Annotated in this window: 36 protein-coding genes, 2 rRNA genes and 2 pseudogenes (1 of these 40 cut by a window edge); 21 read left to right on the top strand and 19 right to left on the bottom strand. The window is 56.7% G+C overall.

All coding sequences use genetic code 11. The annotated features are described in order from the left end of the window. Both ACYQ12_RS00690 and rrf read left to right on the top strand, forming a co-directional pair. Positions 1-227 (top strand): 23S ribosomal RNA (locus ACYQ12_RS00690); the annotation flags it as partial. A gap of 126 nt (positions 228-353) precedes the next feature. Further along, positions 354-469 (top strand): 5S ribosomal RNA (gene rrf, locus ACYQ12_RS00685). 241 nt (positions 470-710) lie between these two features. Here the strand turns inward: rrf and ACYQ12_RS00680 are convergent. Continuing rightward, positions 711-863 (bottom strand): annotated as a pseudogene (locus tag ACYQ12_RS00680) (histidinol-phosphate transaminase); the annotation flags it as partial. A 139-nt stretch (positions 864-1,002) separates the two neighbouring features. On the opposite strand from ACYQ12_RS00680, the gene ACYQ12_RS00675 reads away from it, so the two are divergent. The 3 genes from ACYQ12_RS00675 (at position 1,003) to flhC (ending at position 3,105) form a co-directional block, all read left to right on the top strand. Further along, the gene (locus ACYQ12_RS00675; RefSeq protein ID WP_459866197.1) at positions 1,003-1,749 is read left to right on the top strand and encodes an SDR family oxidoreductase; all 747 of its coding nucleotides are present in this window, start codon (positions 1,003-1,005) and stop codon (positions 1,747-1,749) included. 429 nt (positions 1,750-2,178) lie between these two features. Continuing rightward, the gene (flhD, locus tag ACYQ12_RS00670) at positions 2,179-2,520 is read left to right on the top strand and encodes a flagellar transcriptional regulator FlhD (protein ID WP_459866194.1); all 342 of its coding nucleotides are present in this window, start codon (positions 2,179-2,181) and stop codon (positions 2,518-2,520) included. Positions 2,521-2,523: 3 nt separating this feature from the next. Then, positions 2,524-3,105: a flagellar transcriptional regulator FlhC gene (flhC, locus tag ACYQ12_RS00665; RefSeq protein WP_459866191.1), complete on the top strand. Its 582-nt coding sequence runs from the start codon at positions 2,524-2,526 to the stop codon at positions 3,103-3,105. Positions 3,106-3,173: 68 nt separating this feature from the next. Here the strand turns inward: flhC and ACYQ12_RS00660 are convergent, their stop codons facing one another. Together ACYQ12_RS00660 and ACYQ12_RS00655 are read right to left on the bottom strand one after the other, a co-directional pair. Next, positions 3,174-3,500 (bottom strand): hypothetical protein, encoded by a 327-nt coding sequence (locus ACYQ12_RS00660; RefSeq protein ID WP_459866188.1) that lies wholly within the window; start codon positions 3,498-3,500, stop codon positions 3,174-3,176. A 222-nt stretch (positions 3,501-3,722) separates the two neighbouring features. After that, the gene (locus ACYQ12_RS00655; RefSeq protein ID WP_459866185.1) at positions 3,723-5,663 is read right to left on the bottom strand and encodes a metallophosphoesterase family protein; all 1,941 of its coding nucleotides are present in this window, start codon (positions 5,661-5,663) and stop codon (positions 3,723-3,725) included. A gap of 1,020 nt (positions 5,664-6,683) precedes the next feature. On the opposite strand from ACYQ12_RS00655, the gene ACYQ12_RS00650 reads away from it, so the two are divergent. After that, on the top strand, positions 6,684-8,291 hold the full coding sequence (locus ACYQ12_RS00650) for an inorganic phosphate transporter (protein ID WP_459866182.1): 1,608 nt from the start codon (positions 6,684-6,686) through the stop codon (positions 8,289-8,291). A 40-nt stretch (positions 8,292-8,331) separates the two neighbouring features. On the opposite strand, the gene ACYQ12_RS00645 is transcribed toward ACYQ12_RS00650, so the two are convergent. Beyond that, positions 8,332-10,098 (bottom strand): bifunctional diguanylate cyclase/phosphodiesterase, encoded by a 1,767-nt coding sequence (locus ACYQ12_RS00645; RefSeq protein ID WP_459866179.1) that lies wholly within the window; start codon positions 10,096-10,098, stop codon positions 8,332-8,334. Between the two features lie 402 nt (positions 10,099-10,500). Between ACYQ12_RS00645 and hglS the strand changes: the two genes are divergently transcribed. Next, complete coding sequence (hglS, locus tag ACYQ12_RS00640; RefSeq protein ID WP_459866176.1) at positions 10,501-11,862, top strand: 2-oxoadipate dioxygenase/decarboxylase HglS; 1,362 nt, start codon at positions 10,501-10,503, stop codon at positions 11,860-11,862. A 539-nt stretch (positions 11,863-12,401) separates the two neighbouring features. Here hglS and ACYQ12_RS00635 read toward each other — a convergent pair. Beyond that, on the bottom strand, positions 12,402-13,853 hold the full coding sequence (locus ACYQ12_RS00635) for a sensor domain-containing diguanylate cyclase (RefSeq protein ID WP_459866173.1): 1,452 nt from the start codon (positions 13,851-13,853) through the stop codon (positions 12,402-12,404). Beyond that, positions 13,831-14,997: a tyrosine-type recombinase/integrase gene (locus ACYQ12_RS00630; protein WP_459866170.1), complete on the bottom strand. Its 1,167-nt coding sequence runs from the start codon at positions 14,995-14,997 to the stop codon at positions 13,831-13,833. The genes ACYQ12_RS00635 and ACYQ12_RS00630 overlap by 23 nt, the downstream gene beginning before the upstream one ends. 1,358 nt (positions 14,998-16,355) lie before the next feature. On the opposite strand from ACYQ12_RS00630, the gene ACYQ12_RS00625 reads away from it, so the two are divergent. Beyond that, complete coding sequence (locus ACYQ12_RS00625) at positions 16,356-16,862, top strand: DUF3015 family protein (protein WP_459866167.1); 507 nt, start codon at positions 16,356-16,358, stop codon at positions 16,860-16,862. Between the two features lie 74 nt (positions 16,863-16,936). Next, positions 16,937-18,802, top strand: coding sequence for an Lnb N-terminal periplasmic domain-containing protein (locus tag ACYQ12_RS00620; protein ID WP_459866164.1), 1,866 nt, complete (start codon positions 16,937-16,939; stop codon positions 18,800-18,802). A 159-nt stretch (positions 18,803-18,961) separates the two neighbouring features. On the opposite strand, the gene ACYQ12_RS00615 is transcribed toward ACYQ12_RS00620, so the two are convergent. Beyond that, the gene (locus tag ACYQ12_RS00615; protein WP_459866161.1) at positions 18,962-19,075 is read right to left on the bottom strand and encodes a hypothetical protein; all 114 of its coding nucleotides are present in this window, start codon (positions 19,073-19,075) and stop codon (positions 18,962-18,964) included. A 275-nt stretch (positions 19,076-19,350) separates the two neighbouring features. Here ACYQ12_RS00615 and ACYQ12_RS00610 point away from each other — a divergent pair, with 275 nt between their 5' ends. After that, entirely contained in the window at positions 19,351-19,566 is a 216-nt protein-coding gene (locus ACYQ12_RS00610) for a helix-turn-helix domain-containing protein (RefSeq protein ID WP_459866205.1), read from the top strand. Between the two features lie 228 nt (positions 19,567-19,794). Here the strand turns inward: ACYQ12_RS00610 and ACYQ12_RS00605 are convergent, their stop codons facing one another. Beyond that, positions 19,795-19,998, bottom strand: a complete 204-nt coding sequence (locus tag ACYQ12_RS00605; protein WP_163647714.1) for a cold-shock protein — start codon at positions 19,996-19,998, stop codon at positions 19,795-19,797. Positions 19,999-20,367: 369 nt separating this feature from the next. Here ACYQ12_RS00605 and ACYQ12_RS00600 point away from each other — a divergent pair, with 369 nt between their 5' ends. Then, on the top strand, positions 20,368-21,324 hold the full coding sequence (locus tag ACYQ12_RS00600; protein WP_459866158.1) for a calcium/sodium antiporter: 957 nt from the start codon (positions 20,368-20,370) through the stop codon (positions 21,322-21,324). Between the two features lie 221 nt (positions 21,325-21,545). On the opposite strand, the gene ACYQ12_RS00595 is transcribed toward ACYQ12_RS00600, so the two are convergent. The 4 genes from ACYQ12_RS00595 to ACYQ12_RS00580 all read right to left on the bottom strand — a co-directional run bounded on the left by ACYQ12_RS00595 (position 21,546) and on the right by ACYQ12_RS00580 (position 27,029). After that, a complete protein-coding gene (locus tag ACYQ12_RS00595; RefSeq protein WP_459866155.1) occupies positions 21,546-23,207 on the bottom strand; it encodes a methyl-accepting chemotaxis protein in 1,662 nt (553 codons plus the stop codon). A gap of 893 nt (positions 23,208-24,100) precedes the next feature. After that, positions 24,101-24,427 carry a hypothetical protein gene (locus tag ACYQ12_RS00590; protein WP_459866152.1) on the bottom strand — a complete coding sequence of 109 codons (327 nt, stop codon included), beginning with the start codon at positions 24,425-24,427 and terminating at the stop codon, positions 24,101-24,103. A gap of 725 nt (positions 24,428-25,152) precedes the next feature. Continuing rightward, positions 25,153-25,707, bottom strand: a complete 555-nt coding sequence (locus ACYQ12_RS00585) for a hypothetical protein (protein WP_459866149.1) — start codon at positions 25,705-25,707, stop codon at positions 25,153-25,155. Then, complete coding sequence (locus tag ACYQ12_RS00580; RefSeq protein ID WP_459866146.1) at positions 25,698-27,029, bottom strand: condensation domain-containing protein; 1,332 nt, start codon at positions 27,027-27,029, stop codon at positions 25,698-25,700. The genes ACYQ12_RS00585 and ACYQ12_RS00580 overlap by 10 nt, the downstream gene beginning before the upstream one ends. A gap of 775 nt (positions 27,030-27,804) precedes the next feature. Here ACYQ12_RS00580 and ACYQ12_RS00575 point away from each other — a divergent pair. Further along, positions 27,805-28,209, top strand: a complete 405-nt coding sequence (locus tag ACYQ12_RS00575; protein ID WP_459866144.1) for a hypothetical protein — start codon at positions 27,805-27,807, stop codon at positions 28,207-28,209. Further along, positions 28,209-28,400: pseudogene (locus ACYQ12_RS00570) on the top strand (lipid ABC transporter permease/ATP-binding protein); the annotation flags it as partial. The gene ACYQ12_RS00575 and the pseudogene ACYQ12_RS00570, both read left to right, overlap by 1 nt. Positions 28,401-28,425: 25 nt before the next feature. On the opposite strand, the gene ACYQ12_RS00565 reads toward ACYQ12_RS00570, so the two are convergent. Together ACYQ12_RS00565 and ACYQ12_RS00560 are read right to left on the bottom strand one after the other, a co-directional pair. Next, positions 28,426-28,563: a hypothetical protein gene (locus tag ACYQ12_RS00565; protein WP_459866208.1), complete on the bottom strand. Its 138-nt coding sequence runs from the start codon at positions 28,561-28,563 to the stop codon at positions 28,426-28,428. 206 nt (positions 28,564-28,769) lie between these two features. Further along, on the bottom strand, positions 28,770-28,973 hold the full coding sequence (locus ACYQ12_RS00560) for a putative motility protein (RefSeq protein ID WP_459866141.1): 204 nt from the start codon (positions 28,971-28,973) through the stop codon (positions 28,770-28,772). A 382-nt stretch (positions 28,974-29,355) separates the two neighbouring features. Here ACYQ12_RS00560 and ftsZ point away from each other — a divergent pair, with 382 nt between their 5' ends. The 7 genes from ftsZ (at position 29,356) to ACYQ12_RS00525 (ending at position 36,422) form a co-directional block, all read left to right on the top strand. Then, positions 29,356-30,495, top strand: a complete 1,140-nt coding sequence (ftsZ, locus tag ACYQ12_RS00555; protein WP_459866138.1) for a cell division protein FtsZ — start codon at positions 29,356-29,358, stop codon at positions 30,493-30,495. A 435-nt stretch (positions 30,496-30,930) separates the two neighbouring features. Further along, a complete protein-coding gene (locus tag ACYQ12_RS00550) occupies positions 30,931-31,287 on the top strand; it encodes an ArsR/SmtB family transcription factor (RefSeq protein WP_459866135.1) in 357 nt (118 codons plus the stop codon). Beyond that, a complete protein-coding gene (gene arsC / locus ACYQ12_RS00545) occupies positions 31,284-31,697 on the top strand; it encodes an arsenate reductase (glutaredoxin) (protein ID WP_459866132.1) in 414 nt (137 codons plus the stop codon). Before ACYQ12_RS00550 ends, arsC begins: the two co-directional genes overlap by 4 nt. Next, entirely contained in the window at positions 31,694-32,410 is a 717-nt protein-coding gene (arsH, locus tag ACYQ12_RS00540; protein WP_459866129.1) for an arsenical resistance protein ArsH, read from the top strand. Before arsC ends, arsH begins: the two co-directional genes overlap by 4 nt. A 14-nt stretch (positions 32,411-32,424) precedes the next feature. Further along, positions 32,425-33,735, top strand: a complete 1,311-nt coding sequence (locus ACYQ12_RS00535; protein WP_459866126.1) for an arsenic transporter — start codon at positions 32,425-32,427, stop codon at positions 33,733-33,735. Positions 33,736-34,477: 742 nt separating this feature from the next. Beyond that, positions 34,478-34,876 (top strand): DUF2946 domain-containing protein, encoded by a 399-nt coding sequence (locus ACYQ12_RS00530; RefSeq protein ID WP_459866123.1) that lies wholly within the window; start codon positions 34,478-34,480, stop codon positions 34,874-34,876. A 202-nt stretch (positions 34,877-35,078) separates the two neighbouring features. Beyond that, positions 35,079-36,422: a PepSY-associated TM helix domain-containing protein gene (locus ACYQ12_RS00525; RefSeq protein WP_459866120.1), complete on the top strand. Its 1,344-nt coding sequence runs from the start codon at positions 35,079-35,081 to the stop codon at positions 36,420-36,422. 145 nt (positions 36,423-36,567) lie between these two features. Here the strand turns inward: ACYQ12_RS00525 and ACYQ12_RS00520 are convergent, their stop codons facing one another. From ACYQ12_RS00520 to ACYQ12_RS00510, 3 genes are all read right to left on the bottom strand, one after another. Continuing rightward, positions 36,568-37,554, bottom strand: coding sequence for an Rpn family recombination-promoting nuclease/putative transposase (locus ACYQ12_RS00520; protein ID WP_459866117.1), 987 nt, complete (start codon positions 37,552-37,554; stop codon positions 36,568-36,570). An 82-nt stretch (positions 37,555-37,636) separates the two neighbouring features. Further along, positions 37,637-39,289, bottom strand: coding sequence for a GMC family oxidoreductase (locus ACYQ12_RS00515; protein ID WP_459866114.1), 1,653 nt, complete (start codon positions 39,287-39,289; stop codon positions 37,637-37,639). 26 nt (positions 39,290-39,315) lie between these two features. Beyond that, positions 39,316-40,827: a CoA-acylating methylmalonate-semialdehyde dehydrogenase gene (locus ACYQ12_RS00510; protein WP_459866111.1), complete on the bottom strand. Its 1,512-nt coding sequence runs from the start codon at positions 40,825-40,827 to the stop codon at positions 39,316-39,318. 156 nt (positions 40,828-40,983) lie between these two features. On the opposite strand from ACYQ12_RS00510, the gene ACYQ12_RS00505 reads away from it, so the two are divergent. Then, complete coding sequence (locus ACYQ12_RS00505) at positions 40,984-41,898, top strand: LysR family transcriptional regulator (RefSeq protein WP_459866108.1); 915 nt, start codon at positions 40,984-40,986, stop codon at positions 41,896-41,898. Positions 41,899-41,997: 99 nt separating this feature from the next. On the opposite strand, the gene ACYQ12_RS00500 is transcribed toward ACYQ12_RS00505, so the two are convergent. Next, positions 41,998-44,739 carry a cation-transporting P-type ATPase gene (locus ACYQ12_RS00500; RefSeq protein WP_459866105.1) on the bottom strand — a complete coding sequence of 914 codons (2,742 nt, stop codon included), beginning with the start codon at positions 44,737-44,739 and terminating at the stop codon, positions 41,998-42,000. 46 nt (positions 44,740-44,785) lie between these two features. Further along, positions 44,786-46,429, bottom strand: partial view of a bifunctional acetate--CoA ligase family protein/GNAT family N-acetyltransferase gene (locus tag ACYQ12_RS00495; protein ID WP_459866102.1) — the 3' portion only. 1,023 nt of this gene lie beyond the right edge of the window; 1,644 of the gene's 2,667 nt are visible here — the last part of the coding sequence; its start codon lies beyond the right edge, outside the window; its stop codon occupies positions 44,786-44,788.

The raw sequence follows: 46,429 nt of genomic DNA, 5'->3' as shown, positions 1-46,429 counted from the left end.
TACCTCTGGTGTTCCGGTTGTGATGCCAATCGCATTGCCGGGTAGCTATGTACGGACGGGATAACCGCTGAAAGCATCTAAGCGGGAAGCCCCCTTCAAGATGAGACTTCCCTGGGGCCTCGCGCCCCCTGAAGGGCCCAGCAAGACCAGCTGGTTGATAGGCACGGTGTGGAAGCGCAGCAATGCGTTGAGCTAACGTGTACTAATGGCCCGTGAGGCTTGACCATATAACCCCAAGGGGTCTGAGGTCACCTCGACAATTGCCGGATACCAGAGACGTATCGCGGTCAGCAGATCCATGTTGCGTCGTCGCGCGGCGGGCCGGAAGGCCTCGCGGGACGACACCAGTTACGCCTGACGACCATAGCGTGCGGGAACCACCTGACCCCATGCCGAACTCAGCAGTGAAACCGCTCAGCGCCGATGGTAGTGTGGGGTCTCCCCATGCGAGAGTAGGTCATCGTCAGGCACCTATACCGTACCCCAGCTTCGAAAGAAGCTGGGGTATTTTATTGGTGTGGATGAAAGCCAGGGATCTCCTCATGGAGAGTCCCGGAACGCCGGCCGAGTCATCGTCAGGCACCTCTTCGAACCCCCTGTCCCCACGGACAGGGGGTTTTTGCGTTGGCCGGCCGTCAGCCTTCCGACCGGTTCCCGGCGGCCGCAGAGGCGCCCGGCGGAAACCGGGCTCATGCCCGGAAGGGGCGAGCCTAACGGCACAGCGCCTCCAGCGCCTCGATCAGGCTGGCCATCTCGTCATCGGTGCCGATCGTGATGCGCAGGAAATCGCGCAGGCTCGCGGTGTTGAAGTGCCTGACCAGAATGCCGCGTTCGCGCAGGCCGGCAAATATCTCGCCGGCCTCGACGGGATCGGTGTTGTCGCAGATGATGTCGAGTATGTGACATCCATCTCCCTATATTTCTCCTAATATCCGCTACTGCTCTGATCTCGCTATCCCGCTATATTTATCTGTAGTAACAAAAAGTTTTGGGGGGCAGAAGATGCAAAAGGTACTGATCGTAACTGGGGGAAGCCGCGGTATAGGCGCTGCAATGGCAAGATTGGGGGCTACTGCAGGGTATCGTGTCTGTCTCAGTTATCGTGGCAATGAAGAGGCGGCCAAGGCTGTCGTCGAGGATATTGCTCGAGCCGGCGGAACCGCCATTGCCGTGCCCGCCGATGTGGGTAAGGAAGCCGACGTACTTCGCCTCTTCGAAGCAGTGGATGAACAGTTAGGGCCTGTCACTGCACTGGTCAATAATGCCGGCATTCTCGAGCCACAGATGCGTGTCGTGGACATGACCGCCGACCGGCTCGCTCGGATTCTTGCCGTCAATGTCGCCGGTAGTATTCTTTGCGCTCGCGAAGCGATTCGCCGCATGTCGACTGCCAAGGGTGGCCAAGGTGGAGCTATCGTCAACTTATCTTCGGTGGCGGCCCGCTTGGGTGCACCCAATGAATATGTCGATTACGCAGCGACTAAAGGAGCCATTGATACATTCACACTGGGATTGGCAAAGGAAGTTGCAGCTGAAGGAATTCGTGTCAACGCGGTCAGACCCGGAATCATCTATACGGATATCCATGCCAGCGGTGGCGAACCTGACCGTGTCGAACGGCTGAAAGAGACGGTTCCCATGCAGCGGGGCGGCCAAGTTGAAGAGGTCGCCAGAGCAATTCTCTGGCTGTTATCCGAGGAAGCCTCTTATAGCACTGGCGCCGTTATTGATGTCACTGGGGGGCGTTGATGTACTGATGAGCAACTGGTGTGGCTGGAGGTCCTTTCCGCATACCGAAGTGTTCATGCACTTCTTGTCTTCATGACAAGACTGGCCGGGCCATCCATCGCCTTCTGATACTGATTGCAGCCGTTTTGGTGGTGAGCCTAGCTGAGAAATCGATGAGAATAGTGCTCTGTTACAAAAAATGTCACGCTTTGTTCACTCCTCTTTTACCAGTAAACAATCCTTTCCAATCATTGGCTTAGGAGTGAAATCTGGGCTCATTTCCCTTTTTCAGCGTATCTGATTGTTATCAATCGGTTAAAAAAGACTAGATTTTTCACAATTATGCCTCAGAATGCAGCTCATAACAGGTGTCGCAGGCTGTCTCGACACCTAGGTCCAAGCCAGTCGAAACCTGTCTTGTCCCTCATAACGCTGTCTTAGGGTATAGAAATGATTGACAATCTTCTTGACGATATTCGTGACATCAACCTCTCATACTTGCTGCTCGTCCAGCGACTGCTGAGCGAGGACCGCGTCACTGCGATGTTCCGTTTGAAGATCAGTGAGTCGATGGCAGATCTGTTGGAGTCGCTCTCCGTCAAGCAACTGAGCCAACTGGCGCGTACCAATCAGATGCTTTGCCGTCTCTGCTTCGACGATGTAAGCCAGCTGCAGAGGTTGGTTAACAATCCCAAGGAGCAGGGCCTGGGACAGACACATGCGGCGCTGCTCATGGCTAGCGATCAGGTCGTTCCGATGGCCGCTGCAGTCAATTCCGGGAACAGGATATAAGTCATGGCAGAGAAGAGCCTTGTCAGTGAAATGATGCAGGTCCAGCTGGCCATCGAACTGATCGAGCTCGGTGCCCGCCTGCAGGTGCTGGAAACCGAGACAGACCTGAGCCGTGGACGGCTGATCAAGCTTTACAAGGAGATTCGGGGCATGTCACCGCCCAAGGGCATGCTGCCGTTCTCCACCGACTGGTACATGACCTGGTTGCCGAACATCCATTCGTCGCTGTTCTACAACATCTATCGCAGCCTGAATGAAGAGCTTGGTTGCGAGCGAATGGAAGCCTTCGTCAAGGCGTTCAGGCTCTATCTGGAGCAGGTGGCTCTGGACGATGCCGAGCCGGTACTGGGTCTGACACGTGCCTGGACACTGGTACGTTTCTTCGAAAGCAACCTGCTGCAGCTGTCCCAGTGCAAAAGCTGCAAAGGGCATCTTATCGCTCATGCACATAGCCCGACTGCACATTTTGTGTGCGGCATCTGCCAGCCTCCTTCTCGTGCCGGGAAAACCGCCAGGATGCGTGAGCGGAAACAGCAAGCTGAGGCCGTATCAGCACCATCGATAGCCATGGTCAGAACTGCTTGATGTGGTACGACGGGTGAGGCTGGTGTCCAAGGATATTGTCATCAGTCTCATCCCTGTCTGTCTTCAATCTACTCTCCGGCCTCATCGGCCTCTTGATCGGCACCTATCAAGTGAACGTAGCGAATATTACCCGGGTTACGCATGGCTTCCTGCAGCTGAGCCACTTGCTCCGAGTTGAATTGGCTGATATGAGCATATCTTCCGGCAATACTGTCGGGCACTGACAGGATGGGCCTACCTTCCGCATTGACTTTCTCTTCTCTCCCGCTGACTAGGCCAATGACCTCTGCATCACGCACTTCCCAGCAGGCGACCTTATGCACCAACGCGCCACCCTGCGGGCCTTTCTGAATCAGATACCATCCATCGGAGGAGGGGATGACTGAATTGCTCATGGTTGTCCTTCGCCTGTAGGTTGAAGAGCCAATACAAAAAGAAAGATTCCGTCAGCGCTGTCCTCGTCTCGTTCATACGAAATTCTCGAGCGGGTGCACCTTGTCACCTCAAAAAAAACATAGCTCAGAGTCCTGGCTAGAGCACGACGCGCGACAAGGGGCGCTGCTCTGCACGACAGCCCATGACAGAGCTTTCAGACAAGCCCTCCTGGTATGTCGCCTCTACGCATCTTCATCTTCTGATGGCGGGAATATCACGTCGAAGCCGCGAGCATCAAGCTGCCGGATAGCAATGGGGCAGCCTCGGGCGTCCAGGTCCACCAGGCCGACTCCCGGTCCGTTCCATAATCGCTCACCTGCACTACCCCGGTCGGGGTCCCGCGGATGGATGGCCATGGGACGGCGCTTGGTGAACCAGTTGAGGGGAGACTTCGGCGCGTACAACCATCGGTTGGCCCTATCAAGCCAATTCAGCAGCGTGTCCGGAAAGGCGTTCTTGAAACCGCTGGATGTGATCTGCCATAGGCGCGGCCCTTCGCGCCGAGTCCTGATGCGAATGTCATAAACGAAAGAGTAGTGTACGTCGCCGGAAAGAATCACATAGTGACCCGGCGTACGGGAATGGCGAAAAATATTGAGCATCACGTTAGCGGTACCACGGTGCGCCATCCAGTTCTCGGCATCCACCATCAGGGATCTCCCTGTTAGGGTGAACAGCCGCTGGATAACCTCGATCAGTTTAACTCCGAACATGGGAGCCGGTGAGACGATTACCACTGAGGTGGCTCCCAGGATCTGCTGCTGAAGTTCCGACAGGGCTTCCCAGTCCATCAGCCCGGACGGCTTGCTGGGGCTTCGCTCGCTACGCCAGCGCCGTGTACGGGTATCGAGTACGATCAGAAGAGGGGAACCCGGCACTTGATACTCCCACCCTTCGAAGCGAAGCAACCGGCGAATCACCGCTTCATGCTGGTTGGCCGGCAGCCAGCCTGCCTGCTGGGCGGCATTTTCCAGCAGGTGGGCCGTGTCCTCCATAGGCTCAGCGACACGATCCGGATCATTTCCCCACGCTTGGCATAGCAGATAAGCGAGTAGAGCATTGCCGATCACCCTGCGTGAGAAGGGATGGCCGTAGGCGGCCTGCTCCCACTCAGCGGTCAAGTTCCAGTCATCGGTGATGTCATGGTCATCGAAGATCATCAGAGTCGGGAGGTGCGCTAGCAGCCGGGAGGCGGCAGGCAGCCCTTCGACGAAATCTTCCAAGACCTTCTTCTCGGCATCAAAGCGGCGGGAGTCGTCTTCACCCAAGCGGGGCCTTGTCATCTCGACGAGCTGCCAGGGAGTCGGTGACCACACCAGAAGATACATGGCAATCACTTCGCCAAACGAAATGAGATGGTTGTCGGCATTGTCAGAGGTGAAAACCGGCTTGCGAACGCCGCCAAAAAAACGGTCGCGTAGCACTGCAGTGCCCCGGACATCGGGTAGAAGAGACTGGCGGGCATAGTAATGTGCGTCAGTCCCGTGCAGCGCTGAGCTCTCGGCAATTGTGGCGCCCTCGAAAGACTCGTCGAAAAGGCCCAGACACCGGATGAGCTCATGAATGGCTACCAGCATGGGGCCCGCGACATCGTCCGCATAGACTTGATCACCCGTCATCAGCATCCAGGCAGGCCACTGCTCCGGTTGGTCATGGCGTTCGGCAAGCCACGTATCTGCACGTACGAGACCGTCTGGCCCGTCGTAGTGGGGGCGACGACAGGAACCATGCATCAGGCGGTGATGGCTTTCGGCTATTGCAAAGGCCGGCAATGAGGCGCCTTCATACAGCAGATGCGGCGCCCACTCGCGAATGCCGCGCTCGCTTTGTGTATCGATGAGTCGCAGGTCATATTCGATGCGCACACCGGTCGGCAAGGGAGTGGCCAGTGTCACGTCGATCAAGTGAAGCCAGGCATGCTGTCCTGCCGGCAATCGGCGCAGCCGTTTATCATTCAGCACCAGCCGGCGAGGCGATTGTCCGGCTGGAAACAGCTGCAGTTTCATGTCGAGCGGATGCGAACCAACCAACCACAACAACAACCGATTGGCGGTAACGCGCCGAAGCATTGGGCCAGCCAGGACGTCAGGGAGTGAATCCGAGCTGCTGAGCGAAGACGGCATCGTGCTCCTTGTTTCGTGCCTCCGGGGCGTCAAAGCATGTTTCCTTGGTAGAGCAGGGGGCAGCACAGACAAGGAGGGTCTGCCCAGACGGCAAGGGTAGCAGCGACACCCAAGCGTGTCAGAACGGGCAAACCATACCCAACCGCTGGTTTCTCCTGGGGTACGATGTGGAATGCTCGATGGAACATTTCTGAACCCTGGCCGGGGATGAGCGTTGGTCGTCGATCCGGTCAGCGATATACGGTAAATCCTCGACCAGGAGGGAAGGCCAGGCAACGCAGCACCGCTGTGATATTACCGTCATATTGAAAAGATAGGATGGCGGCTGAGTTCCTACCGCCCTGTCTGGAGCGGATGCGTGGAAAAAATTATCGGAGGCCTGGAGCATGAGAACCTTAACGAAGCGTGAATTGATGAGCCTATTATCGGATCTGCCTGACAGTGCCGAAATCACCATCAGCGTGGATGAACGAGAGCTCAGAAAGTCGCTACAGGCAACCGGTGTGCATCACCTGGGATTGTCCTGTAAACATAAGATTGAAGAGGACGGTATAACTCTCATGGCACTGGGCGGTTGGGAGCCGGAGGGCCTGCGTGGCGCAATGTGCGAGGTTTGCCGTCTGGTTCAGCCTTCAACACAAGCCACTTGCAAGAATTGTGGCAGTATCCGACTCACAGTCTTTCCTCGGCGTATGAACTTCTCCAGCGAGGCGTATGGCGTCGCCAGGTACTAGAGCACTTCGGTACCTGGATGAATATCGAATGTTCCATCAGGCGATGCGTGCCGGAACAATAGGCAGCCGATACCGCACTGGTGTTGAGTTATCCTCCTCTGTATAAAATATTAAGTTAACGTAACTTTAAATTGCTTCCGTATTTTTAAAACTTTATGTAAGGCATGTACATAACTATTATTTATTTTACAAAAAATATCTCTATTGACGTTTCGCAAGTGTCATTAAAAAGAAACATAAAATTCTCCATGATGAAGCCGGCTAACGAGTTTCCATGGAGAAAATTATGAGCGATTCCAAAGACGCATCCTCTTCGACCGATGGAGCTTCTCAAGTTAGAAGTATCCGGCTGGATGTCTTCTTCGGTGTGTTGATGTTGGTAAGCATGATTGGGTTTATCATATGGGGGCTGGGTTATATAAACGACAGCGGTATCGTGATCTTCCTGTTGGCCACGTTTTTCGGCCTTTTCATGGCTTTCAATATCGGTGGGAATGATGTCGCTAACTCTTTTGGAACCAGTATCGGTGCCGGTACGCTAAGCATCAAGCAGGCATTACTGGTTGCCGCCATTTTCGAAGTGAGCGGTGCAATGATTGCCGGGGGTGAGGTAATCGATACTGTCCGCAAGGGAATTGTAGATCTGGGTTCGATCAGCGTCGATCCCATGCGCTTCGCTTACATTATGATGTCCGCCTTGCTGGCCGCGGCGCTATGGCTGCTGTTTGCCACCCGACGTGGCTATCCTGTCTCTACAACCCATTCGATCATAGGCGGGATCGTGGGAAGCTCGATCACCCTGGGTATGCTGATGGTAGGCATGGATCAGGCATTGACTCTGGTGCACTGGGATCAGGTGGGCACTATTGCACTGTCCTGGATTCTTTCGCCGGTATTAGGGGGTACAGGCTCCTATATATTATATTCTATTATTAAAAAGAATGTGCTCACTTATAACGATGAAGCAATCGATCATCTGAAGCAGATAAAAAATAGCAAGAAGCAATTGAAGAGAGAACATAAGGAAATGTTCCAGAACCTCAGTGAGCAGGAAAAAATCGATTACACCTCGGCATTGGTCAGGGATGCCGAAACGCGCTCGGAAGACGATTACGACTCCGACGATCTCGAAACGGATTTTTATAGGCGGCTGCGTAATATCGAGAAACAGCGTGAGTCGGTCAAGGCCAGCCAGGCGCTCGAAAGATTCGTGCCCGCCATTGCGGCATTAGGGTCCCTTGTTATATCGGCCATGTTGATATTCAAGGGTCTCACGAATTTGGACCTTGGGCTGTCTCTGGTTAATAACGTGCTCATTATGATGATGGTCGCGGCCTTGGTCTGGATGGGCGTATTCATACTTACCAAGATATTGAAAGGCACCTCTCTTGACCGCTCCACCTTCTTGTTGTTCAGTTGGATGCAGGTCTTCACGGCCGCCGGCTTCGCGTTTAGCCATGGAGCCAATGACATAGCCAATGCCATTGCGCCTTTTGCAGCGATCCTGGATGTCCTCCGTACCGGAGTCGCCGCTGAGCAGGCCCCGGTACCGGCCACCGCCATGCTGGCTTTTGGGGTGGCGCTTGTGGCAGGGCTCTGGTTCATCGGCAAGGAAGTCATTGCCACGGTGGGGCATAACCTGACCAGAATGCATCCCGCCTCGGGGTTCTCCGCGGAGCTTTCGGCGGCTGGCGTAGTGCTGCTAGCTACAGTGTCGGGTATTCCCGTCTCAAGCACTCACATACTGATCGGCGCTGTATTGGGCATTGGTCTGGTAAATCGCAACGCCAACTGGTCAATGATGAAGCCGATCGGCCTGGCTTGGGTGATTACCCTGCCAGCCGCTGCTGCTCTGAGCTCGATCATCTTTCTGCTTCTGAATACTATTCTGTAGCGGGGAAGAGGGACTTGATTGCCAACCTTTTAAACAAATACTAATCGATGTCTTCTGCAAGGTCGGCAATGACAAGGCGAAAGGCCGGGTGACGCCGGTCGATGAAGAGGCTATTACCGAGAAGCTGCTTGGCTTGATGTTTGAGCTCGCTGAGGCTGTTAGCGATATCGTGAGCATTGCCATGTGATTCAGGCGTCACCGGTTGTAGAGCGATGGATAAAGTGACTATAGGAAAATATATTTCTTCTCCCTGGCGATTTGTCGTTCTCAGGCCGCCCTGAAGACGATGTTCCGGTGAATAGAATTCTGGTGCCAAGCGCTCGAAATCTTTAAGGATGGCGGTACAAATGATGCTGGCACGGTCGATTGGTAGCATCATCATGAAATCATCACCGCCCACGTGTCCCACGAAATCATTGTCACCGTTGGCATGCTGCAGTAGAAGGCGGGACAGAGCCGTTATGACCTGATCGCCGTGAACGTACCCATAGGCATCATTGTAGGCTTTGAAATTGTCCAGATCGCAGTAGACCGCAGCGAAGGGCTGGCCCAGTGCGAGCCGTCGGGACAGCATCTCGTTGATCAATACATTGCCAGGCAGGCCGGTCAATGGGTTGGCATGGCGAGCACTACGTACCTGGATTGCGGTGATCTCACGCAGTAAGTCGAAGATGGTGCCCATTCCACGGTAGTGCTGGTGTTCGTCAACAATCACGAAATCCTGCTGCTCGAAGCGCGACGATTCGGTGATCTGCTGGCTGAGAATCTCCAGCGGCGTGGTCATGCTTGTCACGATCATGTGCGTGTCGAGGATGTCATCGACGGTGCGCCGGGCATAGAGTGAATGGCTGAAAGGATTGGTGAATAAATGAAGAAAGTCGTGCTGGCGGATGATGCCAACTGGCCGTTCTTCGTCGGTCACGGTAATGCAGCGGAGTTCCGGCTGTTTCCGGAAACGCTCGATTATTTCCGGAACCGGTGTGCTGCGTTTGATAGGGTCGACATGACGGCACAGCTTGGCAGCGATGTCTTGCGAGATACCCTCGGATTTACCATTGGCTGGTAGCAGATGCTCGATGGTTCGGGGTGGACTCTCGCTGGGGCGGCTGAAATAGTAACCTTGCAGAAATGGCCAATTTAGTCCCCAGAGGCAGTGATATTCTCCGGCAGTCTCGATGCCTTCGGCGATAACTCGGCAATCCAGGCTACTCGAGACTTCGAGCAATGATCGCAGAAATTGGCGTTTTTGCGGGTCATGATCGATGTTGTTGACGAAGTGTCGATCGATCTTAACGAAATCGGGGCGCAGTTCAGCCCAATGACGGAGGCTTGAGTAACCGGCGCCCAAGTCGTCCAATGCGACCTTGAATCCCATGCTGCGATAATGAGCAACAGCCTGTCGCATCAGATCATAGTCATGGATCGGAGTATGCTCGGTCAGCTCGATGACGACTCGCTCCGGCGCCATGCCGAGGCTTTCGAGAAAGCCTATGGTCAGACCTTCGCGGAAGTCGCACTCTATCAGCGAATTGGGCATGACGTTGAGAAACAGCTGCCCCGTTAGCCCTAGCGTCATGAAACGCTGAATCGATAGGCGTCGACACAACAGATCAAGTTCGACCAGCTGCCCGGTACGTGCAGCCGTATCGAACAGGGTGAGAGGTGAGTGCAGCGGTGAGTTGGAAGGCCCGCGTATCAGCGCCTCATAACCGAAGATAGTCTGACTGCTGGCATCCACGATGGGTTGAAAGAGCGGTGTCAAACTTTGTTCACGCAGAATGGATGCCAGTAACATGGCGTCTTGCATGTAAGGTGGCTCCTGGTAGTCGCTTGGGCATGAAGCAAAATTCAGGAGCCGCATCTGATACCTGCCTCATAAGTATCCCAGCGGACAACCCGAGAGATAATTAACCTAGCACACCATTGTTTCAAATTAGTAACAGTTCATAAATGGCTGCCGCCTGTTGCCAGGGTCACTGTTCGACTCGCCAATTGTGAGTGCGGAACTCGATGGACCTGGGCAATCCTGCATAACCAAACTTCTAATGGCGGGAGGTAACTAAAAGCGAGATATTGGATGCCGAATGGCTATTCTATTGCAGCCAGGCCAGGTGACTCGGGGTACCACGTTGTATCCCTGGCTCCGGGGCTGCTTAAGGCGTCTCGAACGCGATTATGATGAGCAAGAAGCCCCAAGGAGGCATGCCCCATGTTTACCCAGACACTCATTTCTCCGGATACCATTCGTGACCGCTTCTCCAAGGCGATGTCGGCCATGTATCAGGCCGAAGTTCCGCAGTACGAAAGCCTCCTCGAACTGGTCGATCAGGTGAATCGAGAAACGCTCGAGCGTGACCCGGCATTGGCCGAGCGCTTGGCGTCACACAACGAGCTGGGGCGCCTCGGTGTCGAGCGTCATGGGGCCATCCGTGTTGGCACACCGGAGGAACTCGCCATGCTACGACGCCTGTTCGCCGTGATGGGGATGGTCCCGGTGGGTTATTATGACCTCTCCGAGGCCGGGGTACCGGTGCATTCCACGGCCTTTCGGCCCGTCGACGAAGAGGCTTTGGCTTACAATCCCTTCCGGGTTTTCACCTCATTGCTGCGTCTGGAACTGATCGAGAACGCGACGCTACGCGAGCGGGCTGCCAATATTCTTTCCCAGCGGGATATTTTCACATCCGGCGTCCGCGAACTGATCTCGCTATGCGAGGAACAGGGCGGGCTTACCGATGAACAGGCTGACCACTTTGTGTCCGAGGCACTGGAAACCTTCCGCTGGCACCAAGATGCCACCGTGGATCTGGATACCTATGAGGCGCTGCACGCCGAGCATCGACTGATCGCCGATGTGGTCTGCTTCCGTGGGCCGCATATCAATCACCTAACACCCCGGACGTTGGATATCGACGAGGCTCAGCGGCACATGCCTGCGGCAGGCATGTCCCCCAAGCAAGTGATTGAGGGGCCACCCCGGCGTAACTGTCCCATACTGCTGCGTCAGACCAGCTTCAAGGCGTTGGAAGAGTCGATCCGCTTTGCTGGCGAACGGCAAGGCACTCACACCGCCCGATTCGGCGAAATCGAGCAGCGCGGAGTAGCGCTGACTGCTGAAGGCCGGGCGCTCTACGACCGGCTACTCAACGAATCGCGGCGCCGTACCGCAGGTCTGGAGAATGTCGAGCATCAGCGCGTTCTATCAGAGATATTCAGTGACTTCCCTGATACTGAGGCCGAGCTGCGTCGCCAAAAGCTGGCCTTCTTCGAGTATCGACTAACCAATGCTGGACGGGCGGCAGGCAAGGTAAACGAGGGCGACATGGAAATGCTCATTGCGCAGGGGCTGGTCGAAGCCCGGCCGATAACTTACGAGGATTTTCTGCCGGTAAGTGCGGCGGGTATCTTTCAGTCGAATCTCGGTGGCGGACGAAGTGACGCCTACGAAGGGAATGCGAATCGCGAAGCCTTCGAGGCAGCGCTGCAAGGTAAGGTGCTCGATGAACTAGAGCTTTACGCGGAGCATGAGAGGATGTCTTGTCAGTCGGTCCTGCAAGCACTGCAAGGCTAATCCGGTCAGTTCGCCGCTATAGCCTCATTGCGTAGGCTTTCATGTCACTTCGAATAGAGGTGCATATTCATCAATATGCTCCTCTTTTTTTCAAGCGGCCGGTCTTTTCCCAGGACAACGTCGAGGCGAGAAATTTGCTACGTTTATCCCGGTAACAGAAGATCCCGCGATGAATCATCAACGGGTTGGTCCGGAGAGGTCGGCATCGGGCTTACTTCCTAGTTTATTGATGCAGGCCGTACCATCGAAATATACCGTTATCTTAATTAAACTAAGTGGAAAAGGACATAATATGACGTCAGCAGCTGCAGCGACGATAAAGCGATTCTTGGCGACTCGACCGGGCTTCAGGAATGATGCAAGGCGAGCCCAAAACTATGTCGCCCTATCGTGTCTGATTGCTCGATAGTGGTCGATATCCAGTCGAAGTCGAATCAGCACAAGACGCCATTCAATCGGTAATTCGCCCACAGATGTAAAAGACTTCACTCGGTTTAGTTGAAATACCTATCCAGTAAAAATACGCCAAGCCAATATCATCAATATGCCTCGGTACGATTTCGACCACTTTCCTTAGCTTGATACAACGCTTCGTCGGCCTGCTTAACCAGGGACGAGGAGCTATGCGCAGCAGGCAGAAGTGAGCTGATGCCAATGCTCACGGTTACGCGGGAAATGAGAGGAGATGCCTCGAAGGGCAGGGCACGTTCGGCCAGAAGCGAATGAATACGTTGAGCCACATGCTCGGCGCCAGAAAAAGTGGTATTAGGCAGCAATACGGCCATTTCCTCACCACCGTATCTCGCGGCAAGATCGCTTGGCCGCCGGACTATGGTCTTCAGTATTTCTGCGATATTCTTGAGGGTCTTGTCGCCCTCAGGATGGCCATAGGTGTCATTGAAGCGTTTGAAAAAATCGACATCAATGAGCAGAAGGCTAATTTCTTTTCCTTCACGTGCGCAACGTTGCCACTCTTGATCAAGAACACGGTCGAACTCGCGGCGGTTTGCAATACCCATGAGACTATCGGTGCTCGCCATATGGGTTAGCTTTTGGGTAAGTCTCGTGCGCGCTTTTACCAATGAGTTCAGATAGAAAAAAGCAAATCCTACACCAGAAAGAAATAAAACAAAGACGATACCATTACGAAAAAAAGAGAGCTTAACATGAGAGAGGAATGCATCATAATCGTATGATACGGTTACGGCTAACGGCGCTGTCTCAAGATTACGATATGCCGTTATCCTTTTTGTTCCATCGATAGGCGAGGTGTGAATCAATGTGTCGGCGAATTTCTGGCCGATAAGAGTAACCATATCCTGTCGAGAAGAAGAAAATATCGCGTCTGGTACCGGATAAAGTGATAGGACTGTGCCGTCCTTGCTGAACATGCCGATACGAAGCCCAGGTGTCTCGATGACATCATTATAAAATGCCTGAAAGTAAGCCGTATCAACGAAGACGACTGCGGCACCCGAAAAATACCCAATCGGATCCACTAAGCGGTGGCTGACTGGGATCATGCGCCGAGATGCGCTTCCCAAGCGTAATGGATGACCTATAAACGTTGTTTTTCCTTCTTCATTAGCTTGAAAAAAATCCGTATTGGTAATGTCTTCGATAAGGAAAGGCAGTTTTTTTGCCGAGAAGAATGCTTCTCCGTATTGATCGGAAACGATTAACCCAGCGAATTGAGGCGTGCTAATAATTCTCTCATAAAGAGGACGACTGGAAAGGAAGCTGAGTAATGAGTTATGCTGGTTTTCCCATTCTACGTCGTAAAGGATACGTTCAGCCATATCAAAGGAAAGTTGAGCATGCTCCGCTAATAAAGTAGCCTGAGATTCCATGTTCCTCTCCAATACGGAAAGTTCTTGCTCGTAGGTTTCCAATGACTCATCGAGAAGAATGCCTCCCACGGTAAGAATGGAAGCTAGGCTAAAGAATGCGATGACCCTGCGTGGATCCTTAGGGGTTTTCAGCGATTTCATCTTGACCCTTCTGTGTTGCAGCGTAACGGTTGGCATTTATCCAGGCAGCTTTGCTGCGATATTCGCTGCTTTCGTCAAACACATAGGTCTCGGTGGTAGACATGGAGGCGTGCCCCAACAATATCTGAAGCTCTCGTAACGTCATCCCGGCATTGAAAAGATCAGTCGCAAATGTGCGGCGAAGATCGTGAGGTGCAATCGTAATCCCTGCCAAGCTTTCTACTTTTTTCCTCAACACATCGATACGGCTATTGATGCTGGCGGTTGTTAATCCTTTTTCAGAAATATCCGGTTTTTTTCGCTTGTTCCAGATTGGGGTGAACAGAGCGCCAGGCTGTGTGCCGCGATAGAGATCTACGTAATTGGTCAGTCGCATCCATACTGCATCAGGTACCTGAATGATACGATCCTTGTTTCCTTTGCCAGTAATCCTGATTTCGCGAGTATGGAAATCGATATCCTTCATCTGGATGCCAGAGACCTCCGCTCGGCGCGGGCCGGTCGTAACCATCAAGGCAATCATCAGGCCATCGCGTCGAGAGCGGGCATCATCATTAGCATCACAAACATCAAGCAGCGCTCGGATGGCATGCTCAGGATGTGCCTTGCCACCAGGTAACTTCTTGAAGCGGATGGAGGAAACACTTTTGATAAGCTCGAGCTTTTCAAGCGACATGAGCTGAAGCTTCCAAGCTTCCCTAGCCACGCCACGTAGAAGGGCCCGGTACGAGCTCCGCGTGGCGCCGGATAAACCTTGATCCCTGAGGTAGGCGAGTAGTTCATCGACCACTTCGGAGGAAAGATCTTCCCAATGCACGAAATCGTAGGGAAACAGCTGACGCTGGTGAAGCTTGCGAGCGTCATGTTCGGTATCGATTTTTGGCGGTTTGGGGGCGCCCAGCATGAGGGCAAGCTTATTGAGCTGACTTCGCTTGCTGACTGCGCTGACACTGGATTCTTGGGATCGGAGATGGCGATACCCAGGATTTCGGCTTCTCGGGATGGGATGAGAGGATATTCTTACCGGTGGCGCCGCGAAATCCACTGGTGCGGCTGGCAAAGACGCGACTCCAGCCGGCTTGGCGGGTAGAAATTCACCATCATGAGCGGTCTCGGGTTGTAAAATTGCTTTGTTAGGATCCATATGGAGTTCACTTATTCCTGGCTAAACCCATCTGGAGACCGCGCCACGCCTAGCCTCCCGCAGCTTTTTAGCTATTTAAGCTCGCCCAGGATTTAAAAACTTTTCTTCGGCACGGGCCATATGCCGATTTCACGTACAAGCCTTTTTCCGCAGGGAGCAATCCTCCGCAAACGGCCTAAGAGAAACCGAGGTTTCTATGCCTCAACGGATGAGTGCCTGTCCGCTAGCGATGCTCTGAAATTAATTATAACTTATATTATAACAAATTTAGAGTACCATAGATGCTTCAAGCATAGCCAGCTCAGAAGCGAGCAAGGCCACTGGCCTCCAGAGGTCGTCATGCCAAGCGAAAAGCTGAAGATCGACATCAATCCGGATGCTACAGGTGGGGCTGGAAATAATGCTGGCCGTTGATGTACGCCGGGCCAAAAGGGATCTCTTCACGCGCCGCCCTGATGCCAACGGCTTTACTGCGCTACCGAAAGAGCGAATCATGCTTGGATCGAGAAGGTACGCCGTCTGGTGATGTATTACGACCGAGGTGTTGAAACATCGGAGGCCTAGGCTTGGGCTTGGGCTTGGCTAGCAGCAGAACGTCAGTTAGCTACTCAACCGGTTAACTCACCTGGACTGATAACTTGTAAACATCCTCTTAGCCAAGCAGAACAAGATTGCTTTAGCGACTCAGCAGGGAAAAGGTAAGGGAGCGTCTATCCGACATGATGTAGGGCCTCCAAAATGGGATGGTATTTCAGCCACCAATGCCAGAGGCGCCATATGGCCAGCTCAGCTCGGGCAGGCATGTTTGGCTGGCTGGATCGATACTCACCACTTCCCGCCTGATATTTCGCCAACTGACGTTATCCTCTGCGACGGCTCGCTATTAGCTGTCTGACTGCTCGGAAACCATGCCATGCCGAGTGTCGACATCGATAACAATATCTTAGTATACATCTGCTCCGCTTCAGCAAGGTGTGTTCGCGCATGTTGAAGCTTGGCAGTGGTCGCTGATATTAGAGGTCCGCTTCGCGCTTGAGGACATGCTGTATGGCTTCGGATAAGGGTTCCGCCTCACATCGGCTGGATTAATTTTGAGCAGTAGCAGAAAGGGTCCGGGAAGCGCTTATAGCGATCCAAACCACGATCATGTGCCAGCACTGATCGGAGTGTACTCGTAGTGACCCGCCATATTTGTTTCCTTTCTGATAACAGGAATAAGGTAAAATTAACGGCTTTCCTGGCAGGATCTAAAGAAAATATTGCTTGATACCCTCGTTTGGTTTTGCCGCTGCAGTAGGTTGCCGGCCCTACTGTTTTCTTGCGGTTATGCTGGCGCATAAGCAAAAAAGGGATCATCAATGAAACATACAAATAAACTCCGTAGTGTCCTCGGCGTATCCGTACTGGCCGGAGCCATGGCGATCAGTGCCACTGCCCAGGCCGAGGTTGATAAAAGCAATCTGAATCCCTGGCAGCACTGCGGCATTGGCGCAGCCATTTTCGATTCAAACGAAACTGCTGCTGCCCTTTCAAACGTTATTTGGGATTCCGGCACCACGGCTGTTACCTCTGCCACCATCTCTCCAGATACCTGTGAAAGCGAAAAAGTGCAGGTCGCTCAGTTCATCAATGATACTTACGATGTCTTGGCTATGGAGACGGCCATAGGGGAGGGCGAGCATCTTCAGACCGTAATAGGGCTGGCCGGTTGCTCTGCCGAAGGTCAGGATGCGGCTGTCCATGCCTTGCGCACCAAGCTCCAGTCTATCAGCGGCCGGGAAGACTACAGTGATATGGCACACGAAGAGAAGGCTTACGAATTCTACGAAAGCCTGACCAGCGCTCCGGGCTGCTCTTTGAGCTGATCCTGTACAGGTCGGTGCTTAGACGCCGGCCTTCACCATACCCTTCATCTTTTCCGTCTTATCGAGGTCTCAACATGCATCGAGCCCTAGGGGCTGCGGCCGCAGGCCTCTTGGCTGTTACGAGTGTCGTATCTGCTGATGACACTTCTCTGGCCGATTCTAAGCAGTGGCAAGCGCTGCTTCATTTTGATCGGGAAGGCGTCTTTAGCGGCCCGCATAGCGCTGTCATCGATGATGGATTCTTCTTGGCAGAAGATGGGCCAACCAACCCGCATTCCGAACTTGTTACCACGTTGGAGGCGTTGCGCGAGGATCCCGCCAGCATGATGCCTGGTACCCATGCGACCTGCCGGTTCCCCGCTCGAGCCATATGGCTGGCTCGGCAAACGGGAGAACACTGGCCCCAAGCCGGTTGCCCTAGATGGGACGCGTGGAACCGGGAGCACGGGCACGATTCTGTAGGGTTGATATTTGCCTCGGGTTATCTCGGCAATCCCGCTTCGTTTTTTGGGCACTTGATGATTCAGCTCAGCCATCCGAATGATCGCCCGGATTCGCTCAGTGCTAGTCAGTTACTGGACACTAGTCTTAACTTTGGCGCAGATGTTCCCGCCACCGATGGGCTCGCCATGTACATGGCAAAGGGTCTTTTGGGTGGCTATAAAGCCAAATTTTCTAACGCTCCGTTCTACCGGAACACGACGATCTACTCAGAACATGAAATGCGTGACCTCTGGGATTATGAGCTTGATCTGCCCGAATGGGAGCGGAGACTGCTGATTGCTCACCTCTATGAAATTCTCGGCCAAGATTATGAGTATCTCTTTCTCTCGCAGAACTGCGCTTCGCGCATCGCTCGTACTCTCGAAGTGGTTGTCGACTCACCGCTTACCGCGGGAACCGGGCTCTGGGTAGCCCCGGAAAGCGTCATTCGTCACGTCAGCACGACCACAATTAATGGTGAGCCCCTTCTCAAGTCCGTTAGGCATATTCCTTCACGCCGGCTGGTCACGGAAAACCGCTATCTGTCATTGAGTGCAGAGGAGCAAGCTGCCGCCCGAGAAGTCTGGCCCAGTCTGGCTGAGATGAATTTTGATGCCGAGCGTTATCGTGCCTTAACGCCCAGAAGGCAGTCTGCAGTGATAGAAACACTGGCCAGTCATGCCGCGTATTTGAAGGAATCTAATGATGGCGATAACATCACTCAGTTCGAACGTCAACTGCTTGTCGAACGTTTACAGTTGCCCCAAGGCCACCAAGCTTCTGCGCATGTTGCCCCTACACCGATCCACGAAGCAACGCCGTCCAGCACCATTCGCTTCCAAGGTGTTTATAACGATTCCCTGGGGGCCGGCGCTCGCGTAACCTTGCGCCCCTTGTTGTATGACCTGCTGGATGGCAGCACCACACGCATGCCCAACGCAGCATTAGAAGTCGGCACGGTCACCATGGATATCACTGAAGGGACTCCTTCGCTACGTGATTTTACCTTGTTTAGTATTACCAACCTCGAAGCTGGCAATGTCCCGCTTCCTGGCTCATCTGGTTTTGCGTGGCATGCTTCTGGTGGTGCGTACCGGACGTCCTTGGGCTGTAATGACTGCCTCGATGGCCATGTCACGCTGTTGGCTGGCAAATCGGCTCAGCTTGGTAAACATCTCCCTTTTGCCATGGTGGGAGGGCGCCTAAGGACGCAGCGAAACGTTGATGGCCCCCTTGCGCCAGCATTCCAGGCGGGGATGTTGACAGAATGGAGTGAGCGGCAGCGTACGATCGCCTCAGCGAGCTATATCGATGCACTGTCAGGCAGCAATGGCAGGCGTATGCTCTGGCAACTTGAATATCGGTATGCCTTAGGAAAAGCTGTGGATGCTCGTGTTGAGGCCCAGCAAGACGAAGAGGCCCGAGAGCTCGCAGCGGGTCTTTCGTTCTACTTCTGAACCGCTCCCCATGCGGTTGGGAAGCGTTCATTCGTACCGGCAACCTCATCCAATACCATCCTGTTATCGCCATCCAGTATGAAGAGGGTAAGGGGCCGTGCCACGATGCAATAAGATCCACACCAGGCTAAGCTGTAAACTGAGAAATTGTAGATACCGTCATGGCAGAATGACACTAGCGGCAGCCATCGTATCGTGCAAAAGCCTCATCCGTGATCGGCTGGTCAGTCGCATCTGACTAATGCAGGCTAGCAGGATGCGGTGTTCAGCCATGCTGAGGCGATACCCTGCCTCAATCAGCGCATTATTCAACTGCTAAACCAGCCCAAGAGACATTGGTTGATGCCTGGGTAGAGAAGCGTAGTCAGGACGAGCCAGTGAAGCGCCTGATGATCAAAATACCTGCACACCTACATGCCAATCCAAGGCCGACTGCGCGATGCGTGGTTTCAGCAAATAGGCTCATCGGCAAGCCGTCGTGTCAGCGAGCTTCTCGAGGCTTTGCGCGACGATCCGCTTTCTTCGCCTTCATTGGATGAATTAGCTGAATCCGCGAACGTACCGGTGGCAGTCTAAAAGAATGGTTGAAGCGTGTACGGGTCGCGCGTGCGCAAGAGCAACTGGCAGGTGGTGCGAGAGGCTTGGAATCTATTGCTGAACGTTGTGGATTTTCAGATGCCCATGCGCTGCGAGCGGCATTTCATGCAGAGCTGGGCCTGACACCGATGCAGTGGGTGGCTCGCCAGAGAGTTGGCCAATCATAGGCTACGGCGAGATTTACTGACGAGCTATCCCATTGGTTCATCAGGAGTCACGCTTGAACCTTGCCGCTGCCCTCGCCTGCCCGAGTTCATGTAGGAGCAATAAGACTACGATGAGTGAAAGTTAATATATGCTATTAATTCAACGTTAGGTATGGACGCAAAAAACCCCGCCTAAGCGGGGTTTTTTGTTCGAAGCCTTACGGCTCGAAAGCACAGACTAACTGAAAGTTAGAGAGGCTTGATATTTGCTGCCTGAAGGCCTTTCTTGCCCTGGGTCACGTCAAAAGAGACTTGTTGACCGTCCTGCAGGGACTTGAAGCCGTCAGCCTGAATTTCTGAAAAGTGGGCAAACAGATCATCGCCACCGTCAGCGGGAGAGATGAAACCGAAGCCTTTAGAGTCGTTGAACCACTTAACTGTGCCAGTTGCCATTTTCGAATTCCTTACGCGCTAAGCGCTTGATACGATTGCCGGGTGCTACCCGAGATGAAGTGGGTAAAACAAGGGGATATAACCAGGCTACCGAATGATTCGAGTACAGCTGACGATATGCGACTTGCTAACCAACTGAAGACAGTATGCCATAGCCTCTTAATCCAGTCAACTGCATAGCCGAGAAGCTCAGTAAAACACCATGAGGTTCTTTGTTGCTTAAATCAGTCGAGACTGAAATATCATGTATCGTTTACCGCTTTTTCAGACATAACTTAATTAACTGTATCGCAAAGGCGAATAACTTCACTGTGCGTTACGCTTGGCTCATGCACAGGCATACTCCTACTTGGCAAGCAAAGGTGACCCATGCTTTATGCGATTAGTCTGATAATAGGCATTGCCCTACTGACCTTGGGCGGCGAAGCCCTGATCCGCGGGGCTATCGCTGCAGCCCGCCGTTTTGGTGTTTCGCCTCTCCTGACTGGCCTAGTGATCGTGGGCTTCGGTACCTCTTCACCTGAGCTGGTCGTCTCGGTCGATGCTGCGATAAACAGTCAGCCTGATATCGCTGTGGGCAACATCGTTGGCAGTAATATCGGCAATATACTTCTCATACTTGGGCTCAGTGCCTTGATCACCCCCATGACGGTACAGCCCTTGGCCCTGCGGCGGGATGGTCTGGTAGTCGTATTGGCTACGTTCCTGTTCCTGCTGCTTTCCTGGGGCGGCGCACTGGGCCGCATCGATGCCATTCTGTTCTTGTCTGGCCTGGCAGCCTATCTGCTATGGGCCTACTGGAGCGAGAGTCGCCAGCAAGCACCAGCAGGCGAGGTATATGCCGAGGAAGACAAAGAGATAAGCACCGTGCCTCGCAACTGGCTTACCATTGGCGCTGCCATTGTCATCGGGCTGATTTTGCTGATCGGCGGGTCACGTTTATTGCTGTATGGCGCGATCGGAATCGCCCAGGCTGTCGGCGTTCCTGAAACAGTGATTGGTCTAACCCTGGTGGCGGTTGGCACCTCCTTGCCGGAATTGGCCGTTTCGGTGATAGCCGCGTTTCGCCATCATGCGGATGTCGCCGTGGGGAACATCCTGGGCAGCAACATTTTTAACGTATTGGGTATATTGGGTATATCGGCGCTTCTACAGCCCCTGCCCATCGCAGCGCGTATCCAGAATTTCGACCAGTGGGTCATGCTGGGGGCGGCTGTCGTCCTGATGCTATTTCTCTACACCGGGCTGCGGCTATCGCGGCGGGAAGGTGGCATCCTGTTGGCTAGCTACACCATCTACGTGTGGCTCAGCTTCACCGCGTTCTAGGCTGCATCCGTTAACGTGAAGAAGAAGCCTGGTAGCGGTTGGCCAGGCCTCATCGGGACTCACCGCTGCTGCTTGCGGCTTCTATACCATGGGGGCAGTGATAATGTCCTATCACTGTCGCTGAAGTTTCCAGGCAAAATGCCCCGCCTGCGCGGGGCGACAGCAAGGTTACGATGTGCAGCTCAACGCTTGCTCGGGTTGCTCGAGCCTACCTATTCGGCTCAGAACTCAGCCCAATGTTCCTCCTGGTCTATCGTTTCCTTTGCCGGCAACGCTGGCTTCCTGGTTTTGGGGCGTGGCAACGCCTGAGCCCGAGCAGAGTCTGTCCTCTTGGTTGACTCCGCGATCTGGAATGTGGCGATCAGATTGGCGAGTTGCTGTGCCTGCTCTTCCAGTGATGCAGCCGCTGCGCTGGTTTGCTCGACCAACGAGGCGTTCTGCTGAGTCACGGAGTCCATTTGGGTGATGGCTACATTGATCTGCTCAATACCGCTGTTCTGTTCACGAGTCGCAGAGGAAATCTCCGACATCAGGTTGGAGACCTGACGGATAGAAGTCACCGTCTCGCTGATAGTTTCTCCGCTGCGTTCGGCCTGCTGGGCTCCGGTCTCGATCTGAGTCGTCGTGGTCTCGATCAAGGTGCGTATCTGCTTGGCTGAATCAGCGCTCCGGCTAGCCAGGGAGCGTACTTCGCTGGCCACCACGGCAAAGCCACGGCCCTGCTCGCCGGCACGGGCAGCTTCAACCGAGGCATTTAGTGCCAGAATGTTGGTCTGGAAAGCGATCGAGTCGATAACCGTGATAATGTCATTGACCTCTCGAGCACTGGCGGCGATCTCACGCATCAGGTTCGCGGTCTGCTGAACTTCCCGCCCGCCATGCTCGGCTGCTTGCGAGGCGTGCTTTGCAAGACGATCGGCTTCGAGGGACGAGTCCGTGCTATGGCGCACCGTCGAAGTCATCTGTTCCATGCTGGATGCCGTTTCCTGCAGCGCTGCTGCTTGTTCCTCGGTACGCGATGATAGGTCCTGACTTCCGGAAGCGATCTCGCCGGCTCCCGTGAAAACGCTATCGCTGCTGCTACGCAGTGATCTCACCAGAGCGATCAGCTGTTCCTGCATCCCTTTCAGGCCGGCATACAATTGGCCGATTTCGTTGGTGCCGCGGTCCTGGACCTTTCCGGTCAGATCGCCCTTGGCGATCCTGCCGAAATGGGCGATAGCATCGTTCAGAGGACGGATCACAACTCGAATCAGCCCGAATCTCAGCACGATCGCGGCACCCAGCGACATCAACAACAGCACGATCCCCCCAACTTCGACGAACTGACTGGAGCGGTGAGTTTCGGCGATCAGCTCCTGTCCACGCGCTTCCGCGTAATGAATGAAATCATCGATGGCTCTATCGAGCACAATGGAACGTTCGGTAATGTCGCCCAGTACCATGCGGATTTCGAAACGGTCAGGATTTACCAGAAGAGGTGCCATCGTTTCGGTGACCAAGGCCTGGTATGCGGCTTTGATAGCATCCACATAGGGGTCGCGACGACTGTCTTCGCCTACGGGAATAGCCTCAAAAGAGGCAAAGCGCTCTTTTGCATCTTCCAGTGCTTGCCTCGCATCATCCGGCAGCCTTTGGAATGCAGGGTCATTCATGCTTACCATGCTGGCAGCATACTTTTCCAGCATGAGCTGGGCCCGGAGAATGTTGACCTGCGCACGGTTGAGCGTATTGCTCTGCTTGACGTTGATTTCAGTCAGTTCACTGAGCGAGTCGCCACTGATGTGGTTCGAATAGAACCCCAAGCCGCTGATGGCGGCGCTCAGGGCAACCAATAGCACGAGCGCAGCTGTCAGGCTGCCTTTGATGGACCAGTTCTTCATTTTCTTCACTTGTCGTCGCTACGGGCCGGGTAGCCGGAAAGAAAACGGCCCATAACGTCTATCGGCAAGCCAGATAAAATTTGTAGGGATAATTGCAAGTGAAAGAAGAATGTCGAGTTGAGTCAGCAGGCTGCCATGAATGCGAGGATCACGTATATAAAAGTTCATGTCGAGGTGCAGCAATAACCTAAGTTATTGGCGGGACAAGCTGTACTAACCTGCAGTCTTGCGTCGGGCCTGTTTGCCTCTGTTGTTTTTCTGCCGACTCCCTCGTGACGACGCCTTCTGAGTTTTTGTTTTCGGGGCTGTTTTAACTCTGGTTCGACGTTCTGGCTGGTTAGGTTGGCGTGCTGGTTTATTTCTCGCTGTGTTCACAGCGGGAGTGGCTTGTGTATGGCGGGCAAGGTAAGAAAGGATCCCGGCTATAAGGCCTATGAACCCCAGCAGTAAGATGCCCTGCCCCAGATTGGCAAGTTTCGCAACTGCCGATGCGGGTAACCCGCTAGCCTGCCCTCCGTGGCTGCTGATGAGCAATACAGTGCCAACCAGGCTAAGGATAATGCTGAGGGGGAAGAGGCGAGATAAAGCTCCCCATACTTTAGGGAATTTTTCAGGTCCTATACGGTGAAGAGCATAACACCAAACCGCGCGGCTGCTGCGCTGGATGTGGTGCGCTCCCTTGAATAACGCTGCGGTGGCCAAGGCTGTAATGGCGATAATGGATAGCATGAAAAATATTGAATTGATAGCCAGCCTCCGCATGGGTTTAGATCAAGGAATGATCTTTATGGACATATTAAATGTCGTAATCATTTTATTATAATAATCCTTGGTGTCCAGGAATACTCGTGCCGCTTTTTGGTTTGGTTGAACTTGCAGTTAAACCTGCTGGCTCACAGCCGCTGGATATCGATGACATACCCCACAATGGGATAACCTGCTTTTCTGGCGGCCTTCTCGGCTTCCAATTGTGCTTCTAGCTTGGAAATGCTAGAGGAACGATGCTCAAAAGCTACATCGGGTCCCAAGCGGTTTTTCCTGACTGCTAGCTTAATGACATGTCCTGTTTTGTAAGAGGCAGCCGATTCACGCGGGGAGTTCTTTTCTGCGCTCGGCTTGGTTATGTTAGAGGATGTCGTCTCTTTATTGCTTTTTGGTTTTAGGAATGTGTTTATTTCTCTTTGCATTAATTTTTCAAAATCATCCAACTCTGTATTCACTATGGTTCCTCAATATTTACTATGTTTGTATTGATAGACTGAAAGCTCAATTCCGGCGATCAAGGAATAAGATAGCAATTTCTGACCATCACGCCACTCAGTCAATCTGGTGGCAAGAGCGTGGCACTGCAAGCAGGATGCGGGAAGGCGTAGTGAACGCTTCAGCCCGTTAGCAACCCGCCAAGCATACACCGACCGGCCACAAGCAAGATATTTTGCCATTATAATCGTTTTTTGGGAAATGCAAATATCCTATTTGCGCGATATGCATTCGGCATCCTAGGTTATCTTCTGCTCCGCTGTCGGTCAGACGGGTCTGTTAAAGACTGCTCAAGCTTGCAGAGTGTAATAAGTGGCCCGCAGATATCCGCAGCATACCCTATACGGAAGCTCCGGCCTGCATTTTACAGCTGCAGGCTCCATCGTGCCGTATGGCTGAGTGCAGGCGGTTTTCAGACGGTGCCAGGCAAAAAGCTGAAGCCACTATGCTTGGATGGGCTGATGATCATTGACAAACCCATTTTACGCTCTGTCTGAAAAATGTCTGCGCTCACCCATGCAGTGTTAAAAACCAGCTCAAAATGCTCATTTACAGCACGTAAACTCCGCCTTATCGCTGATTTTTGCCTTGCCTGAGTATCGCTCGCCGACTTTTCAGACAGAACTTAGGCAAGATCGCGGCTATCAAACTTTAAATTGTAGTCCTCACTAAGACAATTATAAATTCATGCCGGCATCCAATTGTAGATTGAGCTGCGGTATTGCTGAATACGGCTCGTCGATTCACTCGGTCCTCGCTGACGCTCGTTGTCATTGCCTGTTCCAAATCGTTCGACAATGCCCTCGATCACTTCCGTGGCGCTATATAAATCGATGCGAAATGAATTCTCCCCCAGCCCATAGACCTGTCCCGTTTTCATCGACGGCAGGTTGGCGAGAACCGGGTCGTCGAGAAACGCCGCTACCCGTTCATCGCCGGCACTGAGCAGAAAGGTCGTGGGTGCGCTCAGCTGCGTCAGATGCTCGTACTGGGCGCGCACGAAATCCTGCGCTGGACTGGCATCGACCTGGTCTTCCAGACCCGTGGCCTCGCCGAGCTGCTTGGCCAGCGACTGCCAGGTCTGCCCACCGTAGTCCAGCACGATGGTCGGGGCGATATTCCGCAGTGAGGACAGCTGTGCCAGGGCGGAATCGGCACCACTGGACGAGACGACGATCAGGTCGGAGTCGACGACGTAGGCAGCCTCGAGATCGACGCTGGACAGCCTTCTCATAGACATGCCACTTCGGTCGCCAGCGCGCCCGGCCTCAATGCGCGGGCCAAGAAGGCCGGTAGTTCGTGCCGATGCCGCGCGAACACGCTGGGGGCAAGGGTCATGGGATCGGCATCGAGCATCAGCGTCAGTGCCGTGCCATCGCTGTGTCCGCGGTAGGTGAGATCGAAACCGTCTCCTGGGCCAGTCGCAATCACCCGCCGCTTTACGTGACACCCCCTGAAGGTCGGCGGATCGAAGGGCAGCACATTGATCAGCGGCGAGAAGAGAAAGCGGGTGCCCTTGGCCAGCCCACGATCGGTGGCGAGTCGTTCGATCCGGTAGCGACCGTGACGGCGTTGTCGGCGCAACACGCTTGCCACCCGGCCCAGGAAATCCCCCAAGGGCTCCTCATCCGTCGTGCTCAGGTAAAGCGGCAGGATATTGACCGCAAGTGAAGGGATGTGAGCGCTGACGCTGCCCCAGCGGCTCATGAAAGGCAGCCAGACCGCCAATTCATCGGCCTTTCGCAGGGAGGACTCATGCCGTAGCAGATAAAGCCCGGTGAGCATGACCAGTAGATCCGGCCAGTCGATGCCGGTAACGCTCGAGGCGGCTCTCAGGCGACACTCCAGTGCTTCTGACAGCGTCACTTCCGCATGCTGCACCGCGGTCATGTCGCCCTCCTCTCCCTTGCGCAGCACGGGGAGGCCGGGGCCGCCATCGAGATAGTCCCGCCAGAAGCGTCGATCCTCCTCGCAACGAGAGCTTCGCTGGTAGGCTTGTTCTTCGCTGACGTAGCGGGAGAACGGCCGCAGCGGCTCATCGACCTCGCCCTGCCCGAGCAGATGGGCATACAGCTGCGCGCAGCGCCGCTCGAGCAGCACCATACCGTAACCGTCGAGGACGATATGATGGCCCCGGCTGTACCAGAGGTAGCGCCGTTCGGTCACACGCAGCAACCATTGGGCACTCAATGGCGGTTGCAGCAGGTCACGGTGAGACTCGACGTCCGCTCGCATCATCAGGTGTGCCGCCTGCAGCGGGTCGGCTTCGCCACGCAGGTCGTGCAACATAAGTAGCGGTGCCTGCTCGGCGGCGCAGCACTGTAGCGGCTGTCCCCCGGGAGGGAGGTGAAAGCGTACCGAGAGAACGTCGGCCTCGCTGATCGTGCATACGATCGCCTCGATCAGCGCCGCCTGACTGACGGCGCCTTCGATATCGAGGCAATGGGCCACCGTGGAGATCGATTGATCCGGCTGCAGCGAGTACTCCTCCCAGAAATCCAGCTGCGCCATCGTAAGCGGCATCCAGCCTTGGCTGGCATCACTCTGTCTTACCTGCTCCATGGTCATGCTCCTTGGGAGTCGACGGGAACACATTGCGTTGACGATATTGCTGCGGCTGCATGTGGCAGCAGCCGGGCCACCTCGTCGGCCGTCCGACAGCGCAGCAACTGGTGGGCGGGCCACGACACGCCAAACTCCTCACCGAGCCGGGAAGCGATCGCCCGCAGGTGCGACGGTAATAGCCGGCTCTTGACAATCCGAGTCGAATATACTCAATTAAACGCTATCGTCAACCATTCTCATTTGATTATAATTTGTATTTCTCCTTGCCATCAGCGGAGGGAAACCATGGAAAGCTCAGTTGACAGGGAATGGTTGGAGGACGAGACAATGGAAGGGATTGCCGCGAGTCATCGGCAATTGCTTTTCACTTCTGCTGATCGGGAACTGAGGGCATCGACTCTCTCGAAGCCGCTCTCGCTCCCCCCGCATGTCGGTCATCGCCCGGACAGCCTCTTCCAGCAAGCGATCCAGGGGGCGCTCAAGGAAGCTTGCCGGGCGGGACAGGTCAATCCCATCGTCATGGGTGCCATCCCCTTCGACCCGCATGTATCCTCGTGCCGTACGTTCCCCAGCGTTACGAATGGACGGTCCGCTCCGCGCCTCTGCGCCAAGAGGCGCCGACGAGCCCCCCGGCTGCTGGAACAGCGCAGCATTCCAGACGAGTCCGGTTTCAAGAAATCGGTCGAACAGACCATCGTAAACTTCGGCTTCGGCGAGATTCGCAAGGCGGTACAGCACCCCGCTCTATGCGCGTGCCTATGTTACGCCCATCGTGACCCTTGGCGTGCTGCTGTGGCTGGACTGGCGCCTCGCATTGGGCACCCTGGCCGTGCTGATGCTCGGTTTTGCCGTTCTCAGCCAGGCACTGCGCAAGCGAGGCGAGATGGCGCGGCTCTACAACGATGCACGCGAGCAGGTGAGCGCATCCATCGTCGAGTTTGTACAGGCCATGCCGGTGGTCAGGACTTTCGATACAGGCTACGAGACGTTCGGCCGCTATCAGGCAGGCCCTGGCTGCCAACAAGGCCATGCTGACGCGTTGGCGTCGCGAGTCAGACGCCAGCTTGCGTTTCGAGGACGTGAGCTTCGCTATTCGCCCACCGGTGGCGAGGCGCTTGGGAATGTCAGCTTCGACGTGGCCCCGGGGACCATCACGGCACTGGTCGGTCCACCTTGATGCAACAGGTGGCCTTCGTCTTTCAGGACACCTTCCTGTTTTCCGACAGCGTGGCCGACAACATTCGCATGGGCTCACCCGATGCCGACATGGCAAGCGTCGTTGCCGCGGCGAAGGCCGCCCAGGCCCATGACTTCATCGCCGAGCTGCCCGACGGGTACGACACCCGCGTCGGTGAGCGTGGCGTATTCCTCTCGGGGGGACAGCGCCAGCGTATCACCATTGCACGCGCCATCCTGCAGGATCCTCGACGAGGGCCGCCTGGTGGCGCGCGGCCGTCATGCCGAACTGATGGAGAGTGCCGAGCGCTACCGGCGCATGTGGCAGGCGCAGCAGAGTATCAAACAGTGGCACGTTGGCGTTGCACATGCCTAGGTAATATCGCTCAAGGCGTTGGCGTCGCGATACAGATCAGGACATCTGGGCCTGACATCACGACACGATACCCGGAACCCGCTCCTGTCAGTGTTCATGGAGCGGGTCAAGGTCGAAGGAATATGTCGTGAAACGCAAAAGCCGGCGCGGTGGCCGGCTAAGTAGTGCGGCTTGGCTGAACGGACTCAGGCGAAGGTATTGATACGCGTACCGACCGAACCTTCAGTGGCAAGCTGATCTGTCGGCGTTACCGATGCCATCAGTTGCGATACCTGACTCGCTTGCGTGTCCATCGCGGTTTTCATCAATTTCGTTTGTGCTTCCGTGGCGACCTGCGCCTGCTGCATGGCAAGCGCCGCGCTGACAGCATTGTTAATACTCGAATCCATGTGAATCTCCCTGCTGGTTGGAAAAAACCTCAAACGCCAATATCTGTATCGGCCGGGCAGGAAAAATATTGAAAGTCAAGGCTCTATGCGGCGGTATCAAAGCGTATCTTCAATCAGTGCAGCTGCGTGTGGTCACACGGAGAGAGTGAAGTAATGACATGCGGTACAAGCAGTATCGCTGATGGCACGCGCATCTTTTTATGTATTTATGTATAGAAAAGATAACGGTATAAATATATTTCCAGCTAGGCAATAACCCAGTTTTACTGCCTAGCTGAGAGGTCCCTACCCAGGCACTGAACGGAATACTCCCACTCGAGCATAAGTGCAGGTTCACCTGTTATGCTGAACTGACGCTAGCCCGACAGCTTACGAGGTTCCAATGCCACGCCAACTTGACCATCCGCCCACCGAAGATCTTCTTGCCAACCTCAAGGTAGTTGGCGTCGGGGGGGGAGGTAGCAACACCATCCTGCATATCATTCAGAGCAACTCCTTGCAGGGGATCGATGCCTTTGCCGCCAACACGGACCTTCAGGCGCTGAAATCGTTGCCGCAATCTGCAGCACTGCCCATCGGGAACAATACCACCCGGGGCTTGGGAGCCGGTGCCAATCCTGAACTTGGCACCCAGGCAGCCGAAGAAAGTCGTTCGACAATCCAGGCACGCCTGGCCGGCGCGGACATGGTGTTCATAACGGCCGGCATGGGGGGAGGAACCGGCACTGGCGCAGCCCCAGTGATCGCTGAAATTGCTCAGGAGATGGGCATTCTTACTGTCGCCGTCGTCACACGGCCCTTCTCTTTCGAAGGCGGTAAGCGTCGGCAAGCGGCAGAAGCCGGCATCGCAGCGCTGGAACGGGTTGTCGACTCACTGATCGTCATTCCGAACGACCGTCTGATGCAAACTCTCGGCAAGGGAGCATCTCTGCTTAGCGCCTTTGCGGCTGTCAATGATGTACTCAAGAACGCCGTCTCGGGAATTGCGGAGGTGATCACCTCCCCAGGGATGATCAATGTCGACTTTGCCGATGTAAAAGCGGTCATGCAGATCCGTGGACGGGCCAAGATCGGTACCGGCACGGGGCAAGGAGAGGGCCGAGCGCGACAAGCAGCGCTTGCGGCAGTAAAGAGCCCCTTGATCGAAGAATACGATATCAAGGGAGCGGGCGGGGTGCTGGTCAATATCACGGCTGGCCGTGATATTTCGATCGGTGAGTTCAACGAGATAGGCGAAACTATTCGTGAGTTCACCTCTGATGAAGCGACGGTCGTCATTGGCACCTCGCTGTCTAACGAGTTGCATGATGCGATTAGAGTATCGATCGTCGCTGCCGGCCTGCAGGAAACATCAGGCGTAGCGGCTCAAGGTGAGACTGCCTCCGCCCGGCAATCCCCTTCTCGGTCGGCTCCAGGTCATCAGCAGCCGACCTCACCTGGTACGAAGTCTCGCCAGCAGGATGGGAAACAAAACAGCGACTACTTGGATATACCGGCGTTCCTTCGCAGGCCGTCTGAATAAGGGAAGCCAAGCTAGCCTGGGCCTCCTCTGAAAATAGCTGCGCGCGTCCATACGGCGTTAGAGATTGACTCGAGATACGCATTTACTCTGTTCTTTCACCGATTCTTGTCTTGTCTGGCCATTCTCGCTGACTTTTCAGGCAGGTCCTGACACCTAGCAGAAGGTCATCTCCCGTCAGCCTTTTGTTGGCGGGACTTATCATCTCTCGTGAACAGCAAGGTTATACACCGGAAATGTGAATTATGGCTAAAAATTCTTTTAAAACATACCCTTAGTTGTTGGTTAAAAAATAACCACTGCCGATTGATTATCTGAGGAAGCACCGGATCGTTCAGATGGGCTTCCCTTGCGCTGGGAAATAGCATTCTCGCAATTTTCTTCTGGTATGAACGTTTCGTTATTGAATTTTTATTTTATGTCTGCAATTCTGGACATATGGACAATATAATCGCTATCGAAGCGTTCGCGGCCCTTGCCCAGCCGACTCGCCTGGAGACCTTCCGGCTACTGGCACGCCATGAGCCGGAGGGCCTGCCCGCAGGTGAAATCGCACGTCTCTTGGAAGTTCCTCACAACACGATGTCAACGCATCTGGGAGTCCTGTCACGGGCCGGTCTGGTCATATCTCGGCGGCATAGCCGCTCGGTGATTTATCGCGCCAACCTGGAGCGTATACGGGAAACAGTGGGCTTTTTGATACACGACTGCTGTGCAGGACATCCCGAACTGTGTGCCCCCCTCTTGCAGGAACTGCGCCCTTGCACCTCATCTAGAGAGGATGACCTATCATGATCAGCGTGATCTATCACAACCCGGACTGCGGCACGTCCCGCAATACCTTGGCAATGATGCGCCAATCCGGGGAAGAGCCACATGTCATCGAGTATCTGAAAACACCGCCTGCAAGAGGAAAGCTCGTCGAACTGCTGGCGGAAATGGAAATGTCCCCGCGGGCACTTCTGCGGCGCAAGGGCACACCCTACGATGAGCTGGGACTGGACGATCCCGAGCTCAGTGACGACCAGCTGATCGATGCCATGTTGGCTCACCCTATCCTGATCAATCGGCCCATCGTTGTGACCGAGAAGGGTGCACGCTTGTGCCGGCCTTCGGAGAAAGTATTACCCCTGCTGGCACATCCGGTGGTCGAATTCACCAAGGAGGATGGCGAGGTCGTACGTCTCGGGGGAACGGCATCATGAGTCTGGATCAGCTACCCAACATTGACCTTGAGCGTTTGCAGCCCATCGATATCGATACGTTAGCCGGCCCCGACCAGTCCCGGCATCCGCCACGTATACTGGTGCTGTACGGTTCACTGCGGGAGCGCTCCTACTCGCGCCTCGTGTCGGAAGAAGCCGGACGCTTGCTACGCTGGTATGGTTGTGACGTTCGCACGTTCAATCCCTCGGGATTGCCGCTGCCGGATGATGCCGAAGCCGACCACCCGAAAGTACAGGAACTGCGCGAACTGGCCGGGTGGAGCGAGGGTATGGTGTGGGTCAGTCCCGAGCGGCATGGCGCCATGACCGGCATCATGAAGGCTCAGATCGACTGGATTCCCCTGGCCCTTGGCGGTGTTCGACCGACTCAAGGCAAGACACTGGCCATCATGCAGGTTTCCGGTGGCAGCCAGAGCTTCAATGCCGTGAACCAGTTGCGCATTCTGGGGCGCTGGATGCGCATGCTGACTATCCCCAACCAGTCCTCGGTACCCAAGGCCTTCGACGAGTTCGATGAAGCCGGGCGGATGCGGCTGTCTCCGCTCTACCTGCGTATCGTCGATGTCTGCGAAGAACTGGTGAAGTTCACTTGGCTGACGCGAGGCCGAGCAGCCTACCTCACCGACCGCTACTCGGAGCGTGTCGAGAGTGCCGAAGCCGTCTCCACGCGAGTCAATCAAAAGACGCATTGATAGGGAATGTCTACATGCTGGCCTTTGCGATCTTTCTGGTCACGTTGGTACTCGTCATTTGGCAGCCCAAGGGGCTCGGCATTGGCTGGAGCGCCCTGGGCGGTGCTGCAGTGGCCTTGCTGGCGGGCGTCGTCGATTGGCATGACGTCGTCGTTGTCTGGCATATCGTCTGGGATGCCACCTTCACCTTCGTGGCGTTGATCATCATTTCCCTGATTCTGGATGAGGCGGGGTTCTTTGCCTGGGCCGCCCTGCACATCGTCAGATGGGGCAATGGACGGGGGCGACTGCTGTTTCCGCTGATCGTCATGCTGGGTGCGCTCATTGCCGCCGTGTTCGCCAACGATGGCGCAGCACTCCTGCTGACACCCATCGTGGTGGCCATCCTGGCTCGGCTCGAGTTCCGCCCCGGCGCGGCATTGGCCTTCATCATTGCGACGGGGTTCGTGGCAGATTCGACCAGTTTGCCGTTGGTCATCTCGAATCTGGTCAATATCGTCAGCGCCAATTACTTCGAGATTGGCTTCGATCGTTACGCTCAGGTGATGGTGCCGGTCGACCTGGTATCGTTGGCCGCCACTCTGCTGGTCCTGGGCATCTACTTCCGCAAGCAGATACCCGCCCAATATCGGGTCGAACGGCTGGAGGCGCCAGCAACGGCCATCCGTGACCACCAGGTTTTTCGGGCAGCATTCCCGCTATTGACCGTCTTGTTGGTGGCACTATTCGTGACCGCCCAATGGGAGATTCCGTTCTCTTTCATCATGGGAACGGCGGCGCTCATCCTGATGGCTATCGCCGGGCGGTGGCTTTCTCCCGGGCATGTGCATGTCGTCTCGCTCAGAAAGGTACTGAAGAATGCCCCTTGGCAGATTGTGTTGTTTTCCATAGGCATGTACCTCGTCGTGTACGGACTGGGCAATGCCTGGCTCACGGCCTGGGCGGCGGATGTCCTGGTGTGGCTGAGCCAGCAGGGGGACGTCATGGCTACCCTCGGCACGGGTTTTGCCTCCGCCATTCTGGCCTCGCTGATGAACAATATGCCATCGACCCTGGTCGGCGCGTTGGCCATAGATCAGGCGCACGTAGCGAATCACACGCAGCAACTCATGGTCTACGCCAACGTCATCGGCAACGATCTGGGACCCAAGTTCACGCCCATTGGCAGTCTCGCCACACTGCTCTGGCTGCACGTACTGGCCGGCAAGGGCTACCGAATCAGCTGGGGGCAGTACATGAAGGTCGGGCTGGTGATCACTCCACCGGTACTGCTGGCCACGCTGATCGCTCTTGCGCTCTGGCTGCCGGCGATATCGTCACGATAAATGGATTCGCAAGTGCTCGACGACACCCCATCGGTCCGAGCCAATCCGCCCCGTGCGACCATTGAAATAAAGTGCAGGCATAAAAGAAGTCCCCGTAAAGGGGACTACGCTCTGTCTGAAAAATGTCTGCGCTCACTCATGCAGTGTTAAAAACCAGCTCAAAGTGCTCATTTACAGCACGTAAACTCCGCTTTATCGCTGATTTTTGCCTTGCCTGAGTATCGCTCGCCGACTTTTCAGACAGAACTTAGGGGAGCACGCCAGCTCACTCGGTGCGTCATCTAACGAGTCTCATGGTCAGATGACATGGAATTGCTTGGCTTTCATCGACGCGTCCTGGCTGCCATGAAGGCTGCTTGTCTCATATGCCAATGGCGCAGGATAAAAATCCTCATCATGTTCTTATATGGAAATTCCATGCCAGAAAAATAAGTTTGTTTCTTATCAATGACAAGAAAACGAATCCAGAACCTAGCAGATGAAGAGGCGCTGCCGAAAAGCTGAAATTTGGCTGGCCGATTGCACCAGGTTTCCCCTTTCCCGCGCCTTGATGCGCCATGTCAGCGCACCGTGGTAGCGGCGGACGCCGCTTGCGTATCCCGCCGCAACAGAACTCTCTCAACGACGGGTTGCCCCGGTGCCATATAAAAACTTGGGTGCGTCAAAAGATCACGTATCTGGCTGCATACGTTCCCGTAGGCATGGCTTACCATAGCGGACTTTCTCTGCCCCGTATCGCCCTATGTCACTTCGCCAGATCAACTGTCGAGCTTCTCAGCGCGCTGCCCACTTGGCGTTGCTGGCGATGCTGTTGCTGATGATGGGGCCGGTCATCGGCCAGCTCAGTGCGTTCGACCGGGTGAAGCCCGCCCACCATTCGGGTATATCAACCTCGGCGGTGAACAAGCCGGCCACGGCCTTCGCTTCGCTTCATACGAAAGCCGTCTTTAGCTGGCATCAACAGTGTGACTATTGCTCGCTGTTCCAGCACGTGCCCGTGCTCGAAACGGCCCTGCCCCAGACGACGCAGGCCTCGCCGCCGGCATCGTCTCAGCGGCTTACTGCCATCCGTTTGGGATATGGCACACTTGCTGTCTTTCCTCACGCGCTGACTCGAGCCCCTCCGGCCGCGCTTTCCTGACGGAATGTCAGGTCAAGCCCTGTCGTTGCGTTGTCCCTGTTCCGTTTAACCGGCAGCCATCAAGCACAACGACGACATAATCGACGGACAGCGGGCCTTGCAAGCGATATCCCGCCGGAGCCGTTTTTCCCACGCCTGGATTGATGACATCGCACGCGTTTCACACGTACGCCGACGATGTCTCCCCTGAGGAAGATGCGCTATGTCTCGTACAAGCCGAGAAACCAATGACCTGTACCGCGCCGTCTGGCGCTGGCACTTCTATGCGGGACTGATGGTGATCCCGTTTTTGATCCTGCTCGCCGTGACCGGAGCGCTTTACCTGTTTGACAATGAAATAGACCAATGGCTGTATGCCGACCGTATGCAGGTAGAAGCCGAAGGTGCCACACCGGTCTCCCCCCAGACCCAGCTGACAGCGGCACTCGAGGCGCAGCCGGGGGAGGTATTCCGTTATGTCACTCCGGCAGCCTCCGACAGGGCCACCGAGATCGATATCCTTACGTCAGATGGCGATCAACAGGCCGTCTTCGTCAATCCCTATACGGCTGAGGTAACCGGTAGCATGCCCTACCGGGGTAGCGTGATGTGGCTGATCCGTCATCTGCACAGTCTCAGTTATTTCGGTTCGACAGCGAGCCTGATCATCGAGATCGTGGCCGGCTGGTCGATCTTGTTGGTGCTGACCGGCCTCTATCTCTGGTGGCCCCGTGGCCAACGGGGCGGCGTATTGACGGTACGCTCGAGACCTGCAAAACGGGTATTCTGGCGCGACCTGCATGCCGTGACGGGAGTGTTCGTCGGCGGATTCATACTGTTCCTGGCGATCACCGGCATGCCTTGGTCGACACTCTGGGGTAGCAAGGTCAACGAGTGGGCCAACGGCAATAATTTCGGTTATCCCGACGGCGTTCGCGTCAACATTCCCATGTCCGACGCCCGGCTTGCCGAGCGCGAGCTGACGACTTGGTCGCTGGAGCAGGCACGCCTTCCGACATCCTCGGACAGTACGGTATCGCCCATCGGCCTGGACCGTGCAGTGGCAGCGTTCGACTCGCTGGGCCTGGCACCGGGTTATGCGATCAATCTGCCCAACAGCCCTGAAGGGGTATATACCGGCTCCATCTATCCCAATGATCTGAGCCTGCAGCGTGTCGTGCATCTGGACCAGTACAGCGGCAAACCGCTACTCGACATGCGCTATGCCGACTACGGCCCGATGGGACGTACACTGGAGTGGGGAGTCAATGTCCACCTGGGGCAGCAGTACGGCATAGCCAACCAGATCATTCTCGCCCTGGCATGCGCCGGCATCGTCCTGCTGTGCGTATCGTCGGGTGTCATGTGGTGGAAGCGCCGTCCCAGCGGAAAACTCGGTGTGCCGCCGGCACCACGTGACCCACGCAGGCTACGCGGCGTCCTTGCGCTGCTCGCGATCGGAGGGGTGATCTTCCCTCTTGTCGGAGCCTCGATGATCATCATGGCATTGGTGGATGCCGGCGTGCGTCATTGGAGGGCCCAACCGAAAGCCCCCGCGGTACAGTAGATAATCGGTAGCAAAGCGCACCCGGCATGCCTTCGCATGCCGGGTGCCAGTAGCGTGTCGCATGTTTCCGCCAGAAGAGGTTCGAACACTTCGGTGAACCCCAGTAAACGGAGGACCGCCTCAGCCAAATCCCTGAAAGAAAAACTCAGTCGTCGAACAGCTCACCTAGCGTGTTGGCAGTCAGCAACTGGGTCCCCCAAGCACTCAGCTGTGCATCAGACGCCTTCGCGAGTTTCTCATCCACCCAGGACGGCAGTTCACCAAACTTGAAAACGAGCTGCACACGCAGCAAGCCTGCAAAGCCTTCCTGCCGCCCTTCCTGACGTCCTTCCTGGCGCCCTTCCTGACGTTCCTTCTTCGCCCAGTTTTCCAGGTTTTCCGCGAGCATATCTCTATCCTCTATCAAGCTGTTGAGCCGATCCAGGTTGATGTCGGCCCCGAGCCGCTGCAAGTGGCGTTTCAGCCAGCGGGTAACGATCGTGTCGATGCGGTCTTTGTTAGGGTCAGCCTGGATGATCGCCACGATCCGGTCGACGGCCCGTTGCAGGGCCTCCCGCCCTAGAGAAGCGTTCTCGATACCGAACACGCCGCTCAAAGGTGTCTGTCGCGCGGCTAGCTCTTCGTCAGTATAACGCCCCTCGTCGATCAGATAATAACGCAGGTGGGGCTGGTAGACCCGCAGGAAGCCCGGGGGTTCCGGCCTTACCATATCGTAGATATCCTGCGGCGCTGACCAGCGCTGAGAGCCGTTGTAAAGCACGATGGGCAGCACGGGGGGCAGCCCCTCACCAGGCGTAGTGACCTTGTTCTTGAGCAGATGGTCGTAGAAGCAGGCCACGTAATGCATCAGGCGGATCGGCATGCGGTGATCCACCGAGGACTGGAATTCCAGCAGGATGTAAAGGAATACCCGCTGCGTCACGCCCTGCCAGTCAACTTCCACCGACCACACCACATCTTCGAACTTCTCCTCGAACAGGGGCGTGATGTAGTTGCCGCTGTGATTCTTGAGGGTCGTAAAATCCATCAGCTCAGCGACATCGGATGGCGCGAAGCCCTCGATGAGCTGCTGAACGAATTCGGGGTAACTGAAGAGTTCCTTGTATCCGGTGTCGTGGTGGTTACTGGCCATACGGCGCCCCTGGCATTGATAGGCCGACAGAGTACCACGTCGCTTTCCTGACTCGAGGCACCACGCGACGAAACGATGGCTGTCAGGGGTTTGCCGCCAGCATCCAGCACGCCGCCTTCTCGGCAATCATCAGCGTCGGCGAGTTGGTGTTGCCGCTGGTGATGGTCGGCATGATGCTGGCATCCACCACGCGCAGCCCCACGACCCCTCGCACACGCAGTTGCGGATCGACCACCGCCGTCGGATCATCTTGGCGTCCCATCCTTGCCGTTCCCACGGGATGAAAAATCGTCGTACCGATATCCCCCGCGAGTCGCCAGAGGTCTTCGTCGGTCTGGTACTGCACGCCCGGCTTGACCTCTTCCGGCTCGTACTTGGCGAAGGCCGGCTGTTCGGCAATGCGACGGGTAAGACGCAGTGAATCCGCCGCCACCTTGCGATCTTCATCAGTACTCAGATAGCACGGCGAAATGGCCGGCGCCGCGCCGGGATCGGCACTCTTGATGCGCACGTGACCGCGACTGGTGGGGTTGAGATTACACACGCTGGCGGTGATGGCAGGCCAGGTATGCAGCGGCTGGCCGAAAGCCTCCAGACTCAGCGGCTGAACATGATACTGGACGTTGGGGTACTCATGCTCCGCCGAGCTGCGCGCGAACGCCCCGAGCTGGGAAGGGGCCATGCTCATCGGCCCGGTGCGTCTGAGAAGATATTCCAGGCCGATACCCATCTTGCCCCACAGGGTCGAGGCCATGGCATTGAGCGTCTTGGCACTGGTGACACGATAGACCGAACGAATCTGCAAATGATCCTGCAGGTTCTCGCCCACTCCCGGCAGCACCCGCACCGGTGCGATATCGTGGCGCCTGAGGAGCGCTTCGGGGCCGATGCCCGAAAGCTGCAGTATTTGTGGTGAGCCGATGGCACCGGCACACAATGCCACCTCGCGATGAGCTGCGACCTTGAGCATCTGACCGTCGCGCTTGAGTTCGACGCCACAGCAGTGCGGCGTGCCCTGGGTATCCGGCTCAAACAGCAGCCGATGGACCTGACTGGCGTGCCACAGCGTGAGGTTAGCGCGCGCCTTGAGGACAGGACGCAAAAATGCCTTGGCGGTATTCCAGCGCCAGCCGTTGCGCTGGTTGACATCGAAGTAGGCCACACCTTCGTTGTTGCCGCGATTGAAGTCTTCGGTCGCCGGGATGCCTGCTTGCTGGGCAGCCAGGGCGAAATCGTCCAGCACTTGCCATTTGAGCCGCTGCCGCTCTACCCGCCATTCGCCGCCATGCCCATGAAAGCGCTGAAAACCCTCCGCGGCATGGGCATCGTCCAGTCGATAATGATCCTCGTGGCGCTTGAAGTCTTCCAGGCAGGCCTCCCAGCCCCACGCCTGCTCGCCGGTCACGCTCGCCCAATGATCGTAGTCACGCGCCTGGCCACGCATGTAGATCATGCCGTTGATGCTCGAACAGCCGCCCAGCACCTTGCCACGCGGATAGATCAGGGAACGACCATTGAGCCCTTCATCCGGCTCGGTCTTGAACAGCCAGTCGGTACGGGGATTGTTGATGCAGTAGAGATAGCCCACCGGCACGTGAATCCAGTGGTAGTTATCCTGCCCGCCTGCCTCGATCAGCAGCACACGCCTGGTGGGGTCGGCGCTCAGGCGGTTGGCAAGCAGGCACCCGGCGGTACCCGCGCCCACGATGATATAGTCGAAATGGTGCTGGCTCATGGCATGCCTCCTCTCGCGCCGCCTATTTATTTGGCGGTGGGCATGACGAATTCGGCACCGGCCTCGATGCTGTTCGACCAGCGCTGCATGATCGACTTCTGCTTGGTGTAAAAACGTACGCCCTCTTCACCATAGGCATGCATGTCACCGAACAGCGAGCGTTTCCAGCCACCGAAACCGTGCCATGCCATGGGTACCGGGATCGGCACATTGATGCCGACCATTCCCACCTGGATGCGCCGGCCGAATTCCCGCGCCACGTGACCGCTCTCGGTGAAGCAGCTCACGCCGTTGCCGAACTCGTGGGCGTTGATCAGTTCGATGGCGGAAGCGATATCCGGCACCCGCACGCATGCCAGCACCGGCCCGAAGATCTCCTCGCGATAGATGGCCATCTGCGGCTCGACATGATCGAACAGCGAGCCGCCCATCCAGAAGCCCTCGCCGCAGCCATCGCCGGTAGTCGTGGCGTCGAATTCGCGGCCATCGACCACCAGCTCGGCACCTTCGGCCACCCCCTTCTCGATGTAGCCGAGAATGCGCTCATGTGCCGCCCGGGTGACGATCGGCCCCATCTCGGCGTCGGCCTGCATGCCATTCTTGATCTTGAGCTCACGTGCCCGCTCGGCCAGGCGCGGCACCAGCTTGTCGCCAGCTTCTCCCACCAGCACCGCCACGCTGACCGCCATGCAACGCTCGCCGGCAGAGCCGTAGGCCGCCCCGATCAGCGCATCGACAGCCTTGTCGAGATCGGCATCCGGCATCACCACCATGTGGTTCTTGGCACCACCAAGCGCCTGTACGCGCTTGCCGTGGCGTGCCCCCTGTTCGTAGATGTGATTGGCGATCGGCGTGGAACCGACGAAACTCAATGCTTGCACCTCGGGGTGCTCGATCAGCGCCTCGACCGCCTCCTTGTCTCCCTGGACGACATTGAATACGCCTTGCGGCAATCCGGCCTGCTTGAGCAGATCGGCCATCAGCAACGATGGGCTGGGATCGAGCGGGCTCGGCTTGAGAATGAAGGTGTTGCCTGCGGCAAGAGCTACCGGGAACATCCACATCGGCACCATGACCGGGAAGTTGAATGGCGTGATGCCGGCCACCACGCCCAGCGGCTGGCGCATCGTCCAGTTGTCGATGCCGGTACTGACCTGCTCGGTGTAGTCCCCCTTGAGAAGTTGCGGAATACCACAGGCGAACTCGACGATATCGATGCCACGCGCCACCTCGCCCATCGCGTCACTGAATACCTTGCCATGCTCCGCGGTGATGGCCCGGGCCAGTTCTTCCTTGTGCGCATTGAGCAGCTCCAGGAAGCGGAACAAGACTCGCGCACGCCGGATCGGCGGCGTGTCCGCCCAGGCGGGAAACGCCGCCGTGGCGGCAGCGACCGCAGCATCGACATCGGCTCGGGAGGCCAGCGCCACCTGCCCGGTCGTCTTTCCCGTGGCCGGGTTGGTGACGTCCTGGCGGCGCGTACTGTCACCTGCCGTCATATGGTCATTGATATAATGGTCGATAGAAGAGATCGTCATGGCATGCTTACCTGTGTCGTTGTAATCAGCGAAACCCGGGGTATTCAACAAAGCTATCGGGATCGGAAAGAGCCAAGCAATTGAGAAATTCAAAAATGAGATATAAGAAAGCCTTATATCCTATAGGATGTGCAATGTTCTCGACGGGGAGCCGACATGCGTGACCTTCGCGCTCTGCGCGCCTTCGTCAATGTGGCCCGTGAAGGCAGCGTTTCCCGCGCCGCCGAAATCCTTCACCTGACCCAGCCCGCCGTCAGTCTCAAGCTCAAGCAGTTCCAGGAGCAGGTCGGACGCACATTGTTCATACGCCATCCGCAAGGCCTGGCCCTGACACCGGATGGCCATGCCCTGCTTTCCGCAGCCGAGAAGGCACTGGCCGCTGTCGACGCTTTCGACCTCGCCGCACGCACCCTGCATACCACAGTGCGTGGCAAGCTACGCATCGGCACCATTGTCGACCCTGAGTTCATCCGTCTCGGTGCCTTCCTGCAGCGGCTCGTGGAACGGGCTCCTCAGATCGAAACCGAGTTGCTCCATGGCATGAGCGGTACCGTGCTAGAGCGTCTGCAGCGCCGCGAGCTGGATATCGGCTTCTTTCTTGAGGCACCGGGAGCGTTGCCGGCCATACGGCAGGAAGTAGACGAGATAGAGGGATTCGAACTCACACGATTCCACTATCAGATCATCGCACCCGCCGGCTGGGAGCGTCATTTCGAAGATACCGATTGGGAGCATCTGGCCGAGCTGCCATGGATCGTGACACCGCCAACTTCCGTGCATCACCGCCTCATCGAGAACGTGCTCGCTCCGTCAGGGGTAACACGACGGCGCGTCGCCCAGGTGGATCAGGAGATGTCCATGCTCGACCTGGTACGCGCCGGCGTCGGGCTGAGCCTGGCGCGGGATGCTGTCGCCATCCAGGAACGTCAGGAACGCGGACTCGCCGTGGTGCCCGATGTGCACTTGCCCTGTGCACTCAGCATTATCTGGCGTCGGGAACAGCGCGAGGATCCTATCGTCAGCACTGCGCTTCGGGCTCTAGAAAAGGTCTGGGGAACTGCCATTGGCTAAGCGCGCCATCAGCTCTCTTAAGCTCGAGAAGCGTAGCCGAAAGCACGGAATCCAAAGAGTAGGCAGTGCGTTGCCTGCCTGGGCATCTTCTCGTCTCACTCAGCGCCCTAGCCAACCCGCTCGCCGCATCAGTACCTTTTCGAGCTCCAGCACGATCATGAGGGCGATGCCCGTACCGATGATCAGCGCTCCATCGGCGAGAGCAACCGCCCGGGTATCGAACACTCCCTGCATGAGCGGCAGGTAGGTGAATGCACACTGAGCGATGACGACGACAGTGACCGCCATCAGCACCGCGGGAGTACCCAGCACACCGCGCCAATTGAACGAGGTCATGTGCAGGTAGCGTACGTTGAAGAGATAGAAGACCTCCAGCACCACGATCGTGTTGACCACCAGGGTACGGGCCATGGCCAACTCGTCCCCGCGGCCAAGCGAGTAAAAGAAAACGCCCAGCGCCGCGGCCAGGAACAACAACGACACGAGCACGACACGCCAGATGAGAAAGGGGGTGAGCAGCCCCTGATCGACCGGCCTGGGCCGGCGACGCATGACATTGGGCTCGGCCGGCTCGAACGCCAGAGCCAGGCCGAGCGTGGCCGCCGTGACGAGGTTGATCCACAGGATCTGGACAGCCGACATCGGCATGGCAAAGTTGAACAGGATCGCGGCAATGACGGCCAGCACCTCGCCGCCATTGGTCGGCAGTGTCCATGCCGCCACCTTGCGAATATTGTCATAGACTACCCGGCCTTCGTTCACCGCGGACACGATGGAAGCGAAATTGTCATCGAGCAGAACCATCTGCGATGCCTCCTTCGCCGCATCGGTCCCCTTGTGCCCCATGCCGATCCCCACATCCGCCTGCTTCAGCGATGGTGCATCATTGACCCCATCCCCCGTCATCGCCACGATGGCGCCGCTCGATTGCAGTGCCCGGACGATGCGCAGCTTGTGCTCGGGGTTGGTTCGGGCAAAGACACTGGTCTCGGCCACAAGGCTTGGCAGGTCACTATCCGCAATGGCGTCGAGCTCACGCCCGGTAAGCACGCGCGGATTCTCACCCAGCCCCAGTTGGCGGGCAATGGCCGCTGCCGTCGTACCATGGTCGCCGGTGATCATCTTCACCGCGATCCCGGCGGAGTGGCACTCCTCGATGGCGGCCATGGCTTCCTCGCGCGGCGGGTCGATGAACCCGACCAGGCCGACAAAGACCAGGCCGTCCTCAAGATCGGCAAACTCCATCTTGTCGCGATCGGAAGGCATCGGCTTGACGGCAAAGCCGAGCACCCGCTCGCCCTGGGCGGCCGCTTCCGCGATCCGTGCCGCCCAGGCGCCTCGATCCAGCGCCACACGGCCCTCGCCCTCAGCCTGGGCCGTGCATGACTGCAGAAGTTCATCCGGTGCCCCTTTGACGAAGATCCGGCATTCACCCGCTGCATTACGGTTGAGCGTGGCCATGAATCGGTGCTTGGCATCGAAGGGAATCTCGTCGAGGCGCGACCATTCATGGCGTGTACGCTCCGGATCCAGGCCGGCCTTGAGAGCCAGCGTCACGAGCGCCCCTTCCATCGGATCGCCGATGACATGCCACTCCCCGCCGGTCTGGTTCAGTTGGGCGTCGTTGCAGAGCAGTCCGGCCAGAATCAGCCTCCTGCTGTCCGCCAGCCGCTGATCCTCCGCAGCGCTGCCTGCCGGTTCGGCTTCCAGACGCCCCTCCGGCACATAGCCCGCGCCGGTAACCGTAAACCGGCCACCAGGGACGTCCAGTCGCCGCGCCGTCATCTCGTTGCGGGTCAGCGTGCCGGTCTTGTCGGAGCAGATAACCGACGTGGCCCCCAGGGTTTCCACGGCGGGTAGTTGCCGGATCGCGGCATTGCGCCGTGCCATGCGCTGCACGCCGATGGCCAGCGTGATGGTGATGACCGCCGGCAGGCCTTCGGGGATGGCGCCCACGGCCAAGGCCACCACGGCAATCAAGGCGTCCGGCCAGGCATAGCCGCGTAGCAGCACCGCAAAGGCAAACAATGCCGCGGACACGCCCAGCGTAATCCAGGTGAACTGCGTTCCGAAGCGGTTGATCTGGCGCAGCAACGGCGTGGTCAAGGGCTGGACCTCGCGCAGCAGCGCGCTGATTCGCCCGATCTCGGTATCGCTGCCGGTGGCGGTAACGACCCCTGTCGCCTGACCGGTGGCCACTAGCGTGCCCGAATACACCATGGAATGACGGTCACCGAGTGCCGCCTCCTTCGGTGCCGGCGTCTCCCGCTTCTCTGCCGCCACCGATTCGCCGGTCAGAATGGCTTCCTCGACGCGCAACGCATGGGCCCGGATGAGCCGCAGATCGGCAGGGACTCGGTCCCCGGCCTCCAGCGACACGATGTCGCCAGGCACGATTTCATCGACCGGCACCTTGATCCGTCGGCCTTCCCGCATCAGGTGCGCCTGCGGTGCGATCAGGTTGCGGATCGCATTCAGCGCCTTTTCCGCCTTGCCCTCCTGGACAAAACCGACCACGGCGTTGACCAGCACCACGGTGACGATGACTGCCGCATCGACAAAATGCCCCAGTAGCGATGCCGCGGCGGCGGCCACCAGCAGAAAATAGATCAGGGCATTATGAAACTGCGCGAGAAAGCGAAACAGCGGATGGCGGCCGGCCACTGCCGGCAGTTGGTTACGTCCGTACCTCGCCAGGCGTCTGGTCGCTTCGTCTTCCGACAAGCCGGCGGGCGAGGCCCCCAGCGATGTCAGGACGTCATCGACCTGTCGGGCATGGACCTCGGGGGATTGACTAGCGGGTAGAGAATCGACATTGCGTGTGGCGGTGGGTATCTCCATACCGTCTCCCTGGCAATCAACGTGAGCGGGCAATGGCGTATTGCCGTTACAGACTGAGCGTCACCGTCACGGTGTCTGCCCCATCCTCCATGGGCTGGACCACGAAGCCCAGCTCTTCCGCCATCTGCCGCATGGCCTGGTTCTCCCGCAATATATCGGCAAATACCTGGCGGATACCGCTATCACGGGCATAAGCGAGAATCTGCTGCATGAGCCGATAGCCAAGCCCGGTGCCTTTCATGTCGCTACGCACCATGATCGCGAATTCGGCGCTCTCCTTGTCGGGGTCGGCAGACAGGCGGACGACACCGACGATCTCCTGCCTGTCCGGCGGCATCGCCACGAAGGCCATTTCCCGGTCATAGTCGATCTGGGTCAGGCGAGCCGCGAAGGCATGATCGAACCCGCGAATGGCCCCAAAGAAGCGCAGTCGCACATCATCGGGCGAGGAATGACGAAGCATGTCGACCAGTGCGCCTTCGTCTTCGGGGCGAATGGGACGCAGGAAATAGCGCTGGCCATTGCGTGTCTCGATGACATGCTCGAGCTGTTGCGGGTATGGGCGAATGGCCAGCGGACGCCGCTGGCCATGGTCCGTCCTGACCACGATACGCGCATCCAGGGCGATCACCCCTGAGGCATCGGCCAGGAGCGGATTGATATCGAGCTCGGCCACGCGGTCCAGGTCACTGGCCAGTTGCGATAGCTTGATGAGCGTCAGCGTGATCGCCTCGAGGTCGGCCGCAGGACAATCGCGGTAACCGCGTAGCAGGCGCGAGATACGTGTCGCCTGGATCATTTCTTCTGCCAGGAGGGGGTTGAGCGGCGGGAGACCGATGACCCGGTCACCGATGACCTCGACTGCCGTCCCTCCTTGCCCGAACAGGATGACCGGACCGAAGACGCTATCTTCCGAGACGCCCAGAATCAGTTCGTATGCCCCGGGCCGACGAATCATCGGCTGCACATTGAAGCCGTCGACCCGCGCCCCGGGGACCACCCGGCGAACCGTGGCGAGCATATCCTCGGCCGCCTGCGTCACGGCAGCGGGCGAAGCCAGATTCAGTTGCACGCCTCCTGCATCGGACTTGTGCGAGATATCGCGCGACAGGATCTTCAATACGACGGGGAAACCCAGCTGTCGGGCTGCCTCGCTCGCGTCCTCGGGGGTCCGCGCCATGATGGCCGGTACCGTCGGGATTCCATAAGCTGCCAGCACCCCCGCCGCCTCTGGCTCGGTCAGTACATGACGTCCGTCCCGGAGCACGCTGTCGATGATAGCGTTCGCCCTGGCCTGATCGATGATGAGGGCATCGGAAATGGCCGGTGGTGTCTCCATCAGGGCCTGTTGATTCCGCCAGTAGCTGGACAGGTGCCGGAAGGCCCGAATGGCTTGCTCCGGCGTTTCGTAAGATGGGATACGTTTCTCGGCGAACAGGCGCCGGGCCTCGGCCGGTGCCCCTTCGCCCAGCCAGCAGGTCAGGACTGCCGGTCGTCGCGTGCCGAGCGTCTCGACCACGGCCCGGGCAGCGTCCAAGCTATCGGCGACCGCCACCGGGCAGTTGATGATGAAAATCGCATCCGCTCCTTGCTCGTCGAGCAAGGCTTCGAGTGCGCCGGCATAGCGCCGCCCGGGCGCATCGCCAAGGATATCGACGGGATTGGCATGCGACCACGCCTTGGGCAGAAA

The sequence above is a fragment of the Halomonas shantousis genome, from assembly GCF_054654615.1.
The sequence above is the reverse complement of the archived record's forward strand: the minus strand, read 5'-3'. Positions and strand labels throughout refer to the sequence as shown.

Excerpts from the sequence above, each read along its gene's own strand:
- ACYQ12_RS00560 (WP_459866141.1), bottom strand. The coding sequence starts at position 28,973 with ATGGATTCGAGTATTAACAATGCTGTCAGCGCGGCGCTTGCCATGCAG.
- ACYQ12_RS00605 (WP_163647714.1), bottom strand. The coding sequence starts at position 19,998 with ATGGCAACTGGCACAGTTAAGTGGTTCAACGACTCTAAAGGCTTCGGT.
- ACYQ12_RS00600 (WP_459866158.1), top strand. The coding sequence starts at position 20,368 with ATGCTTTATGCGATTAGTCTGATAATAGGCATTGCCCTACTGACCTTG.
- arsH (WP_459866129.1), top strand. The coding sequence starts at position 31,694 with ATGAGTCTGGATCAGCTACCCAACATTGACCTTGAGCGTTTGCAGCCC.
- flhD (WP_459866194.1), top strand. The coding sequence starts at position 2,179 with ATGATTGACAATCTTCTTGACGATATTCGTGACATCAACCTCTCATAC.
- ACYQ12_RS00510 (WP_459866111.1), bottom strand. The coding sequence starts at position 40,827 with ATGACGATCTCTTCTATCGACCATTATATCAATGACCATATGACGGCA.
- ACYQ12_RS00620 (WP_459866164.1), top strand. The coding sequence starts at position 16,937 with ATGCATCGAGCCCTAGGGGCTGCGGCCGCAGGCCTCTTGGCTGTTACG.
- ACYQ12_RS00525 (WP_459866120.1), top strand. The coding sequence starts at position 35,079 with ATGTCTCGTACAAGCCGAGAAACCAATGACCTGTACCGCGCCGTCTGG.
- arsC (WP_459866132.1), top strand. The coding sequence starts at position 31,284 with ATGATCAGCGTGATCTATCACAACCCGGACTGCGGCACGTCCCGCAAT.
- ACYQ12_RS00645 (WP_459866179.1), bottom strand. The coding sequence starts at position 10,098 with ATGCAAGACGCCATGTTACTGGCATCCATTCTGCGTGAACAAAGTTTG.
- ACYQ12_RS00530 (WP_459866123.1), top strand. The coding sequence starts at position 34,478 with ATGTCACTTCGCCAGATCAACTGTCGAGCTTCTCAGCGCGCTGCCCAC.
- ACYQ12_RS00535 (WP_459866126.1), top strand. The coding sequence starts at position 32,425 with ATGCTGGCCTTTGCGATCTTTCTGGTCACGTTGGTACTCGTCATTTGG.
- ACYQ12_RS00550 (WP_459866135.1), top strand. The coding sequence starts at position 30,931 with ATGGACAATATAATCGCTATCGAAGCGTTCGCGGCCCTTGCCCAGCCG.
- ACYQ12_RS00630 (WP_459866170.1), bottom strand. The coding sequence starts at position 14,997 with ATGGATCCTAACAAAGCAATTTTACAACCCGAGACCGCTCATGATGGT.
- ACYQ12_RS00650 (WP_459866182.1), top strand. The coding sequence starts at position 6,684 with ATGAGCGATTCCAAAGACGCATCCTCTTCGACCGATGGAGCTTCTCAA.
- ACYQ12_RS00595 (WP_459866155.1), bottom strand. The coding sequence starts at position 23,207 with ATGAAGAACTGGTCCATCAAAGGCAGCCTGACAGCTGCGCTCGTGCTA.
- ftsZ (WP_459866138.1), top strand. The coding sequence starts at position 29,356 with ATGCCACGCCAACTTGACCATCCGCCCACCGAAGATCTTCTTGCCAAC.
- ACYQ12_RS00585 (WP_459866149.1), bottom strand. The coding sequence starts at position 25,707 with ATGTCTATGAGAAGGCTGTCCAGCGTCGATCTCGAGGCTGCCTACGTC.
- ACYQ12_RS00615 (WP_459866161.1), bottom strand. The coding sequence starts at position 19,075 with ATGGCTGAACACCGCATCCTGCTAGCCTGCATTAGTCAGATGCGACTG.
- ACYQ12_RS00675 (WP_459866197.1), top strand. The coding sequence starts at position 1,003 with ATGCAAAAGGTACTGATCGTAACTGGGGGAAGCCGCGGTATAGGCGCT.
- ACYQ12_RS00660 (WP_459866188.1), bottom strand. The coding sequence starts at position 3,500 with ATGAGCAATTCAGTCATCCCCTCCTCCGATGGATGGTATCTGATTCAG.
- ACYQ12_RS00520 (WP_459866117.1), bottom strand. The coding sequence starts at position 37,554 with ATGGCCAGTAACCACCACGACACCGGATACAAGGAACTCTTCAGTTAC.
- ACYQ12_RS00655 (WP_459866185.1), bottom strand. The coding sequence starts at position 5,663 with ATGCCGTCTTCGCTCAGCAGCTCGGATTCACTCCCTGACGTCCTGGCT.
- ACYQ12_RS00625 (WP_459866167.1), top strand. The coding sequence starts at position 16,356 with ATGAAACATACAAATAAACTCCGTAGTGTCCTCGGCGTATCCGTACTG.
- ACYQ12_RS00500 (WP_459866105.1), bottom strand. The coding sequence starts at position 44,739 with ATGGAGATACCCACCGCCACACGCAATGTCGATTCTCTACCCGCTAGT.
- ACYQ12_RS00635 (WP_459866173.1), bottom strand. The coding sequence starts at position 13,853 with ATGAAATCGCTGAAAACCCCTAAGGATCCACGCAGGGTCATCGCATTC.
- ACYQ12_RS00580 (WP_459866146.1), bottom strand. The coding sequence starts at position 27,029 with ATGGAGCAGGTAAGACAGAGTGATGCCAGCCAAGGCTGGATGCCGCTT.
- ACYQ12_RS00505 (WP_459866108.1), top strand. The coding sequence starts at position 40,984 with ATGCGTGACCTTCGCGCTCTGCGCGCCTTCGTCAATGTGGCCCGTGAA.
- flhC (WP_459866191.1), top strand. The coding sequence starts at position 2,524 with ATGGCAGAGAAGAGCCTTGTCAGTGAAATGATGCAGGTCCAGCTGGCC.
- hglS (WP_459866176.1), top strand. The coding sequence starts at position 10,501 with ATGTTTACCCAGACACTCATTTCTCCGGATACCATTCGTGACCGCTTC.
- ACYQ12_RS00515 (WP_459866114.1), bottom strand. The coding sequence starts at position 39,289 with ATGAGCCAGCACCATTTCGACTATATCATCGTGGGCGCGGGTACCGCC.